Raw genomic sequence first — 57,671 nt, forward strand, 5'->3', positions numbered from 1 at the left:
TACTCTCGAAAAGCAGTTTGGACGTTTAGACGGTATTTTGCATAATGCGGGTATTTTAGGTGAGCGTGTAGAGCTGGCACATTATCCTACAGAAGTATGGGATGACGTGATGGCAGTTAACTTACGTGCTCCGTTTGCCCTCACTCAAGCCTTATTACCACTTTTGCAAAAATCAGAAAACGCCTCTGTCGTATTTACCAGTTCTGGTGTAGGCCGTGAAGCACGTGCTTTATGGGGCGCCTATTCTGTCTCTAAAATTGCAATTGAAGCAGTGAGCAAAATTTTTGCAGCGGAAAATACTTATCCAAATATCCGCTTTAACTGTATTAATCCAGGCGCAACACGTACTGCAATGCGTGCTAAAGCCTACCCACAAGAAGATCCGAAGACATTACCTACACCTGAGTCAATCTTGCCTGCCTACCTCTATTTAATGGGTGAAGACAGCTTGGCGCTCAATGGTCAAAGTATTGATGCACAAGATTAAAAAGTTAAAGATGAAAAGCTAAATTAAATTACGGCCAATCATCAAATCTGGCTTGCCTATACCTGAAAAGATATATACAAGCCTTTTTTACGATTGATAAAAACTCTTGATCTATCCGTAATTTTAATTGAACCATTAAATGATCTTCACAGTTTCTCTGCATTTTGCGCGTAGAGTATTCAACATGAGAGACATCAGATGTAAACGAGGATGCATCATGAAAAAGTTGTTCACCATCTTAGCCCTATGCATAACCGTACTGACCACCAGTATGGCAAGCTTTGCTGATCCCCCTTTTGACCGAGGCCATGGCCCTAAAGGTCCTAAAGGCGGAGGACCACGCGGTGAGTGGAATGATCGTGGGCCAGGATTTGGACGTGATCATGATGAAGATCGTATCCGTGACGAACGCCGTATGCGCGAAGAACGTGGCTTTGAACGGTTGAAACAGCATCGCTGGCAGCCAGGTTATGTTATGCCACAGCACTATCGTGGCAATGGTTATAAAGTCGACTATAAAGACAGCAACCTACCTAAACCGGGCCGTAATCAGCAATGGTACAAAATCAATAATGACTATATTTTAGTCGATACAGATTCTAATAGTATTGTCAGTATTCGTGGTTTTTAAAGCGATAGAGCCTCGCTATCGCTGAATAAAAAGGATAAAGCCTTCGGGTTTTATCCTTTTTTATGCCTTATCTAGTTTAAAAATAAAAACTTTTCATATTTTCATATTAAGTATTTTCTTAATTTCTTCTTATTTCATATTGGGTTTTCACATTTATTCTTCTTGGTCTCCACGATTTATCTGCAATTGTTCACTAATCTTTAGTTATTGAAATTTAGCTCATCATTCGAGGTTCATAATGAAAAAATTAACAACAGCAATTGTTCTTTCACTCACTGGTTTAGTTGCAACAACAGCAATGGCAGCGCCTAACGATCATAATCACCATGGCAACTATCAAAACTATGAAGTGAAAACAGTTAAAGTGATTAAAAAAGATGACCATCGTAATGCTTGGCGAGTGGGTCAAGTTGTACCTCATGAATACCAACACTCACGTTACGTGATTGACTATCGCCAACATCAAAAATTAAGTAAACCAGGTCGCTACCAAAAATGGTACAAAGTGAACGGAAATTATGTACTGGTGAATGAACAGAGCCATAAAATCATTAGAGTTGTTCACTAATTTAAAACTTTTTAAACACCCAAACTTAGATTTGGGTGTTTTTTTATCTAAAACATGCGGCTTTAATCTTTTTTGTTTAGAATCATCTTTATATCTTTTTGCTGTTGATTCGAGATCGGTATGTCAAGTAAGCCTGTAAGTAAGTCGCATAATAACACCCAGCATTATGTACACTGGTTTCGACACTCAGCACCCTACATTAATGCGCATCGCGATAAAACGTTTGTCTTGATGTTTGGTGGCGAAGCAGTTCGCCATCCTAATTTCCAGCATATTATTCATGATATTGCACTGTTACATTCTCTTGGTATCCGATTAATTATCGTACACGGCGCACGTCCCCAAATTAATCACAACCTTAAAGAAAAAGGAATAGAAACTCCTTTTTATGACAACAGCCGAATTACCACACGTGAATCTTTAGGGTGTGTCATGAATGCTGTAGGCTCTATTCGCCTAGAAATTGAAGCATTACTTTCTATGGGTTTAGCGAACTCACCCATGTATGGTGCTCGAATAGATGTCGTATCAGGTAATTTTGTGACTGCGAAGCCTTATGGTATTCGTGATGGGATGGATTTCCAGCTCACAGGTGAAGTCCGTTCTATTGATACCGATGCGATTGATCGACACCTCGATAATCATAATATTGTGTTATTGGGACCAACAGGTTATTCCACTACAGGCGAAGTATTTAACTTACGAGCAGAAGAAGTTGCGACCAAAACTGCAACTTACTTAAAAGCAGATAAACTCATTTTTCTAGGTGAGCAACAAGGATTGCTGAATGAAGATGACCAAATATTACGTGAGTTAAGCCCACATCAACTAGACTATTACATTCAACAATACCAAACCATCAGTCCAACGCTCACTTTGCATTTGCAACAAGCAAAAAAAGCATCTTTATCAGGCGTACACCGCGTTCATCTTATTTCTTATGCCTATGATGGTGCATTAATTGAAGAGCTATTCACACGTGATGGTGTTGGTACCATGATTACCGATGCGCATTATGAAGAAGTTCGCATGGCCAACATTCAAGATGTGGGCGGTTTAATGAATTTATTACGTCCGCTAGAAGAAGAAGGTATCTTGGTTTATCGTTCGCGTGAACGTTTAGAGCAAGAAATTAGCCAGTTCGCTGTCATTGAACGTGATGGTACAATTCTAGCATGTGCTGCACTTTATCCAATTCCGACCGAATTTAACGAGACTCGTTCCGCAGAAATTGCCTGTGTTGCAGTACATCCAAGTTATCGTAAATCAAATCGCGGTAGTCAAATTCTGCAATTCCTTGAAGAAAAGGCAAAAGAACAAGGTATTCGGCAATTATTTGTTTTAACAACGCGTACTGCTCACTGGTTTTTAGAACATGGTTTTCATCAGGTGAGTGTTGATGACTTACCAAATGCTCGTCAGGCGCTTTATAACTACCAAAGGAATTCTTTAGTTTTTAAGAAACTGCTTCCTTAACCTTTGCTATTTTTAAGATATTCTTATTTCAGATAAGCTTAGTTTAAAAAGTACAACCGTAAAGTCGATTAATTTATGGTTGTACTTTTTTTTAAATCTTTAAATTTCATTATTCTAATAATTTTTATTTTATTTACATAATCTTAAATAACTTTTTATAAAGATCATCTTATTTAATAAATCATTTTTTTGCATAAGTTTATCGCCGAAAGTTTTTAGCTTTTTTTTACATAAATAAAGTCCGAATACTTATTTTTTCTGAAATAAAAATCCCTTTAGGGTATCTGCTCATCCAATTATTTTTTCTTTTTCTCTTTCGGGGAGCACGAAATCTCATGGCACTTTTCAACACCACTTCATGGGCAAAATATTCAGTCATCGCGGCCAGCCTTGCAGGAGTGATGATGTTAAGTGGTTGTGCCAAAAAAGAGGAACAGGCCACCACAACTTTAAATATTGGTTATCAAAAATATGGCATCCTTCCTATTTTAAAGGCTCGTGGTGACTTAGAAAAAGCACTAAAAGAACAAGGTGTACAAGTAAAATGGGTTGAGTTTCCTGCTGGACCTCAATTACTTGAAGGTTTAAACGTAGGAAGTGTTTCATTCGGTGAAGCAGGCGAAGCACCTCCAATCTTTGCGCAAGCTGCCAATCCAAATTTAGTTTATGTCGCAAACCAACCTGCTGCGCCAAAAGCCGAAGCATTATTGGTAAAAAAAGATTCTCCCATTCACTCTATTCAAGATTTAAAAGGCAAACGTGTCGCTCTTAACAAAGGTTCGAATGTTCATTACCTATTGTTAAAAGCTCTAGAAGCCAACAACTTAAGCTTAAGTGACATTCAACCTGTTTATTTACCGCCATCAGACGCTCGTGCTGCATTTGAAAAAGGTGCAGTAGATGCATGGGTGATTTGGGACCCATTCTTTGCAGCAGCTGAACATCAAATTCAGGCACGAGTTTTAGCAACAGGTGAAAATTTGGTGAGCAATCATCAGTTCTATCTCGCTGACCGTAAATTTGCAGAAAATAATCCGAAAGTACTCAATACAGTTGTGCAAACCCTCAACCAGACAACTGAATGGGTGAGCTCACATCAGGATGAAGCAGCCAAGCTACTCGAAAAACCTACAGCACTTGAGTTTGATGTACTCAAAACTTCCATTTCACGTATGGGTTTTGGAGTTCAGCCAATATCTGACAAAGTGGCACAAGAACAACAACAAGTAGCTGATGCCTTTTATACGCAAAAGCTCATTCCAAACAAACTCACCATTCAAGATGCCATTTTAAAACTGAAATAAACCCAGCTTAGGCACGGCAAATAACCATATAAATGCTGTGCCTTGCCTCATGGGGAACAAGGATATCAATATGCAACATCAATCATTATTTAATAAGAATCAGTGGACCCAGTTAATTAAACGCATCAGTGCAGTCACTGTATTAGGTTTAACAATTGCCGCACCCGCTTGGGCGATTGACCCAACTGTAAAAGAACTTCGTATTGGTTTTCAAAAAAGTTCGATCAACTTTGCGATTGCCAAACAGCAAAAATTATTTGAACAAGAATTTCCTAATGCCAAAGTTACTTGGAGTGAGTTCCCTGCCGGCCCACAAATTTTAGAAGCTTTAGCTGTCGGTTCACTTGATGTAGGTGTTACTGGAGATACACCTCCTGTCTACGCACAAGCGGCTGGCAAGCCTTTGTATTACATTGCCTATGAAGCAGCTAAACCACTAGCATCGGCAATCTTGGTTCCTAAAAACTCGCAGCTCAAACAGCTGAAAGACCTTAAAGGCAAACGAATTGCTCTGCAAAAAGGTTCTAGCTCACATTACTTACTTGTACAAGCCGTACGTAAAGCAGGCCTAAACTGGAGTGACATTACGCCAATCTGGCTTACTCCAGCCGATGCTCGCGCAGCATTTCAAAAAGGTGCCGTAGATGCATGGGCCATTTGGGACCCTTACTTCGCCTCAGCACAACTAGAAGATCAAGCTCGTGTTCTTGCGTCGGGTAAAGGTTTAAGCCCGAACTATACCTTTTATTTAGCAGCTCCAAATTTTGTTAAACAACACCCGAAAGCTGTTTCAGGGCTCATCAAACAAATCAATCAAGCCGATAAATGGGTTCAAAGTCACCAAGCAGAAACGGCAGGTGCGATTGGGCAAAGTACAGGTCTTAAACCTGCGACCAGTGATTTATTTATTAAACGCCGTCCGCGCCCTTCATCGGCAGCTCCTCTTAACAGCAAAGTGATTGCTGAGCAGCAACAACTCGCAGACATCTTTACTCAACAAGGCATCATTCCAAAACCAATCAGCATCAAACAAGCTGTTTGGATCGCCAAGTAATTTCAATAGACATATAGGTAATGCACATGAAAATTTTCTGGTTTATTCCTACTCACGGTGATAGTCGCTATTTAGGTACAAGTAAAGGCGCTCGTCAGGTTGACCATGCCTATATGAAGCAAATTGCTGTAGCAGTAGATAATTTAGGTTATGAAGGTGTACTTATTCCAACGGGCCGTTCATGTGAAGATCCATGGATTACGGCGGCTAGCCTGATTGATGCAACTCAGCACCTTAAGTTTTTAGTTGCATTACGTCCTGGTGTAACAACACCAGCTTTGGCTGCTCGTATGGCTGCAACATTTGACCGTTTATCGAATGGTCGCGTGTTACTCAACTTAGTGACTGGTGGTGATGAAGCTGAACTACGCGGTGATGGTTTATATGAAGACCATGAAACCCGTTATCAAACAGCCAATGAATACGTAAAAATCTGGCGTGAAATTTTGACGCGCTCACATACGGGTGAAGCCTTTACCTTTCACGGTGAACGCTTACAGGTGGATGATGCAAAACTGCTTTACCCACCTGTTCAAAAGCCTTACCCACCACTTTGGTTTGGTGGTTCTTCAGACGTCGCTGTCGACCTTGCGGCTGAACAAGTGGATACCTATCTCACTTGGGGCGAACCGCCAGCAGCAGTCAAACAAAAGATCGAACATGTTCGCGCCAAAGCTGAGGCTAAAGGCCGTAAATTAACTTATGGTATTCGCTTGCATGTCATTGTTCGTGAAACTAACGAACAAGCTTGGGCAGCGGCAAATGAGCTGATTCAATATCTAGATGATGCGACTATTGCTGCTGCACAGAAGAAATTTGCACAAATGGACTCGGTAGGCCAACAACGTATGGCTGCTCTCCACGGCGGTAACCGAGACAAGCTTGAAGTCTCTCCAAACCTTTGGGCAGGTATTGGTTTAGTCCGTGGTGGCGCTGGTACAGCACTTGTAGGTGACCCAGAAACAGTTGCTGCTCGTATTCAGGAATATGCTGATTTAGGTATTGATACATTTATTTTCTCAGGCTATCCGCATCTTGAAGAATCAATCCGTTTTGCAGAGTTAGTATTCCCGTTATTACCAATTGAGACCCGAGCTAAACTTGCTCAGCCAAATTTGACCGGTCCATTCGGTGAAATTATTGCCAATAACTATGTTCCAGACGAGAAGAAGCAAAATAGTTCCGTCAAGGAGCCTGCATGAGCAAAGCTGAAAGTATTGTTTCACGTGGAACCAAGCAAATCGGGCAGCGTTTGCTGCCTTGGATTTTCCCAATTGTTCTATTGGTAGTTTGGCAAATTGCCTCAAGTTCGGGACTTTTAGAAAGCCGTATTTTGCCTGCTCCCACTGCCGTGGTTTCCGCTTTTTGGCATCTACTCATTAGCGGTGAGCTTTGGCAACATGTCAAAGTCAGTGCCGGGCGTGCTTTGCTTGGCCTTTTAGTGGGTGGTGGTTTAGGTTTGTTATTGGGTTTGCTCAATGGGTCTTCGCGTTTCGCCTCTACTCTGCTCGATACGACCCTGCAAATGATACGGAACATCCCAGCTTTGGCCCTTATTCCACTCGTCATCTTGTGGTTCGGTATTGATGAAACAGCGAAATTATTTTTGGTCGCAGTAGGTGTTTTCTTCCCTATTTATATCAACACTTATCACGGTATTCGGTCAGTTGACCCTCAATTGATTGAAATGGGTAAAAGCTATGGACTTTCGCGTTGGCAGCTCTACAAAGAAATTATCCTTCCGGGTGCGATGCCTTCTATTTTAGTCGGTTTACGTTTTGCTTTAGGTTTAGTGTGGGTATTGCTCATTGTCGCTGAAACCATTTCAGCTCAAGCAGGTATTGGTTATATGACCATGAATGCACGTGAGTTTTTACAAACAGATGTCGTACTGGTCGGTATTCTTCTTTACGCCTTACTAGGCAAACTAGCAGATGTTTTAGCACAGCTTTTAGAACGCTATTTACTGCGTTGGCACTCTGGATATCAGAAATAAGGGAGCTTAGAACATGACAAATCTGAATTTAAATATTAATCAGAATGACGTAGAACTCATTCCAGAAAACCCTACTGAGTCACAAGAGCCTGTGGTAGGTGCAGAAATTCTAATCGAACAGCTTTATAAATTTTATGGCGAGGTAAAAGTTCTTGAAGATCTTGACCTACACATCCAACCAGGTGAGTTTTTAGCTATTGTTGGTCGAAGCGGTTGTGGCAAAAGTACGTTGCTACGTTTAATTGCCCAACTTGAAAAAGCCAGTTTTGGGGAAATCAAATTCAAATCTGCTCGACATTTTCGTGAAGGTATTACTAACGATGATATTCGTGTCATGTTTCAAGACCCACGCCTACTCCCTTGGAGAAATATTCTTCAAAATGTGCAACTTGGGCTACCTAAAGCGCAACATGCTTTAGCAGAAGAATTACTGGAAAAAGTTGGTTTAAAAGAAAAATCAGGTCAATGGCCTTCGCAGCTTTCAGGTGGTCAACGTCAGCGTACAGCCTTAGCCCGTGCGTTATCTCATACTCCTCGTATTTTGCTGTTAGATGAGCCATTAGGGGCATTAGATGCGTTAACTCGTCTTGAGATGCAAAGCTTGATTGAACGCTTGTGGAAAGAGCAAGGCTTCACTGCAATTTTAGTCACCCACGATGTAAGTGAAGCAGTGCAATTGGCTGACCGTATTATATTATTAGATAAGGGCCAGATTGCTCAAAGCTTCCAAGTTAATTTGCCGCGTCCCCGTAAAAAGAGCATTTCTTTTGCTCAGCTTGAACAGCAAGTACTCGATGCGGTTTTAGCAACCTAAGGTTGCGATGAGTAATGATAATCGCTCAGCCGAAAAAAGCACAATTTATGAGCAATAAAATTGCTGTTTTATTGCTCTTTTTTAGGGCGAAATTTAAAAAATATTTTTAAGAATAACAATAAACTAGTGAATCTCTCTATTTTTTGCACAATAGTATATCTATTACGCAAATAACTAGCCGTTTTTTGATTAAAAAAGCAAGACACCTGTGCACAAATCAAACAATTTCCCTTACAATGGGAATATTATTTTTTTAATTATGCAGCAGATGGAACAAAAAAAGAGTACCCAAAAGCGCAATCAGCTCCTTGCTGCCGCCCTTGACGTATTTTCAGTCTATGGGTTCAGTGGTGCAAGTCTGGATGAAATTGCCCAACTCGCCGACATGCATAAGTCGAATATTTTCTATTACTATGAAAATAAAGAGTCTTTATATGTAGAAGTGCTCACAACTGTTTTACAAAAATGGTTGGCTCCCTTACAAACTTTAGAAGCTGAATTAGAACCAGCCGAAGCCTTATCGCACTATTTAATTCAAAAAATCGAACTTTCTCGTAGCCAACCGAAAGCCTCTAGATTGTTTGCATTAGAAATCATTCAAGGTGCTCCGCATATTTTACCTATTCTCAAAGGACCATTAAAAAAACTATTTAAACGGAAAGCTAAAGTCATTCAGACGTGGCAAGAAGAAGGGAAAATTTCCCCAGATATCGACCCGGAATTATTAATCTTAAATATTTGGGGCCTTACCCAAAACTATGCAGATTTTGCAACCCAAATGGAAATGGTAACTGGAAAAACTCTGCGTAACCGCAGTATGTTCCAGCGTTCAATTGAGCATACAGTCCACCTAATGCTCTACGGCGTATTGCCTCGTTAAAACAAAAAAAGATCGGCAAATTTGCCGATCTTTTTTTAGAAATGATTTTGATAAAGTGCTAAAAGCTTTTGTGCACCTAATAACAAGTTTTCTTCCCAATCTAGATGAGCTGTGTCATCTGCCCCATCAGTAATATACTTTACCGAAATTAGACGTACACCTAATTTATGGCAGACTTTGGCTAAAGCATACCCTTCCATATCCACCACATCACAAGCTACTTTTGGCTGACCCGTTTCAAATGAATCACCAGTTCCACATGTTGCTTTTGGTAAATCAACAAAATGCGGTTGAAGGTGAATCTCGGCAGCTAAATGCTCATCTAACGGCGTTACACCGACTTCAAACCCTAATGGTGAAACATCCATATCTCGTTGTACAAACGTTTTTATTTCAACTAAATCGTGTCGATTAAATGCAGAGCTTCCAGCTGTACCCAGGTTAATTAAAGTTTTGCATCCTGTTTTTTGAATAACCTCAAACGCTTTAAAGGCAGCATTAATCTTGCCAATGCCACTGTAATAGACTTCAATGCCTGCTTGTTCAAATAAACCTTTAGATTCATTAGGAAGCGCCATAATTAAAGCAATATCAGAGTTCATTCAGAAGGCTCAAATCAAAATTAAATAAATTAGAAAATAAGTATAAATCAGGTGCAAAAACTTTTTGCACCTTTTCATTACTACTGCATTTTTTGTTGTAAGGCGATTAAACACGGAGAGAAGAACAGTTTGCCGCTATATGCGCCTGCTAGCGTTTTTTTCATTACCACACTCCACATTGCCAACAATAAAAGGCTCAATGCCACTGCAACGTATTGTATAAATACAATTTCAACCTGATGACCTAAATTAAACAGTGCTAGAATAAATACGCCTAATGGAAAAGTTAAACCCCACCAGCCTAAATTAAATGGAATACCTGTTTTTGCATGACGAAGTGTTGTTAAAATCGCAAGACCGAGCCACCATAAACCGAACCCCACAAGAACCAGACTTCCTACAACTCCTAAAGCTGGAAATACATTAGCAAATTGATGAAATCCTACATGTGGAGCCACTCTTTGCGCTTGTTCACCTAGCAACAATAATCCTAAAGCACCAGTCCCGATAGGACCTAAAGAAAGCCAGCTAGAAATTGCAACTTCTTTTTCCGGTAACTGATGCAAAGCCATACGCAACATTAAAATTGTCAAAATACCAAATGCGGGTAAAACAGAAATTCCCCACAGCACGTAGCCTGCTAGCAATAAATGAAAGCTATGTAAATCAGCTGGTAAATGCGCTACTAGCACTCCCGCAGAACTTGCTGCGACTTCACAGGCAACCACTGGTAATAGCCAGATTGCAGTCATGGTATGTAGCTGATGGTTCTGACGGCTAAACATACAAAATGGTACGATCCATGCAATGGCTAGTGCTAAAAAGACATCGATATACCATAAGGTTTGAGCAATATGTATGGCAACTTCACCGTAAAGCCCCACACCAAAGCTTAAAAAACCATTTAATATGGTAGCGAGCCCCATCGGGATAGCCCCTAAAAATAAGCTCATATTTGGATGGTTAAATATTTGCTTCGCTTCATGAGGGAAAAGAAACCACCGTAATAAATAGAGAGCTGAAAAAACACTGAATAAAACAATATTAAATTGCCATAACAAAGTTGCTAGCGTGAATAAAAATGATTGAGCAAATGGCAGCTGAATCAAAATCATACTTACCACACCAGTACCCATAGTCGCTGTAAACCAATTTGGGGTAAAATGCCGTATAACATCTTTGCTTTGATTTAATTGGTAAAAGGGTTTTTTCATCTTAGTTCTCTAATCAAAGAGTGGATAAAGATATAGTAGAGCAAAACACTAATAAGAAAAATTGATTTATTTTTATTTAATTCATCAATATTTTAGATATAAAGATATTCATATTGAAAAATAACTGAGTAAAAACACAACAACAAGACGAATCTGTGAGATTATGGCAATATATAGCCCTTGCAAAAATAGCCATATTTTAAGTTCATGAAACTGCTTCGTCTTAATGCGTTATCACCCAATTTTCAGTTACCTCAAACAGCGGTAACTATTGGTAATTTTGATGGTGTCCATTTAGGTCACCAAGCGATGATTGCGCAACTCAAAAAAATTGCTGCAGCACAAGGCTTAAAAACATTGGTCATGATTTTTGAGCCACAACCTCTTGAGTTCTTTAAAGGTTACGATGCTCCTCCTCGTATTAACTCATTACGAGAAAAAGTCGAATATCTAACCGAGCTTGGCGTTGACTATATTGCGGTTGCCAAATTTGATCAGCATTTCCGTAGTATGAGTGCGTCTGAGTTTGCAGATTTATTAAAAGATAAACTAAATGCTCAGGCTTTGGTTTTAGGGGATGATTTTCATTTCGGCAAAGACCGTCAAGGTAACAGCGAATTTCTAAAGAATTACGGCTTTCAAGTCACAAATTTACATACGATTGAACTTGAAGGTGAACGCGTCAGTTCAACTCGTATTCGCCAAGTGCTTCAAGTGGGTAATCTCGCTTTAGCAGCTAAATTATTAGGTCGTCCGTACAGTATTACCGGACGTGTCCAATATGGCGACCAAATTGGACGAACTTTAGATTTTCCAACGATTAATGTTCGCCTCAACCGCCACAAACCTTGTTTAAATGGTATTTATGGGGTTGAAGTCATTTGCGAAACCACTTCGCTCACTGAAAAAGTGCGCCAAGACACACCTGAAAAACCAGGAATTGCCGGATACCATGAAGACAGTCTCTATGGCGCAGGCCATGTTGGTACACGTCCAGCCATTCAGCAAGAACATCCAGACTGGAGATTAGAAGTACATTTCCCTGATGTTTCTGCTAATCTGTATGGCTTATTTATGCGGGTGACTTTTCTTCACTATCTTCATGGTGAATTGAACTACCCTTCGCTTGAGGCACTTAAGGCAGGAATTGATAATGACGTGCAACAGTTACGACAATATCGTAACGACACGACACAATTTCCTTTTTAATTCGAATTTTGATTGTAAAACATGTCAGCTCCCAAGCTGATTAAAACTGGAAGAAAACTTGCATGAGCGATAAGCAAACTCCTGAGAATGCAGTGGACTACAAAGCCACGCTAAACCTGCCGGATACTCAATTTGCAATGAAAGCAAATTTGGCAGTACGTGAAGTGAAATGGTTAGAAGAGTGGTATACCGACAACATTTATCAGCAGATTCGTGCATCGCGTATTGGCAAGAAAAAATATATTTTGCATGATGGCCCTCCATATGCAAACGGTACAATTCACTTAGGCCATGCGGTCAATAAAGTACTTAAAGACGTTATTGTAAAAAGTCGTACTTTGTCAGGTTTCGATGCACCGTATGTTCCAGGTTGGGACTGTCACGGTTTACCAATCGAACTAAAAGTCGAAGAAAAAGTGGGTAAAGTAGGTGAAAAAGTTGACGCAGCTACTTTCCGTAAACTCTGCCGTGAATACGCACTAAAACAAATTGATTTACAGCGTACTGACTTTAAACGTCTGGGTATTTTAGGTGACTGGGATAATCCTTATCTCACCATGAATTACAAACAAGAAGCTGATATCGTTCGTGCTTTAGGTTTGATTCAGAAAAATGGTCATATTCAGCCGGGCTTAAAGCCAGTGAACTGGTGTATGGACTGTGGTTCTGCACTTGCTGAAGCTGAAGTTGAATATGAAGATAAAAAATCTGATGCAATCGACGTTGGTTTTGGCGTTGTTGATCTTAAAGATTTAAGTGCCCGTTTAAACGTAGAAGTTCAAGATCCAACTGATATCGTGATCTGGACGACTACACCGTGGACATTGCCTGCAAACCAAGCGGTTGCGTTGCATGCCGAAATTGAATATCAATTGGTACAAGTGACGACTGAGCGCGGTAAGCAAAACTTCATTCTTGCTAAAGACTTAGTTGCTTCAGCAATTGAACGCTATAAACTTGAAAACCCAGTTGTTTTAGCAGATTTTACCGGTTCGGCCCTTGAAAAGCTTACTTTACAGCACCCTTTACTTACTGATCGCCAAGTTCCGGTTATTTTGGGTGAACACGTTATCGCAACAAGTGGTACAGGTGCCGTACATACAGCGCCTGGCCACGGTGCAGACGACTATAAAGTAGGTCTTCAATATAACCTTAAAGTAGATAACCCAGTCGGTGGTAACGGAGTTTATCTCCCAACTGCCCCAATCTATGCTGGTGAACACATCTATAAAGCCAATCCAAAGATTATCGAAGCTTTGGGTGCTGTAGGTCGCTTATGGGCTCATCAGCCAATTAAACACAGCTACCCACACTGCTGGCGTCATAAGACTCCTATTATTTTCCGTGCTACACCACAATGGTTCATTAGCATGGATCAAAAAGGTTTACGTGATGGCGCGCTGAATGCCATTGAAAATGATATCGAGTTTGTCCCGAACTGGGGTAAAAACCGTATTGAATCAATGATCGAAGGTCGTCCGGACTGGTGTATTTCACGTCAACGCACGTGGGGTGTTCCAATTCCTTTCTTCGTTCATAAAGACACGAACGAATTACACCCGCGTACACCTGAACTCATCGAAGAAGTTGCTCAACTGATCGAACAAGAAGGTATCGAAGCATGGTTCAAACGTGAAGCAAAAGACTTCATTGGTGAAGATGCTGAACAATACAACGCCGTTCGCGATACACTCGATGTATGGTTCGACTCTGGTACAACACATTATGCTGTACTTGAGCAACGTGACGAATTAGAAAGCCCTGCTGACTTATATTTAGAAGGTTCAGACCAACACCGTGGCTGGTTCCAATCTTCTTTATTAACGTCTATGGCAATTCACAATCGTGCACCATATAAAGCCCTGTTAACACATGGTTTTACGGTAGATGAAAATGGTCGTAAGTTATCAAAATCATTAGGTAACTACATTCCGCTTGAAGAAATCATCAAACAACTTGGTGCTGATGGTTTACGTCTATATGTAGCTTCTAGCGACTATCGCTATGAAATTGCGGCGTCTAAAGAAATCTTTAACCGTGTAAGTGATAGCTACCGCCGTATTCGTAATACTCTACGCTTCTTACTTGCGAACCTAAATGGTTTCAAACCAAGTACTGATGCTTTAGCAGTAGATGACCTTATCGCTCTTGATCAATATATTTTGCAGCGTGCGAATGAAGTACAACAAACCATTATCACTGCTTATGAAGAAATGAACTTCCATGTGGTGTGTAGTGCGTTAACAAGCTTCTGTATTAATGATTTAGGTGGTTTCTATCTAGACATTATCAAAGACCGCCAATATACGACTAAGGCAGACTCACAAGCACGCCGTTCTGCACAAACAGCGCTTTACCATATTGTCCAAGCATTTATCCGTTGGATGAGCCCGATCTTAAGCTTTACCGCTCAAGAAGCTTGGCCACTGATTCCAGAACAAACTGAAAAGTATGTATTTACGTCAGAATGGTATGACTTACCTGTTTCATCAAAAGCAAACTTGCTTTCTGAGGAAAATTGGCAAACATTGATTAGCGTAAAATCTGCAGTAAATAAACAGATTGAAGCAGCACGTAACGCTAAAATTGTCGGCAGTAATCTTTCAGCCAAAGTTGAACTTTGGGCAAATGAATCATTACAAACAGTTTTAAACCAACTGGCTGATGAACTCCGTTTTGTTCTTATTACTTCGCAAGTAGTAGTACATCCATTTGCTGAGCAAGGTGAAGCAACTGAAATGGAAGGCTTACGTGTACAAATATCTGCAGCTGAAGGTGAAAAATGTGCACGTTGCTGGCACGTCCTTCCAGATGTAAATACACATGCCGATCATCCTGGTTTATGTGGTCGTTGTATTGTGAACGTCACTGGTCGTGGCGAAGTGAGAAAATATGCCTAATTCACAAGCTAAAAAAGGCTTATTCCAGTTTTATCCACACAACCTGATTTGGCTTGGACTTTCTGTCCTTGCCATTGTATTGGATCAATGGACAAAATGGATTGCAAGTACACATCTCAACTATGCAGATCCTGTACCCGTACTTCCATTTTTAAACTGGACACTATTACATAACTATGGTGCAGCTTTTAGCTTTTTATCTGATGCAGGAGGATGGCAGCGCTATTTCTTCACATCTTTGGCGGGCTTAGTTTCAGTACTTTTTGTATTTTGGTTAATGCGTATGCCTAAAAAAATGGTGGTGCTACCTGTAGCCATCGCTTTAATTTTAGGTGGAGCTTTAGGCAATTTAATTGACCGTATTACCCTAGGTTATGTGGTCGATTTCATTCATGTTTATTACCAAAATCATCACTTTCCAGCTTTTAATATTGCGGACAGTGCCATCACTCTAGGTACGATTTTGCTACTCATTGATACATTCTTTCTTGAGAAGCAACGTAACCAAAATTCGGATGCATAATATGACCGAAATTATTCAACCTAACGAAGAAATTCGTATCCAAGAAGGTTCTAAAGTCGACCTACACTTTTCTGTATCTATTGAAAATGGTGTAGAAATTGACAATACTCGTAGCCGTGAAGAGCCAGTTAGTCTGACTATTGGTGACGGAAACCTTTTACCAGGTTTCGAAAAAGCATTATTCGGTTTACGTGCAGGTGACCGCCGTACAGTACACCTTCCACCAGAAGATGCTTTTGGTCCGTGGAATCCAGAAAATGTTCAAACTTTCGATACAGTTAAGTTTGAGCAACGCCCTATTCCTGGTCACATGATCGAATTTGAAGATAAGGCAAAAACTACTTTATTCGGTGTAGTTAAATCAGTTAATGATGACATTACAGAAATTGATTTTAATCACCCGTTAGCTGGGAAAAATATTACCTTTGAAGTAGAAATATTCAAGGTAACACCCGAAGGCCAACAAGGTATTAAATTGATGTAACTAAAAAAGCCCTCTCAATGAGGGCTTTTTTATGACTTAATTTTTATTTACGGCATAAGAATCCTTACAAATTCTATATTCTCCCCAGCCTATGTAATGAATTAAGTTATAGAGATAAAAATTCTTAGGACAAATACATGCTGGTCTATATTATCGTAGGAAGTGTTCGTGAAGGACGTACAGCAATTAAAATCGCCAATTGGCTACAATCAACAATTCCCTCTTTTAATTTAAAAGATTTTCAAACAGAAGTAATTGATTTAAAAGAATGGAATTTACCTTTATTTTCAGGTTCTCACCCACCGGCTACCGGGATTTATGATCAGCCTCAACAACAAGAATGGGCAGACAAAATCGCACAAGCAGATGCATTTATCTTTATTAGCCCAGAATACAATCATGGTTATAGTCCAGCTTTAAAAAATGCACTCGACTATGTAGGTAAGGAGTGGAGTGGCAAACCTGCTGCATTTATTGGCTATGGTTCAACGAATGGTTCTCGTTCTATTAGCCAAATACGTCAAGTCACCTCAAGTTTAAGTATCATTGATCCCAACGCTGTCATAGAGATTCGGGATATTTTTAAACGTAATAAAGATGAAAAATTCGAAGCTAATGAGTTTGAAGTAAAAGGACTTCAATCAATTATTGAGAAACTACAGAAATATCATTTGTCTTAAATTGAACAAAAAGCCTCTTTTTCAAATAAAAGGGGCTTTTTAATACTATAAACTTCTTAAATAATTTACTATCTCAGTATTACCTGCCATTTCTGCTAGCTCTAGTGCCGTGTATTCGCTTTTGTAAGCGACATGAGCACCTTTTTCAACTAAGAGTTGAGCTACCTCTAAATGATCATTTTCAGCAGCTGCTTGCAGAGCACTATAACCTTCATCATCTGTCTGGTTAGGATCTTCTCCATCTATTAGTAATTCTTTTACGTGATCGATATCACCTAAAGATGCCCAATAAATCAATGCAGGAAGAGAGAGTTCGTTATTATCTTCAGGTATAGGAGAGAAAGAATTAATTTTCATAGAGGTGACCAAAAATAAGAAATTCCATCATTATATTCATAGAATACAGCCAATATACAAATCTGAAATTGAGCTTAGATTTTATTAAAAATCAAATTCTCTTATATTTCCCACGCATAAAAAAACACCCCTGACCATTGAGTCTGGGGTGTTTGAATAATGAGCTGGCGATGACTTACTCTCACATGGGTAACCCCACACTACCATCAGCGCTAAGAGGTTTCACTTCTGAGTTCGGGAAGGGATCAGGTGGTTCACTCTTGCTATGGTCGCCAGCACAACTGGTATGGATACTTGCTTCGTTTTATTCACATGGTGATACGTTGCGTTTTCCAAATCTTTACAGATGGGCTGATTGAATCTTACTTTATCTGTTCATTTTAGCTAAGCGTTTAACTAAATCAAGTTGCTTTGCATGTTTATGAATCGATTGATGCTTCATATACAACTGCTTGGGTGTTGTATAGTCAAGCCTCACGAGCAATTAGTATTGGTCAGCTTCACATATCACTATGCTTCCACATCCAACCTATCAACGTCCTAGTCTCGAACGGCTCTTTAGAGGAATAAATTCCTAGGGAAATCTTATCTTGAGGTAGGCTTCCCGCTTAGATGCTTTCAGCGGTTATCCCTTCCGAACATAGCTACCCGGCGATGCGACTGGCGTCACAACCGGTACACCAGAGGTTCGTCCACTCTGGTCCTCTCGTACTAGGAGCAGATCCTCTCAAATTTCCAGCGCCCACGGTAGATAGGGACCGAACTGTCTCACGACGTTCTAAACCCAGCTCGCGTACCTCTTTAAATGGCGAACAGCCATACCCTTGGGACCTGCTTCAGCCCCAGGATGAGATGAGCCGACATCGAGGTGCCAAACACCGCCGTCGATATGAACTCTTGGGCGGTATCAGCCTGTTATCCCCAGAGTACCTTTTATCCGTTGAGCGATGGCCCTTCCATACAGAACCACCGGATCACTAAGACCTACTTTCGTACCTGCTCGACTTGTGGGTCTCGCAGTTAAGCGCGCTTTTGCCTTTATACTCTACGCGTGATTTCCGACCACGCTGAGCGCACCTTCGTACTCCTCCGTTACTCTTTAGGAGGAGACCGCCCCAGTCAAACTACCCACCAGACACGGTCCTCGTCCCGGATAACGGGACAGAGTTAGAACCTCAACATTACCAGGGTGGTATTTCAAGGACGGCTCCATTGGAACTAGCGTTCCAACTTCAAAGCCTCCCACCTATCCTACACAAGTAAGGTCAAAGTTCAGTGTCAAGCTGCAGTAAAGGTTCACGGGGTCTTTCCGTCTAGCCGCGGGTACACTGCATCTTCACAGCGATTTCGATTTCACTGAGCCTCTGCTGGAGACAGCGCCGCCATCATTATGCCATTCGTGCAGGTCGGAACTTACCCGACAAGGAATTTCGCTACCTTAGGACCGTTATAGTTACGGCCGCCGTTTACTGGGGCTTCGATCAAGAGCTTCGCTTACGCTAACCCCATCAATTAACCTTCCAGCACCGGGCAGGCATCACACCCTATACGTCCACTTTCGTGTTTGCAGAGTGCTATGTTTTTAATAAACAGTTGCAGCGGCCTGGTTTCTGCGGCTGTCGTCAGCTCAGGAAGCAAGTTCCATCACCAACAACAGCGTACCTTCTCCCGAAGTTACGGTACCATTTTGCCTAGTTCCTTCAGCAGAGTTCTCTCAAGCGCCTTGGTCTACTCGACCTGACCACCTGTGTCGGTTTCGGGTACGATTCCTGTGTAACTGAAGCTTAGAGACTTTTCCTGGAAGCATGGTATCAGCCACTTCGCTGTACAAGTACAGCTTGCTATCGGATCTCAGTATAGAGTACCCCGGATTTGCCTAAGATACATACCTACATCCTTCCACCTGGACAACCAACGCCAGGCTGACTTAACCTTCTCCGTCCTCTCATCGCATTACACAGAAGTATTGGAATATTAACCAATTTCCCATCGACTACGCCTTTCGGCCTCGCCTTAGGGGTCGACTCACCCAGCCCCGATTAACGTTGGACTGGAACCCTTGGTCTTTCGGCGAACGGGTTTTTCACCCGTTTTGTCGTTACTCACGTCAGCATTCGCACTTCTGATACCTCCAGCATACTTCTCAATACACCTTCATCGGCTTACAGAACGCTCCCCTACCACTTGACTAATGTCAAATCCGCAGCTTCGGCACATAGTTTTAGCCCCGTTACATCTTCCGCGCAGGCCGACTCGACTAGTGAGCTATTACGCTTTCTTTAAAGGGTGGCTGCTTCTAAGCCAACCTCCTAGCTGTCTATGCCTTCCCACATCGTTTCCCACTTAACTATGATTTTGGGGCCTTAGCTGGCGGTCTGGATTGTTTTCCTCTTGACTACGGACGTTAGCACCCGCAGTCTGTCTCCCGGATAGTACTCATAGGTATTCGGAGTTTGCATCGGTTTGGTAAGTCGGGATGACCCCCTAGCCGAAACAGTGCTCTACCCCCTATGGTATTCGTCCGAGGCGCTACCTAAATAGCTTTCGGGGAGAACCAGCTATCACCAGGCTTGATTAGCCTTTCACCCCTATCCACAAGTCATCCCCTGGCTTTTCAACGACAGTGGGTTCGGTCCTCCAGTTAGTGTTACCCAACCTTCAACCTGCTCATGGATAGATCGCCTGGTTTCGGGTCTATACCCAGCAACTAAACGCCCTATTAAGACTCGGTTTCCCTACGGCTCCCCTATACGGTTAACCTTGCTACTGAATATAAGTCGCTGACCCATTATACAAAAGGTACGCAGTCACACCACGAAGGTGCTCCCACTGCTTGTATGCATGCGGTTTCAGGATCTATTTCACTCCCCTCACAGGGGTTCTTTTCGCCTTTCCCTCACGGTACTGGTTCACTATCGGTCAGTCAGGAGTATTTAGCCTTGGAGGATGGTCCCCCCATATTCAGACAAGGTTTCACGTGCCTCGCCCTACTCGTCATCATTATGTGTGCCCTTTCGTGTACGGGAATATCACCCTCTACGTTCGCACTTCCCAGAGCGTTCCACTAAAACACACATAACTTAATGGGCTGATCCCCGTTCGCTCGCCGCTACTGAGGGAATCTCAATTGATTTCTTTTCCTAAGGGTACTGAGATGTTTCACTTCCCCTCGTTCGCCTTGCAACACTATGTATTCATGTTGCAATACCTACCTTAAAGTAGGTGGGTTTCCCCATTCAGAAATCTCCGGATCAAAGGATATTTGCCGCCTCCCCGGAGCTTATCGCAGGCTATTACGTCTTTCATCGCCTCTGACTGCCAAGGCATCCACCACATGCACTTAATTACTTGACTATACAACCCCAAACAGTCGTCAACACCTACAAGTGAGTGTTGTCCGTGCGATTCTTCATCGCTACTATCTGTTGTCTGTGTACTTAAACACTGTACAGCTTCAATCTAAATTCATATACCAAAACGCTTGATTCAGTTAATTTGCTAGTTCTCAATTCATTCAGATTAATTGCTTAATCTAAACTCTTGAGTGAACAATTTATTTCAGACTCAATTTTGCCAATCTGTTAATGAATAAACATGCCTTCGTCAGGTCATGCTTAATACCGTGATACTTAAATCACAGAAGTTAATAAACCAAGATCATATAATCTCTATTTACTAATTTCTGTAATCCGAACTTCTCTTAAGTTCTGGTGGAGACTAGGAGAGTCGAACTCCTGACCTCCTGCGTGCAAAGCAGGCGCTCTACCAACTAAGCTAAGTCCCCAGCTTACATCATCAGTCATGTATCTTTTTATCTATAACTTTAACCAGTCAAAGTCATGGTGGGTCTGACAAGACTTGAACTTGTGACCCCACGCTTATCAAGCGTGTGCTCTAACCAACTGAGCTACAGACCCTCAGATACATCTATGAAGAACAACTTGTTGTGGATTCTTACCAATCGTCAATCTTTCGTTAAGGAGGTGATCCAGCCGCAGGTTCCCCTACGGCTACCTTGTTACGACTTCACCCCAGTCATCGGCCACACCGTGGTAACCGCCCTCTTTGCAGTTAGGCTAGCTACTTCTGGTGCAACAAACTCCCATGGTGTGACGGGCGGTGTGTACAAGGCCCGGGAACGTATTCACCGCGGCATTCTGATCCGCGATTACTAGCGATTCCGACTTCATGGAGTCGAGTTGCAGACTCCAATCCGGACTACGATCGGCTTTTTGAGATTAGCATCCTATCGCTAGGTAGCAACCCTTTGTACCGACCATTGTAGCACGTGTGTAGCCCTGGCCGTAAGGGCCATGATGACTTGACGTCGTCCCCGCCTTCCTCCAGTTTGTCACTGGCAGTATCCTTAAAGTTCCCGACATTACTCGCTGGCAAATAAGGAAAAGGGTTGCGCTCGTTGCGGGACTTAACCCAACATCTCACGACACGAGCTGACGACAGCCATGCAGCACCTGTATGTAAGTTCCCGAAGGCACCAATCCATCTCTGGAAAGTTCTCACTATGTCAAGGCCAGGTAAGGTTCTTCGCGTTGCATCGAATTAAACCACATGCTCCACCGCTTGTGCGGGCCCCCGTCAATTCATTTGAGTTTTAGTCTTGCGACCGTACTCCCCAGGCGGTCTACTTATCGCGTTAGCTGCGCCACTAAAGCCTCAAAGGCCCCAACGGCTAGTAGACATCGTTTACGGCATGGACTACCAGGGTATCTAATCCTGTTTGCTCCCCATGCTTTCGCACCTCAGCGTCAGTGTTAGGCCAGATGGCTGCCTTCGCCATCGGTATTCCTCCAGATCTCTACGCATTTCACCGCTACACCTGGAATTCTACCATCCTCTCCCACACTCTAGCTAACCAGTATCGAATGCAATTCCCAAGTTAAGCTCGGGGATTTCACATTTGACTTAATTAGCCGCCTACGCGCGCTTTACGCCCAGTAAATCCGATTAACGCTTGCACCCTCTGTATTACCGCGGCTGCTGGCACAGAGTTAGCCGGTGCTTATTCTGCGAGTAACGTCCACTATCTGAAGGTATTAACTTCAGTAGCCTCCTCCTCGCTTAAAGTGCTTTACAACCATAAGGCCTTCTTCACACACGCGGCATGGCTGGATCAGGCTTGCGCCCATTGTCCAATATTCCCCACTGCTGCCTCCCGTAGGAGTCTGGGCCGTGTCTCAGTCCCAGTGTGGCGGATCATCCTCTCAGACCCGCTACAGATCGTCGCCTTGGTAGGCCTTTACCCCACCAACTAGCTAATCCGACTTAGGCTCATCTATTAGCGCAAGGTCCGAAGATCCCCTGCTTTCTCCCGTAGGACGTATGCGGTATTAGCATTCCTTTCGAAATGTTGTCCCCCACTAATAGGCAGATTCCTAAGCATTACTCACCCGTCCGCCGCTAAGATCAGTAGCAAGCTACCTCTCTCCGCTCGACTTGCATGTGTTAAGCCTGCCGCCAGCGTTCAATCTGAGCCATGATCAAACTCTTCAGTTAAAATCATTTTGCACCTTATTTAAAGACAAGGTGCCAATTCTGGCTCATCAATTACTGACTTAAATTTCGCTCAAATAAACTTCGAGTAATTTAAACCAATCAATCAATGAAAATTATTTCGATTAATCAACCAGTAAAAATCCACACAAGTTGTTCTTCAATTCTCTTAATGATTTTTCTGCTCTTCGTCAGAGACAGAATTCAACGCAATACTAAGCTTTCATCTTAACCCTGTAAGCTAAGATATTCTCGTGTATCGCGTCGGGATGAGTGCATTATAGGGAAAAAAAACTGGTACGCAAGCACTTTTATAAATATGCTCGTTCGACCGGTTCTTTTTCAGCCAAATAAAATCTCAAAAATATACAACCAACTGATTTATATAGTTAATTTATTTTTGAAGAGTTTTGATCTTTATATCTACTATCTTTATAGGCTGTTTTGGTACATTTTGATGCATACCATAGTTTGATGTAGGAACCTGAACAATACGGTCAACCACATCCATTCCTTTAATTACTTTTCCAAAAACTGCATAACCAGGATTACCCGCAGAACGATTTAAAAAATTATTATCTGCAACGTTTATGAAAAACTGACTAGTAGCTGAGTCAGGGTTTGCTGTACGGGCCATTGCCAAAGTTCCTCGTGTGTTAGCAATTCCATTTCCAGCTTCATTTTTGATAGGTGCTCGCGTAGTCTTTTCCTGCATATTTGCAGTAAGCCCACCGCCTTGCACCATGAAACCAGGAATTACACGATGAAATATCGTATCTTTATAAAAGCCTGACTTTATATAGTCTTTAAAATTCTTCACACTGTTTGGTGCTTTATCATCATAAAGTTGTATTTCAACGTTGCCTAAATTCGTTTGCATTTCAACTAAAGTGTCAGCCCATACTGAATGACTGCTTATACCCAAACAACATAACATTAATAATTTTTTCATATCTTCCCTACAACAAAATGCCAAACTTAATGAAGGGTAAATTTAATCATCTATATAAAAGAATTCTAGTGAGGATTTATTATCTTTTATTTAGTGCTTTATATTTTGGATTAAATTATTAGTCCACGTTCCACGTGAAACATGGACTAAGTTTTTATTTAACTATTTTTATCCCAGAACTTTCTGAAGTTTTTACTGATCTCGATGGTATAGCGTTTTGCCTTTTTCGAAATAGGTGTCAAATTTATAAAGCCGTGGGTTTGATCCGGATATTCTTCATAATGCATTTTGACGCCATTTTGTCTTAGCTTATAGCTATAAATTTTTGCTTCGTCATGCAGTACGTCATGACCAGCCGTAATCACAAAAGCTGGTGGATTCTTTCTCAAATTACCATAGGTTGGAGAAATAATTGGATCATCTAATTCTACATTATGCTGAGTTGCATAATATTGAGTGACATAATTAATATCGCTATCCGTCAAAACTAATCCTTCGTTATAAGCATAAAAAGAAGGATGTCGGCTTTTAAAATCAACTGTAGGATAAATGAGAAGCTGTGCTTGTGGAGCATAAGGTTTGTTTACTGATCGTTGAGCGACAACCGTACTAATATTTCCGCCTGCACTATCCCCTGCTACAGCAATACGATTTTTTAATATTTTTAGCTGTCTACGATTTTGATAGACCCAAGCCAATGCATCTTCGCATGATTGAATTAAATGTTGAGGTGAGACTTCTGGTGCAAGAGGATAATCAATGCTGAGTACTTGTACTTTTGCGTATTTCGCCAATATGCGGCACACCTCATCATGAGTATCTAATCCACCCACGACAAAACCTCCTCCGTGATAGAAAACCAGTAGAGGTAATTTTTTATTAGGTGCCGGGTGATAGTGTCTTGCGAAGATAGTTCCGCTTTGAAGAGGTAAGCGAATATCTTCTACAGAATCAACTTCTGTTGATTTCTGACGGATAGCCAACATTTGTGTATCGAATTGGCGTCTAGAATCAATAGGATCTGAACCAATAAAACCGATACGTCCCTGTTTAATTTGTACGGCCATCATACATTTAGTAAATGAGTCGAGATCTGGGTATTGGTAGGAATATCCAAGAATTTTGGCAAGTGATTCTTGAGCCAATCGAGGTAACTTATCAAGAGCTCGAGCAGCAGGCCCTTGGCCCTTATCTAGCAATGTTTGAATTTTTTGATTAAATGCTGTCATGCCTATCTCCATGAATTCCTTTTATCCTTCATATTTTCTACAGAATTCTTTGTTGTTTGACTATATTCGCATACAACTCATGTAATCAAAATACAAAGGTAAAAACCAATCTACGCTAATCTGATTTATAGCAAATGTCATTAACAAATCTGTCGTTTAAAACAGGACTTTTTTGCCAATTATTGTTAACAAGACAAAGGAGATTGTGCTATGTCAGCAAAACTAGTTGTTACTTTGTTAGCAACCAGTCTTTTAACTGTAGGCTGTGTTGCTTATACAGATGATCCTTATTATCGCGGTGGTTATGATTACCATGATCATGATGATGATCGTTATGACCGTAACGAGGGACGTCGATATAGTGATTGGGAGCGAAAACGTTGGGAAGAGCGTAAAAGAATATACGAACAACAACGTAAAGATGCTCGCGAACAGGACAAGAATCGTCGGGATTGGGAAAAAAGACATCGTGAATGGGAAAAAAAACGCTTAGAAGATCGTGATCATGACCATCGAGATTATCGTCATGAAGACTAATCTCATTACTATATAAAAAGCCCCAAAGAGAAAAGTCTTTTGGGGCTTTTTTGAGAATTCTAAATTCTCTTAATTATAGAGTAATGAGTAGCAGCTCACTTCATACATAAATCGGCATCTTAAATATATGACTCTATAATTTTTTAACTGTTCTTATCGCTAAGAATTACTGAGCTGTCGCAGAACCTGAAACAGAACCAGAAGCACCAGCATCAACTTGACCTGGTTGTGCTTGACCAGAAACACCAGCATCTACACCTACACCAGCTTGTACGCCAGATGGGCTAGCGCTAGTTTGAGCAGAACCTGATGCGTTTAAACCAGCTTCAGATGCACAACCAACAGCTGTAAAAGCAACACCAGCAAGTACTACAGAGATAAGACCTAATTTTTTCATAATCGCTTTCCTTTCATTACGACAAACATTTAAATGCAAAGTTCATCTTCGCGCTGCCTATAATTCACAATTTTTTTTTCTGGCGTGCGTATCATTGGTTGTCTTTTGTAGTAATAGAAGTACAAATTGTGCAATTTTTTATTAAAATCTCTTCCTTAGCCTCACCTCTACCTTTTATATGGAAGCCACAACTTAAGCTTTTGTTTAATTTTATCAATTTCTAATTTTTATCTTAGCCTTTTACTCTAGTCAAAAATTTTCTCTTTATAGAAACGCTATATAAGGTGCGTAGAATGTTACAGAGACTTTTTACTTAAAAATGTCTTATCCCATCGAAAAAAGCCGGGTATAGACCACGGCTTTTTTGATTTTTTTAGCGCGTCACCTTAAATTATGGCCATTGCATCTCGCCTTTTACAACTTTTGCGCCTAGATCAAGGCTATCCACACTCTTTAATGTTGGATATTGTTTCTGCATGAGCTGACTTAGCTCACCCGCATTTTTACTTACTTTAACCGCTTTCTCATAGCTCTTGAGATAGTCGATAGAAAAGTTAACTGCATCTAAACCTTGTGGAGCTCCCTCAACCATATGAGCTGGAACAACTGTTTGAGGCTGCAGTGCTTTAATATTTTCTAAAGTTTGAATCACTTCATTGCGGTCTTTAACTTTTGGTGTATCCGCCATCCATAAATGAATGCCTGAAGAGACAGGAATACCCCCTACTACTGCTTTAGAAGAAGGAATCCATAAATAAGTGAGTTCTTTCTTACCTTTAATTTCGATTGACTCATTTTCTAACTTTAAAGTTTTAGCAGTATAAGCTTGAGGCACAATAATTTGGCTAGGCGCATTTGCACCCATTTGTGGACCCCAATATTTCACCTTAAGCGCTTGAGTATCTTGGATATGTTTAACAGTTTCCAGCGTTGCGATAATTTGTACATTTGGGAAGTATTGTTTAAATACATCTAAACCAAAGTAATAGTCCGGATCGCCATAACTTACGAAAATTGTCTTTAGTGTTTTACCACTATCCAAAATATCCGCAGCAATACGTAATGCTTCAGATTTTGAGAATTGCGCATTTACCAATAGAACTTCTTTATCACCTTCAATTAAAGTAGAAGTCACACCGAAATGTTCGGGTTTAGCCAAGAAACTTTGGATTTTCAAATCTTGCGCAAAAGCTGAGGAAGTTACTGTTAAAGCTGTAGCAGTTGCTAGGGCTGAAGCAGTTAATTTAAAAAATTTCATTATGTATTCTCCAATTTCATGAGAAATACTTTAAATTGCAATTCCTGTAAGGTAAATGCACTAAATTAAGATAAACTGTTGCATACATTGTAATAATGATAAAGCATATGGACACATTAAAAGCCATACAGGTCTTTGTTTCTATTGCTCAGCATGGCAATTTAACCAAAGCCGCAGAACACCTAAATTATTCACGTGCGATGGTTTCTCGCTATCTTGAGCACCTAGAATACACATTCTCAACTCGACTATTCCAAAGAAATACCCGAAAAATATCTCTCACTCCAGCAGGTGAAAAAGCCCTGCTCTACTGCGAGAATATTTTACAACAACAGCAACTTCTACAAGAGTTAGCCGCACCTGAACAACATAATGGTACGATTCGTTTTACCTGTGGTTTATTTTTATTTCAATTAGGGGTTGGAGAATGTATTCGCCAATTTAAACAGCAACATCCGCATATTCAATTTGATGTATATCTGACTGAAAATACAATGGACTTAATTGATGCACAGGTCGATTTAGCCTTACGTATAACGCAAAAAGTTGCAGATGGATTAATTGCGAGACCAGTCTGTCAAATCGAGTCTGTTTTCTGTGCTCATCCTGATTATTTAAAACAGCACAGTCCCCTCTCCCATCCAAGACAACTGATTCAACATGATTGTTTAGCTCACCATAGCCAACATCAATTTTGGACTCTTTTTGATAAGGAACAGCAGCCCCAAAACTATCCTTTGAACGTTACCTTTAAAAGTAATGATGTAAATGCTGTTTATGACATGTGTGTACATGCTCAAGGTGTGGCGATGCTACCTACTTTATTAGTTAAAAAAGATTTAAAAGAAAAACGATTAATTCCTTTATTTAAAAACTTTTCAGCTCCTGAGTTAAGTTTGTCGGTGGTATATGCTTCGAGGCAACATTTACCCAAAATCACGCAAGAATTTATTGCTTTTATGATCGAAAATTTAAATTTTTACTTAAAACCGCAAAATTAAAAGTTTTAAATTGCCGTGTACGCTTGAATTTTTAGGCAATGCCCATACTTCATCCCTATTAATGAATTACAGCATATGCATGGCAGTTCAGGTTTAACCCAGTAAATGCTGATGCCAAAAGGACTGTACATGTTTAAAAACCCATTTAAACGGAGATCATCAATGGCTAATGAGCAAAATGAGCAAGCTCAAGACATTCAACACGAGCAAGCAGAGCAATCTAATGAGCAAACTCAGGCTGAAGGTGTAGAGCAAGCAAACGACGTTACCGTTGAATCTTTACAAGCGCAAATCACCAAATTAGAAGAAAGCCTAAAACTTGAAAAAGCACGTACTGCGAATGCAGTTTACGAAGCACAAAAAAGTGTAGAGCGTATTCAACGTGAGTCTGACAAGCATAAAGAGACTGTGCTTGAAAAATTTGCAAAAGAATTACTAGATTCTGTTGATAATTTAGAGCGTGCAATTCAAGCAGCTGGCGATGAAGAAACACCAGTACTTGAAGGTATTAAACTAACCTTGAAGTCGTTGTTAACCACACTTGAAAAATTTGGTGTTGTAGAAGCTGATACAAAAAATGGCTTCAATGCGGATTTACATCAAGCTGTAGGTATTGACCCAAATGCTAAAGCGAATGAAATCGGTAGCGTTTTACAAAAGGGCTATACATTAAACGGTCGCTTATTGCGCCCTGCTATGGTTATGGTTGGTCAATAAATAATTTTTTGAGAGTTTTTAGATTTTTTTTCGCTAAAACGCTTGAAAAAAATAGATTCACTCTCATATCGGATAACAAGCAAAAACATTGCAAAAGAATTTTTGAGGAAAACGTCACATGGCAAAAATTATTGGTATTGACTTAGGTACTACCAACTCATGCGTTGCTGTACTTGAAGGCGATAAAGTAAAAGTAATCGAAAACGCTGAAGGCGCACGTACAACTCCATCGATCATTGCTTATAAAGATGGCGAGATCTTAGTTGGTCAAAGTGCTAAGCGTCAGGCAGTAACTAACCCGAAAAATACATTATTCGCTATCAAGCGTTTAATTGGTCGTCGTTATGAAGATCAAGCGGTACAAAAAGATATCGGTCTTGTGCCTTATAAAATCATCAAAGCAGACAATGGCGATGCTTGGGTTGAAGTAAACGATAAAAAATTAGCGCCTCAACAGGTTTCTGCTGAAATCTTGAAAAAGATGAAAAAAACTGCAGAAGACTATTTAGGTGAAACGGTTACTGAAGCAGTTATTACTGTTCCTGCTTACTTTAACGATGCTCAACGTCAAGCAACTAAAGATGCGGGTAAAATCGCTGGCTTAGACGTTAAACGTATCATTAACGAACCAACTGCTGCTGCACTTGCGTTCGGTATGGACAAAAAAGAAGGCGACCGTAAAGTTGCAGTTTACGACTTAGGTGGTGGTACTTTTGACGTATCAATCATTGAAATCGCAGACCTTGATGGCGACCAACAAATCGAAGTGTTATCAACAAATGGTGATACTTTCCTTGGTGGTGAAGACTTTGATAACGCATTAATTGAATTCTTGGTTGAAGAATTTAAGAAAGAACAAAGTGTGAATTTGAAAAATGATCCACTTGCGTTACAACGTTTAAAAGAAGCTGCTGAAAAAGCAAAAATCGAGCTTTCTTCATCTAACGCAACTGAAATCAACCTTCCATACATCACTGCTGATGCAACTGGTCCTAAACACTTAGTGATCAATGTAACACGTGCGAAACTTGAAGGTTTAGTTGCTGATTTGGTTGCTCGTACAATTGAGCCTTGTAAAATTGCTCTTAAAGATGCTGGTCTTTCGACTTCTGACATCTCTGACGTAATCTTGGTTGGTGGTCAGTCTCGTATGCCACTTGTACAACAAAAAGTACAAGAATTCTTTGGTAAAGAGCCACGTAAAGACGTAAACCCTGACGAAGCAGTTGCAATCGGTGCTGCGATTCAAGGTGCAGTATTGTCTGGCGACAAAACTGACGTTCTTTTATTAGACGTAACACCATTAACTTTAGGTATTGAAACAATGGGTGGTGTATTAACACCAATCATTGAGAAAAACACGACGATTCCTGCGAAGAAATCACAAGTGTTCTCTACTGCTGCTGACAACCAGCCTGCTGTAGACATTTCTGTTTACCAAGGTGAACGTAAGATGGCTCAACAAAACAAATTGTTGGGTAACTTCCAATTAGGCGACATCCCACCTGCTCCACGTGGTGTGCCACAAATTGAAGTATCTTTCGACATCAATGCTGATGGTATCTTAAAAGTTTCTGCTAAAGATAAGAGCACTGGTAAAGAGCAATCGATCCAGATTAAAGCAAACTCAGGTTTGTCTGATGCTGAAATCGAAGCAATGATTAAAGATGCTGAAGCGAATGCTGAAGAAGATCGTAAATTTGAAGAACTTGCAAAAGCTCGTAACGAAGCTGATGCATTAATTTCAAGCTCGAACAAAGCAGTTAAAGATCTTGGTGATAAAGTTACTGAAGATGAAAAAACTGCTGTGAGCACTGCAGTTTCTGAACTTGAAGCAGCAACTAAAGAAAACGATGTTGAAGATATCAAAGCGAAAACTGAAGCTTTACAAAACATCTTGATGCCTATCACTCAACGTGCTTATGAACAAGCACAACAAGCTGGTGGCGCTGAAGGCTTTGATCCAAATGCATTCCAAGGTGGCGATGCGGGTCAACAAAAAGCAGATGATGGCGTTGTAGATGCTGAATTTACTGAAGTTAAAGATGACAAAAAATAATTTGTTTCTTTAATAAAAAACCGCGCTTAGGCGCGGTTTTTTATTAGTTACAAAAAATAACAATACATTTTTCAGTATATTTTTAAATTGTTTAATGTCAAAAAGATCAATCATAAAAATTAAATTATTAATTTTAAATAAGATTTTTTTATTAAAAAATCACTGTTATTTATTACATTAATTATTCCATTATTGCCAAATCTAAAAACTTCTTTTGTAATTTTTTTATCGAGATCACACACCTTACTAATCTATTGAAGTTTTTATCATTTTGACGAATTAAATTAACTGGCTAACAATAAGATTTGTTTATATTTTTTATTTTACCATGAAAAAATTTCTATGGTGGGGATTGAGCTTATGCTTATGCATGGGCTTACAAACAATGCTATTTGCTCAAAGCAACCTTTCAACCAGCTCATCTCAACAACCTTTAAAATATCGAATTGCCTTTGTTGACCCGCGGTTTCAAATCACCAAAGAACAATTTATTGAGGTAAGCCAACAAGCGGCTGAAATCTGGCAAAAAGAGACTGGGAAAACCTATTTTATTTACGATTCACAGGCTCAACTGTCAATTAACTTAATTTATGATGACCATCAAATGATTAAAGATGAGCAGCAAAACAGTTTGAATACACTTTTGCAAAAGCAGGAAATATGGCGTTTTAAAAATGAGGAAATTATTTTAAATAAACAAGAGGTTGCACAACTATCAACTGATTTGAATAAGAAAAAGATAAGTCTAAGAGCTGAGTTTGAACAATATCAACAAGACGTAATACGCTTTAATCAAGGAGAATATCAGCACTATCGGGCCGATAATTTAAAAGAACGGCAAAAACAACTAGAGCAAAAATCAGAAAGTATAAAAAATGAATCAAACGATTTAAATTCTAAAATTCAAATACTTAATATAAAAATCAAGGAATTAAATCAAGATCAAAGTGATTTAGCTGCTTTAAAAACACAATTTAAACTAGAGCAAAAAACCAATATTCAACCCTTCCATAAAGGCTTATTCAGCCAAAACCAAATCCAGATTTATGGTTACGCCTCATTAAATGATTTACGTTTGACCCTTGCTCACGAACTTGGCCATGCTTTAGGCCTAAAACATACTACTGATCCTAAATCTTTAATGTACCCCTATTTAAAAGAGCAAGACATTCATAATTTTAAATTAACAGATTCTGATTTAGATTTATTAGGGTCAATTTATAGGACTAATTAAGGAAAATCATTAAAGTTAAATGATTAAAAAAACTAAATAAAACTAGATATATTAAATTTTTTCTAAAAAACAATTTGGCATTTGGTAAAAAATAATGAGACTAAAGTCTCATTTACTTGCCTGAATTGTACATTTTTTGATTGATTTTTCATTTTATATTCTTATAATACGTTTTTTTTCAAATCTCCCCCTTCGATTATGCGTTTAACATCTTTGTTATTAGGCGTAGCCTTCGCTTTTTCTAATTTTCAGGCTAATGCTAATCTTGCTACCCCAGCTCATACTCAAATCCAGCAACAAAAAGGTCAGCATTTGACTTATAAAATTGCTGAAGTTGATCCACGTTTTGGTTTAAGCCAAGACCAATTAATTCAGATTAGTCAACAAGCTGCGGATATTTGGAAGCAAGGGACTGGTCAGGATTATTTTACTTATGATCCAAATGCAAAGTTAGAAATTCGTTTAGTTTACGATAATAGCCAAAGTCGTTCTGAACAGCGTCAAAAAATCGCTGCACAGTTCCAACAAGAACAGCAACGTGTAATTGATGAACAGCAACAAATTAAGCAATTGAAGCAATCTTTAAGTCAAACCCAGTCTGACCTTGAAAATAAAAAGCAGATTTTGAATGGCAAATTGAAAAATCTTGACCAGCAAATGATGCAACTTAATCAAGGTAAATTAGCACCTGAATATAGTGCTAAATCTCTGGCTAAAACCCAAAAAGACTTGCAAAAACAAACTGTAGCTTTGAAAAAAGAAATTGCTGCATATAACCAGCAAGCTAAAGATTTAAATATCAAAGTGACTCATTTTAATCAAATTAATAATGAGTTTAATAATTCATTGAACCAATTTAAGCAAAATGCTCAAGCGGATGTCTTTAAAAAAGGTATCTATAACGGCAAACAAATTGTGATTTATGAGTTTAAATCTATTGATGATTTACGTTTAACGATTGCTCATGAGTTAGGTCATGCGCTTGGCTTAAAACACAGTGATCAACCAAATGCATTGATGTACTCAGTACGTAAAGATGGCGACAAAAAAATCACTGGACTTACGGATGCTGACCGTGATCTATTAAGTGCTTTACCTCAATAATTAAAAGCTTGATATAAAATGATGTATCTATTTCTGGATAGATACATCGAAATTGGTATCAAAGTCATGTTATTGTGGTCATAAGAGCTAACGAAAATAGAATGGAGATCAAGATGAGTTATTATCATATCCTGATTGAAGTAAATGATCATATCAGCACAATTGAACAGACAAGAGATATTGAACTGTTTGATATTATTGAAATTAAACCATACCTCCATTCTATTCTAATTCCTTTTTTCAATGAGCATGAAATCGAGCTTGAAGATGAAAATATCGAATATAAAGATATTCTGCATCTTGAAGTAAAACAAACTCTGTTACCGATCGAACATTTAATTGAAGAAGAACAAAAGCAGTTACCAAGTGATACTGATGTCACCATTACTGCCTATGAAATCTTTAATGACCGTGACCTAAGCCAAGATGTTACTTCGGTTATTTTTGATATTTTGGAAGCGGTTAAATTAGAGTAGTAGACTTACATAATTGTCTATAAAAAAGGTCTGCATAAGCAGACCTTTTTTATTATTTTCAATTTATTGCATCATTTTTTGTGCTTGTTCTTGACGGAATGCACGTAAAATTTGTTGCCCTGCCCGTCCCGTTGGATTTAAACCTAAACGAGTTTGTTCCTGACGAATAGCCACACGGGTTTTATCACCAATAAGGCCATCAACTGCACCAATATCATAGCCACGATTAATCAAAAACTGTTGGATTTCACGACGCTCGGCACGTGAAGTTCCTGGATCATCAGTTGGCCAAGATGAAACAAATGGACCAGCACCTTTTAAACGATCAGATAAATGGGCAATCGCAAGTCCATAACTTTCCGCAGCGTTATAGCTGTAAATAGCATCAAAATTCTTAAATACTAAAAATACTGGACCATTTACTCCCGCAGGTGCCATTAAACCCGCTGAAGTACTGCTAGATAAAGCCCCTTGAACAAGTGGAGAACCATCAATTCGAGTAACGCCTCGTGCACTCCAGCTACTTAAAGATTTCTTTGAACGTCGCCCTTCTCCATCAATTGACATACCTTGAGGCACTTTTACTTCAAAACCCCATGGCATTCCGGTTTGCCAACCTGCTTTATTTAAGAAATTAGCCGTTGAAGCCAGCGCATCAGCTGTGCTAGAAACTAAATCTCGACGACCATCTCCATCAAAATCAACCGCTAAACGTTCATAAGTAGACGGCATAAATTGGGTATGACCAAATGCCCCAGCCCATGAACCCTTTAATTGATTTTCGGTTAAGTCGCCACGTTGTAAAATACGCATAGTGGCAAAGAATTCAGTACGGAAATAACTTTGTCGACGACCTTCGCAACTTAAAGTTCCGAGTGCTTGTAATAAAGGATATTTTCCAGAAATATCACCAAAATTACTTTCCACACCCCACACTGCTACAATTGTTTCCGGTGGAACACCGTAGACTTGAGACGCGCGGTTTAAAACATTGCGATGTTGCGCCAGTTTTTGTTTTCCAAGCTCAACTCGCTCTTCATCGACTAGACCAGAAAGATAATCCCAAATAGGCGTCGAAAATTCTGGTTGATAATTTAATTTATCAATAACGGAATAATCTGGAGTTAAATTTTGGGTATATCGGTCATAAGTCGTACCAGACACACCAGCAGCAATGGCTTGAGAACGTAAATTTGCCAAACAGCTTTGGAAATTATTATTAGGCGTATAATCTTCGCTCGTCACTACAGGAACAGTAGCACTACTAGATATTGTAGAACCATTAATTACGAGCTCTGCTTGAGCCTGAGTCATCGCCAAAAATACAGAGCCAACAATACAAGAAAAACGTCGCATATTATCCTAGTTCAATTTTTAAATTTAAATTTGTAAGTACCATACCATTATGAGTCCAAAATTTCAGAGAGAAAACGTAAATTTGAATTCATAATCTCTACTTTAAATTCATTCCCCATGTTTTAAATTCAAATTTTCTACTTTATTTTTAAATTTAAAAATTTCTTAATCCAAATTATAAGTTTTGAATTCAAAAAATAGTCTCAAGTTTAAATTCAAAAGTACTTCTTTAAATTTAAACCATAAATATTTCTTTTTTGTGGATAACTTTATCCACAATACGGCAAAAAGTTTCTATTTCTTAATGCTATTCCATATTCTCTTATTATTTATTAAATATTAAGGCCCAACACCATCACAGCAATCCGCACTTTTAAATTTAAAATCAGCCCAAAATTTTAAATTCAAAATACCCTATCAATAGACAACTAATTTTTGAATTTAAAACCCACCCAACCTTCTCATTTAAATTTAAAAAACACTTTTGTGGATAACTATTTTTAAATTCAAAAACACCATGGCAGCTATTTTAGGTTTTAAATTCAAATTATAGTAGTTTTTTAAATTCAAAAGTTCCAATTAAAGTTATCCACAGCACAAAAATATGTGATCTCTCTTATTTTTAAATTTAAAAGACAAAAAAAGCGATCCGAAGATCGCTTTTTTTGAATTAAAAATATTTTAGAGGTTCATATCTGCTGTTAAAGCGAGTGGTTCTGGCAAAATTTTTGCCAATTGACGGCATAAAGTCGTCAATTCATTACTATCCACAGGCATTAAAGTGATATGACCTAATTTTCGGCCAGCACGTTCTGACTTATTATAAAGATGGAGATGAGCACCATTTAAGGCAAGCACATCTTCAGTTTTAGGATGTTGACCAATAATATTGATCATAACCGTTGGTCGAATAACTTCTGTTGAGCCTAGTGGTAAACCTGCAACAGCTCGAATATGGTTTTCAAACTGTGAACAAACAGCGCCTTCAATTGACCAGTGGCCTGAGTTATGCACACGTGGTGCCATCTCATTTGCACATAAACCTTGTTCAGTCACAAACAATTCTAGAGTTAGCACGCCTACATAGTTGAGATGATTCAACAAACGAGTAATGTAGTCTTGAGCTACAGGCTGTAAAGCTTCACTGTTCGGCGCAGGTACAATTGAGTGCGATAAAATACCGTTGTGATGATGGTTTTCAGCCAATGGCCAAGTTTTTACTTCACCATTTTGACCGCGCACTGCAATAATTGAAACTTCGCGAGAGAATTTAACAAAGCTTTCAGCAACCAGACTTTTTGCAGGACCAAGTTCAGCCCAAGCAGTATCAATCTGATCTTCTGAACGAAGTACAAACTGGCCTTTGCCATCATATCCGCCAGTTGCAGTCTTAAGTACAATCGGCAAACCAAGCTCAGCAACAGCCTTTTTCAAGCTTTCTAGACTATCTACTGCACGATACGGCGCAACAGGAATCGCAAGTTCATCAAACAATGCTTTTTCGGACAAACGATTTTGCGCAGTTGCTAAAGCAATACGGGGAGGGTGCAATACTTTAGTTTGTGTCAAAACATCAACGTCTTCAACTGGTGTATTTTCAAATTCAAGACTGAAAACATCCGCACTTTCAATAAACTGCTTTAAGCCTTGCTCATCTTGGCTAGAAAAAACTTGGCCTAAAACACCTGCTGGACAATCTGTATTTGCTTCAAAAAAAGTACATTGAATATTTAATGGTAACGCTGCTTGAGCCATCATCCGGCCCAGTTGCCCACCACCAAAAATACCGATAGTTTTATCCATCTCAGCCTCTTACACCTGACCCGGAATATTTTTGCTTGCAACTTTATCAGTTTGCGCAGCACGGAAATCAGCAACATTTTTTGCGATTTCAGGACGTGTTAAACCTAAGATTTGTGCAGCCATAATTGCTGCATTCGTCGCACCAGCCGGACCAATCGCCAAAGTACCCACTGCAATACCTGCTGGCATTTGTACGATTGAAAGCAAAGAATCTACGCCATTTAAAATTGATGATTTAACTGGTACACCTAAAACAGGTAAATCAGTTTTTGCGGCACACATTCCAGGTAAATGCGCTGCACCACCTGCACCGGCGATAATCACTTGAATACCGCGATCACGCGCAGTTTCTGCGTATTCAAATAAACGATCTGGAGTACGATGAGCAGATACCACTTCCGCTTCAAATGGGACACCAAGCTGTTTAAGCATATTGGCTGTGTTTTCGAGAGTTGCCCAATCAGATTGAGAACCCATAATAATTCCAACGAGAGGTTGAGCGTCTTGTGCTGCGGCCGCATTCATTGCTAATGTTCCAGAGACAAAAGTAAAAGAAGATAAATCTCGACGAGAGCCAAGTTTTAAATGGTTCGGAAGCCCATTATTATAGACTGATTTTTCATCTCACGAAAATTTAACTGATCAGCTCTGCGAATATTTTTATTCCCATAAAAAAAATTGTCATGGTTTAACGGTGACACTTTCTCCAATTTTATTCATATTATTTAAACATCCTGCAAGATCATCAAAGATCTGGAAGAGTAAGAGCTTGTATTAAATAATTGATTCTCTACAAGCTCTTACAGCTTATTGGCTTCTAAATACGAAATAAACACAACCAAATAGACATAACATCGCCCATAAATAATCGAGTTTAAATGGCTGTTTAAATAAGAAAATCATAAATGGTACAAACACAACCAGCGTGACCACTTCCTGAGTGATCTTCATTTCACCGAGTAACCAACCTTGTGCACTCAGCATACGAGTAGCAGGAATCATAAAACTGTATTCAAGTAAGGCAATAATCCAACCGAATAGGATTGCTTGCCAAATGGGAGCATGGTGTAAAAATTTGAGATGCCCGTACCATGCGAGCGTCATAAAGCAATTAGAGATAATTAAGAAAGCAAAAGCTAAAACCGTTGGGCTCAAAGGCACATCCTTCATCATCACGATGATTTAAGAATTAATATGGATCAAAAATATTATAAAAGATAAAACTGTAATTCAGCTTAAATCCAAAAAATAAAGCTGTAGTTTTATTAGGGCCTCAAACACATAGAACAACAACGATTTTTGACTATCTTTTCGAGTTTAGCCTTGCTATCGTTGCTGGCAAATTTATCAATAATGCACACACAGCAATTCATATTAATGGTGTGTACAAAAGCAGTGGAGAAGGCGAGCAATGCATCTGCATATCTTGGGTATTTGTGGCACTTTTATGGGCTCTTTAGCACTTTTAGCTCGTGATTTAGGACATAAGGTAACTGGTTCCGATTTAAATGTTTACCCACCAATGTCTACCCAGTTAGAAAACGCAGGCATTACACTCATGCAAGGCTACGACCGTAGTCATTTACAGCCTCATCCGGACTTGGTTATTGTCGGAAATGCCATGAAACGTGGTATTGATGCCGTCGAATATATGCTGAACGAGGGCTTGCCTTATATTTCTGGTCCACAATTCCTTGCCGATCATGTTTTACAAGGTAAACACGTGCTTGGTGTAGCGGGTACTCACGGAAAAACAACCACAACGACTATGTTGGCTTGGGTACTTGATCAGGCGGGATTAAATCCAGGATTTTTAATTGGTGGTGTTCCACTTGGTTTTAGTGAAAGTGCTCGTTTAGGTGGTGGCAAATATTTCTGTGTTGAAGCCGATGAATATGACTCTGCTTTCTTTGATAAACGTTCTAAGTTTGTTCATTACCATCCGAAAACGGCGATTTTAAACAATCTTGAATTCGACCATGCTGATATTTTTGATGATTTAGCAGTAATTCAAAAGCAGTTTCATCATCTTGTTCGTACCATTCCAAGTGAAGGTCGTATTATTGCGCCAATTACTGAAACTCATATTGATGAAGTACTTGAAATGGGCTGCTGGACACCCGTAATTCGTACCAGTCTAGAAGCAAATGAAAAAGCTGCTTTATCGGCTGAATTAATCTCAATTGACGGTAGCCATTTTAAAGTACTTGAAAATGGCAATGTGGTTGGCGAAGTAAAGTGGAGCATGACAGGGCAACATAGCGTAGCGAATGCTTTGGCAACGATTGCAGCTGCTCAACATGTAGGTGTTACGCTTGAACAAGCTTGTGAAGCTTTGTCTAACTTTGGCGGTGTAAAACGCCGTATGGAGTTACTCGGCACAGTCAACGGCATTGAGGTTTATGATGACTTTGCTCACCACCCAACAGCAATTGACACCACTTTAGATGGTGCGCGTAAGCGCTTAGGTGAACGCCGTTTATGGGCCATTATTGAACCACGTTCAAATACTATGCGTATGGGCAGTCATAAAGATGGCTTAGCACATTCAGCGCGTTTAGCAGATGACGTTATCTGGTATCAGCCAGAAGGTTTAGATTGGGATTTACAACCTGTGATTGAAGCTGCTTCTAACCGTGCTCAAGTCAGTCGTTCACTTGACGAAATTATTGAACGTATTGTCAACGAAGCAGGTGAGGGCGATGCTGTTGTGATTATGTCTAACGGTGGTTTTGGTGGCTTACATCAAAAATTAATGAGCGCATTAAAAACGAAAGCTGCTTAACTTCCGCTTTAGATGATTCAATAAAAAACGGGTTTCAAATTGAAACCCGTTTTTTATTTTTCTGTTTTTAAACCTTTTCTGGTTCTATATTATCCAAAAATTTATTAGAAACGATTAAACGTAAACTATAGACAATGCCCATCGCAAAAACGCTATATCCCACGTTATTACAAATAAACGGAATACATAAAATAATCAGTGCTGTGATCGGGTAAAACCATTTCGTGATTCCAGATAAGCATTGGAACTCGTAAAGTATCCAAATACAGGTGGTATAGAGCACCACACTAAACGCAACGACTATTCCCATATATAAATCAGAGATATGCGCATGATGGGTTGTGACATCCACAGCAGCAGCAAGCGCCGCACCTACCGCAGCGATACTGACAAAAACAAAATAATGGCCGTATCCCCAAACGAAAGGGCGTACACCTTTAACATGATGGTGTTGTTCACTACGGTCAAAATAAGCCCACCACATGGCAAACATCAGCATTAATCCACCAATCATCAAGAATACAGCAGGGATATTCATGGACTGAGCTGCTAAGGCATCACGTATTGCATTAAAACTACCGACAATCGACTCACCCAACACAATAATTGTGAGTAGGGCATAGCGCTCTACAATATGATGAGGGTGCCACGGCGTTGGAGAATATTTCTCTGCATAGATGGGAATAAATAGCTCCATCACTACTAAAAATAAAAAAATGGGGATAGAAAGTATGTGCGCGAAATTAGCAACTAACCAACCTACCTGAACTAATACAATGCCTATTGCATAGCGATAAGCCGTAATTCGTCGTTCAGGGTCATGTTTTGCGGCTCTCAACCACTGGGTAACCAACGCTAAGCGCATAATCACATAGCCCACAATTATGATGTCAAAATCCTGACTGTGAAACACATCAGGAATACCCGCAGCCATGACCAATGAACCTATAATCTGCACAAAGGTAAGGCAGCGATACAACGCATCATCATTGTCATATGCTGAGGCAAACCATGAAAAATTCATCCATGCCCACCACAGCGCAAAAAATACCATCAGGTAGCTTGGCAGTGCATGCCAGAGGTGATTTTCAATAATCGCGTGGTGTAACTGCTGACCAGCTGTTGCAATTGCGACCACAAAAATTAAATCGAACAATAATTCGAGGGGAGTCGCTGCTCTATGTGGTTGTTTTGGATCTCTTGGAGATAGGGGCCTCAAACTTAATTTTTTCTGTTTTTCTTGAGTAGTCATGAAATAACGTTCTCGTATAAAGTGCCGACACGTTAACACTTTAATCTCAACGCCCAGATCACGCATTAAAAATTATCTAGACCTGTTGTTTAAACTTTACCCATCAACGAACTATATTTCACTTTTGTGACAATTCTTTATCAAGACCTTAAGCTTAATTCTTTATCATAGCTCACGTTTTTGTTCTTGTTTGGAATATGAATGTCTTTAGAAACACTCAACCTTAGCTTATTCCATGTAATTAATGGGGCTCAGGATGCGAGTCAATTTATCATTCGTCTTGCTATCTTCTTTGCTAATGATCTCCTCTATATTCTTTTATTTATCCTTACATTCTTATGGTTTTATGGCGATCAAGATTTAAAAAATAGGGTCATTAAATCTGTTTTTTTAACCTGCGTATCGCTTTTAGTGGGCTACATTATTTCGCTGTTTTACCACCACCCAAGGCCATTTGTGATGGGGGTGGGTACAACTTTTATTGAACATGCGCCAACAGCATCTTTTCCAAGTAATCATATGCTGATTTTTAGCACCATCGCTCTGTCTTATTTGTTTGCTCAGCGCAAAATGATTGGAATTATTCTTTTATTTTTGTCATTTGTAGTGGCGTGGTCACGTGTTTATTTAGGTGTGCATTTCCCTTTAGACATGTTAGGCGCTTTTATTGTCGCGCTACTGGTCAATGTAGCGGGTTATTACTTCTGGAACATTTATGGTACGCCTTTAACGGCATTCTTTATTCATCTTTACCAAATTATATGCAAACCGCTTTTAGACCGCGGTTTGATTAAATAACCTAGAGATTTTTTGCATTAAAACCACCACATTAAGTTCAGTTGCGTAATACAAAAAAATCTGCCATTCTATGTGAACTTGGATATGTTTTATCCAATACAGAATTTAGTTTGACAAGGGGAGTAGCCTCCTCCAAACATAACAGCAATGTTATGTGTCAGATATCGTCAATACACTTTTATTAAAAAGTCGGTATCTGAGCATCGTGAAATTCATGATGTAGGCAAGACCTTGATCATGTTGATACAGATGTTTAATTCATCTGGCAACTGGTCGAGGTTTTTTTATGCCCAATTGCCGGATGTATGGAGGATTTATGGAAACAATCGGCAATTTATGGCTGTATATAGCATTCTTTGGCATTGTCATTGTGATGCTCTTAATTGACTTTTTAGGCTTTAAGCAAAAGCAAGGACAGGATGTCTCAATTAAGCAAGCTGCTTACTGGAGTGTGGCGTGGGTAAGCGTCGCGGCTTTATTTGGTGGTGGTTTATGGCTTTACCTACAACAAACAGTTGGGGTGACCTTAGCAAACCAAAAAACCATGGAATACTTTGCAGGTTACCTACTTGAAAAGTCCCTCGCAATTGACAACGTTTTCGTCTGGTTAATGATTTTTGCGGCTTTTGCTATACCAGCTGCGCTGCAACGTAAAATTTTGCTCTACGGCGTATTAGGCGCAATTGTACTGCGTACCCTCTTTATTTTTATTGGTGCATGGTTCGTTCAAGAGTTCTCTTGGGTGCTTTATATTTTCGGTGCGTTCTTGGTATATACAGGTTTCAAGTTCTTAAAAGGTCAAGAAGAAGAAACTAATATCGAAGACATCAAAATTTTAAAATGGTTACGTAACCATATGCGTATTACTCCACAGCTTGAAGGCGACAAATTCTTTGTACGTCAAAACGGTTTATTGTGGGCAACGCCGTTATTTTTAGTATTGATTTTGGTTGAAGCTTCAGATGTGATTTTCGCAGTAGACTCTATTCCTGCTATTTTCGCGGTAACGAGCGATCCATTTATTGTTTTAACAGCAAACCTAATGGCAATTTTAGGTTTACGTGCAATGTTCTTCTTACTTGCTGGCGCTGCGACTAAATTGCATTATTTGCCATATGGCTTAGGCATCATCTTATTGTTCATTGGTGCAAAAATGTTATTGCTTGATGTATTCCACATGCCAATCTGGATCTCATTAAGCTTTATCGTAATAGTGTTAGCAATCACTGCTTACCTCTCTTTACGACACAACAAAAAGCAATTGCAGTCTTAATTCATCACAACAAGGCATCTACATATGAGATGCCTTGTCATCTAAATCTTCAAAAGAGACTGTACTTTAAAAAAACAGATTAATATCATATGCCAACCTAAAATTTATCTTTCCTAATCAGAAACATAATAGATAACAGCTATTCGGTATTTTATGCCGAATATACTTATTAAAATGTGTGGAATCTCATGCGTTCTAAAAAAATTAATCTCGTCGTTGTTCCGCTATTACTCACGGCATGTAGCCATAATGATGGTCCTTTAGTACAAGACGTATATAACAATCAATATGACTGTGCTCGCGACTGGAATACCCAAACCTGTGAAGAAGAAAATAGCTCCAGTGGACATGGTTCTAGCTATGTTGGTGGTCGCTATTTAGGGCCTGCGTATTATCAAAATAATCGGGAAGTTTCTTTTCGCGGAAATACATTACACCCTTATAGCAATTTGAGTGTAGGTCGCCCCATTATTTCAAGTACGGCGAAAAGCGCTTCTTCTTCATCCCCAATTCGTGGTGGTTTTGGCCGTAGCGGTTTTTCTTTTGGCGGCTAAGTCTTTAGGCATTCACTTAATATGAAAAGAAAAATATTTACTCCGCGCCCAGACTGGCAAGTGGAGCATCAAAATATTGGTTTCGATTATTTTAATTTACCTTCTCTTGATGGCTCAATTTACTGGTCAGAAGGGGTTGCGTATGAGTTTACCCTTAAACAGATTGAACAACTGGAAGATGCGGCAAATGAACTACATCAGATGTGTTTATCGGTAGTAGGAGATCTCATTCAACGCGGGGACTATCCAGCTTATTTTCAAATTCCAGAAACAGCCATAAGCCACATTGAACATTCGTGGAAACAAAATGCACCCATGCTCTATGGTCGCTTTGATTTCGCTTACGATGGGCGAAATATCAAAATGCTGGAATATAACGCAGACACACCGACTGGCTTACTCGAAGCTTCTGTCGCGCAGTGGCTGTGGATAGAACAGGTCTCAGGCATTGCAAACCGAGATCAATTCAACAGTATTCATGAAGACCTGATTAAACGCTGGAAGACAATTTTACCGCGTGGTAGCCATGTACATTTTGCTGCCTGTCAGGAAGCCGGAAGGGAGGACTGGGGTAATTTAGAGTACTTGATGGATACGGCTTATCAAGCTCATCTACAAGTTTCCGAGCTTTCTATGGAAAACATAGGCTGGAATGGACAAGATTTTGTTGATCTTCATAATCGCCCCATTCAAAACATATTTAAGCTCTATCCATGGGAATGGATTTGGGAGGAAGCGTTTTCTCAATATATTCACCCACAAACACAGTGGATTGAACCCTGCTGGAAAATGTTACTTTCAAATAAAGCGATTTTGGTTGAGCTTTGGAAGCGTTATCCAAACCATCCATTGTTGGTAGAAACCCATACCTATGACCCGCAACAAATTTTGTCTGGCAAATGGGTGAAAAAGCCGATTTTGGCAAGGGAAGGGGCCAATATTCGAATTTTACAAGATGGTCACGATCAAGGCTCAGCTTCTGGTAGCTTTCATTTTGATGACTATGACAAATACGGATATGTTGTACAAAAATGGGTAGATACCCCATTATTTTCAGGACAACTACCTACACTCGGTTTATGGATGGTTGGACATCAATGCGCTGGCATGTCTATTCGTGAAGATTGTTATGACATTATCGGTAATGATGCTCACTTTGCAGCACATTATTTTGTCGAGTAAAAACGCATAGAGATTTATAAAAAAGCACTTTAAAAGTGCTTTTTTATTATGCTTGGTCCGCAATCAAACAGTGCATTTTAGATATATAACAAATAATGAATATTTATTTTTAAAGCTAAATTAGAACAAAAATTCAAAAATATAATAATTTAATCTCATGAATTTTAAAAACATTATTCTCATTTTCAAAATTAAAAAGTGATATTGGCAAGTTCTTTGCATCTCCTAAAAAGAAAAAAGCCTAGATTTTAAGGGCTCGCGAGAGCCCTGATTTTTTTAAGGAGTGATGCTATGAATGCTATTCCAACTTTAACGCCACTTGCCATGCCATGTAACAGCAGTTTTGATGCAAAAGATTGGGAAATTTTATCAAGTCATTGGTATCCAGTTGCCCGTATTCAAGATGTCTCTACCGCGCCTCAACTCGTCACGCTACTAGACGTCAACATGGCACTTTATAAAACAGAAAGTGGTGAAATTCATCTGGTCCGAGACATTTGTCCTCATCGCGGTGTTCCTTTAACCAAAGGTTGGGTCGATGGTGATGACATTGTGTGTCCTTATCATGGTCTACGCTATAACACCGAAGGCAAATGTATTCAAATACCAGCTCAACCCGAGTTAACCAAAATTTCTGATCGTTTTTCTCTGACCAAATTTCCAGTTGTGCAAAGATACGGCCTCATTTGGACCAGTATTCATGGTCGTGATATTACTCAAGCCAATATTCCTGTATTAGATACTTGGGACCATGCAGAGCATCAAGCGATTTTACCGCCTTTTGTGAATATTGGCGGCTCTAGTGGACGTCAACTTGAAGGGTTTATTGATGTCGCTCATTTTGCTTGGGTACATCACAACGCCTTTGCGAGCCGTGATAATCCCGTCGTCCCTAAATATCACACTGAACGTACTGAATATGGCTTAAAAACGGTCTATATCAGCAATGTCAGTAACTATCCGCATGAGCTAAAGCATCTCGAACCAGAAGGCTTTTTATGGAAGCGCACCTTTGATGTCTATCCACCTTTTTCAGCCGTGCTTACAGTCGATTTTCCAGAAGGCGGGGTCTTAAAAATTTTAAATGCCTGCTGTCCTATTTCGAGCAATAAAACCCGTTTATTCGTTCCACTCACCCGTAACTTTGATCAGACAGGTGATTTAGAAAAGGTATACGCATTTAATGCTCAAATTTTTGCCGAAGATCAAGACATGATCGAATCACAAAAGCCAGAAGAACTACCGCTTGATTTAATGATGGAAGCACATTTTGAAGCAGACCGTTCATCAACGACTTATCGACGGATTTTGGCTGAATGGGGACTAAGTAAACGTTATACCGTTTAAATCTTGGCTAACTGGGGTACAATCAACCGAAAAAAGTGAAAATATATAGGCTTTCCATGTCATCGATTGCAAATACCACCGTTGTGCGTGGTCGTTTTTTAGATATTCAACAAACTGTCTCTGAGCCAACTGATATTCCAAATCAAGTACGTTATTTGGAAGATGGTGTATTGATTAGTGAACATGGAAAAATCAAATGGTTTGGAGCATGGAAAGACGCTCAAGCGCATCTACCGGCTGGAGTTGAGGTTCAACATTATCCAGAACAATTGATTGTACCTGGCTTTATTGATACCCATATTCACTTCCCACAAACTGAAATGGTGGGAGCATACGGCGAACAACTTTTAAGCTGGCTCAATACTTATACATTCCCAACTGAAATCCAGTTTCAGGACAAAGCATATGCAAGTGAAATTGCCCAGTTCTTTGTTCAAGAACTCTTAAAACATGGTACAACCACAGCACTGGTTTTCTGTACAGTCCATCCGGAATCTGTTGATGCCTTATTTGAAGCCGCAGAACACGTTCAGATGCGTTTAATTGCCGGTAAGGTACTCATGGACCGCAATGCCCCTGAAGCGCTGTGTGACACACCAGAAACGGCTTACAGCGACACCAAAACACTCATTGAAAAATGGCATGGTAAAGGCCGTGCTCTGTATGCGATTACGCCACGTTTTGCACCGACCTCTACACCTGAGCAATTAGAAAGAGCAGGGCAGTTAAAACAAGAATTTCCGGATGTTTACGTACATACGCATTTAAGTGAAAACAAAGATGAAATTGCTTGGGTAAAATCTTTATTTCCTGAACAAGCAGGCTATTTAGATGTTTATCAACATTATGGCCTGACTGGTAAGCGTTCTGTATTCGCGCATTGCGTTCACTTAGAAGATGAAGAATGGCAATGCATGCATGATACGCAATCTGCTATCGCATTTTGCCCAACTTCAAACTTGTTCTTAGGCAGTGGTTTATTCCCATTGAAAAAAACATGGGAAAAACAAGTAAAAGTGGGCTTGGGTACAGATATCGGTGCCGGTACATCGTTTAGTTTACTGCAAACCGTTAACGAGGCTTATAAGGTACAGCAGTTACAAGGCGACAAACTTTCAGCTTATGAAGCGCTCTATCATGCAACTTTAGGTGGAGCAAAAGCGCTTGATTTACAAGATCAGTTAGGCAACTTCAATGTCGGTAAAGAAGCAGACTTTGTTGTATTGAATCTTAAGCCGACCGCATTACAGCAACTGCGCCAGTCTAAATCCAAATCTGTTGAAGATTCGCTGTTTGCTTTATTCACTTTAGGTGATGACCGTAATATTGAGGCGACTTATATTTATGGAAAACGTGCTTATCAAAAAGAAACAGCCCAATAAAAATCGGGTGGTTAAGTTTTTGTTATTATTTGGAATATGTGCTGTTGTGTTAAAGCGTGATCGACATAATCCGCAAAATGATAAAATTTCAAAGCCATCAAAGGGTGCATGAAACGTCATTTTGCTTTAAAATTTTACCATTAACTCAGATTTTCGAGGTGTTGCAGGTCAACACCTTTTTTATTTTTTCTTTTATATCTTGTAGGAATCTGCCATGACTGTTGCAATGAGCATCATGATTTCAACCGAAGAAATTCAAGCAAAAGTCAAAGAGCTCGGCGAGCAAATTAACGCTCACTATGCAAATAGTGATAAAGAATTAGTCCTTATTGGACTACTTCGTGGTTCTGTTATTTTCATGGCAGACTTGTGCCGTACCATTACCAAACCGCATGAACTCGACTTCATGACAGTGTCTAGCTACGGCGGTGGTACGACTTCAAGTCGAGATGTTAAAATCTTAAAAGATCTTGACGGTGAAATACGCGGTAAGGATGTACTGGTTGTTGAAGATATTATCGACTCTGGCAATACCTTAAGCAAAGTAGTTGAAATGTTGCAAACTCGTGAGCCAAATTCGATTCAACTTTGCACTTTAGTGAGTAAACCATCTCGCCGTGAAATTGATCTCGAAGTTAAATTTTTAGGTTTTGAAGTAGAAGACAGATTCATTGTGGGCTATGGCCTAGACTACGACCAAAAATATCGCCACTTACCTTTTATTGGTGAAATTGGTTTATAAATTTCATAAAAATGGCACCATAAGGTGCTATTTTTTTATATAAAACCTTAGCTTTGAACAAAAAAGACACAAAAAGTCGCAATCTGCTACAGACAAAATAGACAGCTCTACCGCACGATAGAATATGAAGCAAAATCATTAACTTCATCAAAAAAACAACTGGAGAACAAATATGTGGTCACTTATTGTTGCTATTGTGGTTGGTTTCTTTGCTGGCTTAATCGCTCGCGCTTTGCATCCAGGGGATGATAAAGCAGGTTTCATCGTAACTACCTTGATTGGTATTGCAGGTTCACTTTTAGCCACTTATGGTGGTCGTTTACTTGGACTTTATGGCGAAAACTCAGCTGCGGGCTTCATCGCATCCGTGATTGGTGCCATCGTTATTTTGTTTATCTACAATTTGATTGCACGAAAAAGCTAAACTTTAATTCATTTATAAAAAAAGCACCTTGGGGTGCTTTTTTTAATTTATTTTAAAGGCCTAACTCTTTCCAAACTGCCTGAATTTCTTCAGCAGAGCGTGCGCCCACCAGCTTAAAACCATTTGCAAAAATTAAGGTAGGAGTGCCATTAAAACCTAGTTTTTTTCCTAATTCCAAATTACGGTCAATTGGGTTTACACAGCTCGCAGCTATTGGTTTAACCCCTTGCTGAATCAGTTTTTTCCATGAGTAAGATTGATTCGGTGCACACCAAACCTGTCTAGAAACCACAATAGACTGAGGCTTTAAAGGATAGATAAAGGTATAAATAGTTACGTCTTTAAGCTTATCGAGTTCAGGTTCAAGCTGCTTGCAATAAGGACAGTTTGGATCAGAAAAAACGGCTAAAACATGCTGTCCATTACCTTTGACTGTTTTAATGGCATCTTTTAAAGGCAGCTGTTTCCAATCAATTGAGTTTTGTCCTAACACCAAATCTTTGGTTAAGTTCTTCTGGTCTTTTAATCTAATCATAGAACCTACAAACATATGCTGCCCATCTTCACCCACATAGATGATTTGCTGATCGAGATTAGCGCTATATAGCCCAAGCATTTCGGTTTTCTGAATATTACTAATTTTCAAATTAGGATATTGTTTTTTAATATTTTCCCTAACAGTATCTACATTAGCGAAACTCATAGTTGCAGTTAAGCTAAATAACGCCAATATTCCTAATTTTTTAAGCATAAAACCGACTCTAGGTAGGAGAGGAGATCATTTTAATCAGTTCTGTTTTCAAAAGCTGAATTGATTACCGAGTTATAACCAAACTGCCACTCATTTATGCCAATGTTTCACGTGGAACATAAGTAGGTTTTAGAATATTAATTTCTACTGATATATGCACAATTTCCTCATGAATCGATAAAGCATGACGAATCTGGTCTGCATTTAAAGAAATATCATCAGTCTCTAGGGCCAAAATACAAGAAAACTTACCTTTGGCGACTTTCCAAACATGAAGATCCGTAATTTCAAGGTTCTTAGGGAATTCAGCAATTACTTCGCGAATTTCTTCCACCACTGGATGATCCATTTCTGCATCTAGAAGGGTTTTCCCTGTCTCTTTCATTAAGCTAAGAGACCATTTTGCAACCAAAATAGCACCTAAAATCCCTAAAAGTGCATCTAAAAAATCCCATCCGAAATATTTACCTGCGAAAAGCGCAACAATTGCAAAAACAGAAGTTACTGCATCTGCAACCACATGTAAAAAAGCAGCTTTTTGATTTAAATCATGGTGATAATGCCCATGGTCATGATGGTGATGGTGATGGTGATGGTGCCCATCATCGTGAAGTAACCATGCACAAATCAAGTTAATGACCAGACCTAAAATTGCAATAGGAATCGCTTCATTATAAAAAATCTCAACTGGATTAAATAAACGTTGTATCGACTGAAATGCCATAAAAATAGCGACAACCATCAGCAAAATTGCACTGCTATAGCCCGCTAAAATCTCGATTTTCCAAGTTCCAAAACTAAATCGACGATCTTTGGAGTAATGACGAGCCGCACGATAAGCAAAATAGGCTAAACCGAGTGCCAACATATGTGAGCTCATATGCCAACCATCAGCCAGAAGCGCCATTGAATTAAAAAACCATCCACCGAATATTTCTAACACCATCATGGATGCCGTTAAAATTGTTGCAATCAAAATACGTTTTTGCGCAAGTGGATTTCCTTCATCAAACTGATGTTGATGATGACGTGATACACTATGTTCCTGCATAAAATTTAAACCCAATATACTCCCTACCAGTATATTAAATTATACAAGAGAATACAGATGAGTCACATCGGTCAGGATAAAAAAATAGTTAATCGTGTAAAACGACTAAAAGGGCAAATCAATAGTATTGAGCATGCTGTTGAGCAACCAGATATTTCATGCATAGAAATACTTCAACAAGTTGCTGCAATTAAAGGGGCAATAAATGGCCTGATGAGTGAATTAATGGAACAGCACTTACACCACCACGTGCTCAAAGAAGCAAAAGTCGATCAGAATGAATTAGATGAGTTTTTAAAGGTTTTAAAAAGATACGGTTAACAAAATGACTGAATGACACAGCTAAGTGCATCATTCAGAGTTTTTTTAATTATTTTCCAATACAAAATGAACCAAAGATTTTGCCTAAAAGGTCATCGGCACTAAAGTCGCCAGTAATTTCACCTAAAGCATTTTGAGCAAGACGTAGTGATTCAGCAACCAGTTCACCTGCGTTAAATACAACGAGTTGCTCGCGTGCTTCTGAAAGATAGAGCTGTGTGCGCTTCATTGCGTCTAAATGACGTGTTCTCGCAATAAATGTATCTTCCTCAGGGTGAAAGCCTGCATGCGCTGTAATCGCATCTACGAGGCCTTGTACGCCCATCTCTTGTTTCGCTGAAACTGTAATATGACGGAACCCTTGATAATCGCCTATTTCAGCTAATTGACCAGTTAAATCGCATTTATTACCAATTAACATTAAACGACGTGGTTCAATGTGTTCAGCAAAATATTCTTGAGCAAGTTTTAATGGGTCATCACCTTGATTTAAATCATAAACCAGCAATAACAAATCAGCTTGTTCAATTTCTTTGATTGCTCTACGAATCCCTTCTTTTTCAACGATATCTCCTGTTTCACGTAGGCCAGCTGTGTCTGTTAAGGTGATTGGTAGGCCATTTAAGCTAATTTTTTCATGCAAAACATCACGAGTTGTACCGGCAATATCAGTCACAATTGCACGCTCAACACCAGCTAGCGCATTCAACAAGCTTGATTTACCCGCATTTGGTTTACCTGCAATAACAACTTGTAAACCTTCACGTAGTAATTGACCTTGTCGTGCAGAGGTTTGAACGGCATGTACCGACTGCCGAACATCTTCAAGTAAAGCTAAAATTTTGCCATCTGCCAAGAAATCGATTTCTTCTTCAGGAAAATCAATTGCGGCTTCAACATGTAAGCGTAAATGAATCAGTTTTTCTAAAACGGTATTAATTTTTGTTGAAAAAGCGCCTTGTAAAGAACGAACTGCAGAGCGTGCTGCTGCTTGCGAAGTCGCATCAATCAAATCAGCAATAGCTTCCGCTTGTACCAAGTCCATCTTGCCATTTTCAAAAGCACGCATGGAAAATTCGCCAGCTTTTGCAGCGATTGCGCCCAGCTCAAATAGACGTCCCAGCAAGGCATTTTGAATGACTGGACCACCGTGACCTTGTAACTCTACAACATCCTCACCTGTAAACGAGTGAGGATTGGGAAAGCATAGAACAATCCCTTCATCCATAATGCTGCCATCAGCATCATAAAATTTACGAAAACCCGCCATACGCGCTTCTGGCAAGTTCTTTTGTGTCAGTTTTTGAGCAATTTCATAAGCCTTAGGTCCAGATAGGCGAATCACGCCCACACCACCACGCCCTGGTGGCGTTGCAATTGCGGCAATCGTGGTTTGACTTTGCATATTATTCACCTAAAAACCTAAAATCCAGCCAAAGAAAAATCCGCCTAAGATTACCATCTTAAGCGGATTTATTCAGCAAAAGTTCAACGATTAAGAAGCTGATTCAGTCTTATTGATACGACCTTTTTCAACGCTCTTATTAATAAACGACTGCTGTAAAATAGTAATACTGTTGTTCACGATCCAGTACAGCACGAGACCTGCAGGAAAGAACAACATAAATACCGTGAACATAATCGGCATAATGCGGAACACTTTTGCCTGCATTGGATCAGCGGGTTGTGGGTTCAACATTTGCTGCGCAAACATGGTAGCACCCATGATTAACGGCAAGATGAACCAAGGATCCATTGCTGACAAGTCTTGAATCCAGCCTAACCATGGTGCATGACGTAATTCCACACTTTCCATGAGTACCCAGTACAAAGCAAGGAAAATTGGCATTTGTAGCAATAATGGTAAACAACCTGAAAGTGGATTTACTTGTTCACGCTTGTATAAAGCCATCATTTCTTGCGAGAAGCGCATACGGTCTTCACCGAACTCTTCTTTCATGCGTTGCATTTCTGGTGCAATCACACGCATTTTTGCCATAGAACGATAACTTTTTGAAGATAAAGGCCACAAGATCATCTTCACCATAATGGTAAGCAAGATGATTGACCATCCCCAGTTACCCACAATGCTATGGAAGAATTGAAGACCTAAGAACAAGAGTTTAGCAATTGGCCATAACCAACCATAATCAACAGTCTGATTTAAACCTACAGCTAAATCTTTTAATTCAGATTGTACTTTTGGACCTGAATAAAGTTTTGCATCCACTTCCATTGAAGTGCCTGCAGGAACATTAATCACTGGTGAGGTAAAACCAATGATATTCATGTGATCAGCAGATTGACGAGATTCAAGCTTAGCTACATAAGGCTGACCATTTGCTTGAGTCAGCTTTAGATTTCCAGGAATCCAAGCACTTACAAAGTAATGCTGAACAATTGCAACCCATCCACCCTTCGCTTCAGTATTTACTTTTTCTTCTGAGAAATTAGCAAATTTAAGCTTATTGTAATGTGCATCAGGTGTTCCCCAAGCTCCCCCTAAGAAAGTTCCTAGAGTGAAAATACCTTGAGAAGACTTACCAGGATCTTCAGAATTATCGCGCTTTAATTGCCCAAACATCTGACCTTGCCAGCTTTGTTGGCTACGGTTAATGACTTGATGTTTGACAACAATTGGATATTGACCTTGAGTAAAGGTAAAAGTCTTAATAATTTCAACGCCTTCAGGTGTTTTAAATACCATTGGAACGTTTAAAACTTTTTCAGATTGACCCTTTTGGTCCTGTACACCCTTAGCATCAGCCAAAGTATATGATGTCTTTTCAACAGCATATAATGGACGACCACCACGACTACTATCTGGTCCATTCAAACCAATTAAGCCAGATTGAGCAACATATGTACGCTTGGCATCATTTTCAAGCATAACAAAAGGTTGATCGCTGTCTTTGCTTTTGTCGTGTGAGAGTAATTCAATACGAACAATATCACCACCTTTTGGATTGATCCAAATATGGTAAAGGTCAGTTTGTACTGAAATAAGCTGTTGATTCACAGGTGCGGTTGCATCTGTGGTTTGTGACTGCGCAATATTTGCTTGTGGCACATCGGAAGCCACTGTTGCATTTTTAGCATTTGGCAAATCAGCAGATACTTCATGCGAGCTTACAGCCGCCGCTTGTTGTTGCGGTGCAGTTGCAGCATTTCCATAATCTTTTTGCCAAGCCAAAATGAGCAAATATGCGGTGACAAACATGGCCCCGAGAATTGCAAACCTGGCCCATTGTTGCATATCTATTACCCCAAATGGTTAGAGAGATTTTGCTTCAGTAAACGATCACGAAAGGGTACAGCAACATGATGCGTTTGAGAATCTATTTGATGAAACGAAATAAAACGAATTGCTTTTGGCGGTACCGGATCATATCCAGATCCTCCCCACGGATGACAACGACAAATCCGTTTAGAAGATAACCAAACGCCTTTTATCGCACCATGAGTGTGCAATGCTTCTATCGCATATTGGGAACAAGTCGGGATATAACGACAACGGGGTCCAAGAAGCGGACTAATCGCAATTTGATACAGTCGAATCAACCAACGTAGAAAACGGACCATTGGCTATCTCTTAATTCTGCGAGGTTGTGCCAACTTTAGAATGTTTTTTTGCTAAGCGCTGTAATTTTTGCCAAGCAAAATCTAATTGTTGATATAGCTCAGCATTCGTAATCGTTTCTATACCAACTTTCGGCATCACTACAACATCTATGTCTGATCCAAAATTCGGCTGATGTAGACGAAAGCTCTCACGAGCAAGACGTTTTATTCGATTTCTTTCATGCGCTCGGCGCACTTTTTTCTTAGCAACAACAATACCCAAACGGCTTTTAGGCTGTTCGGTTAATTTTGCAAGAAATAAAAAATGGGGTTGATGCACTTTAAAAAGCGCACCATCAAATACACTTTTATAATCTGCAGCACAGCGTATTCGCACGTCTGTGCTAAAACTGTAAAGTGTCATCACACCCAAGTCTGGTCAGCGTAACAGTATTAAACAGTTAAGCTATGACGACCTTTTGCACGACGACGAGCTAATACTTGACGACCAGCTTTAGTTGCCATACGAGCACGGAAACCATGAACGCGTTTACGCTTTAATTCAGATGGTTGGAAAGTACGTTTCATATTGAAACTCCCAAAAATGATCTTTCTATAAAGGTCCGCGATTTTATTGTGCAATGTTTACGCTGTCAATGAAAAACCAAGAAAGTTTTGTATTTAACCCAAATTTTTAATCTTTTTACTTCTTTTTATTCTTTCCATAATTTAGGGCAATATATAGCTTTAAAAGTTATACACAAAGTAATTGTCTATTTTTATTAGAACTTTTAATATATACACACCTTATATACATATTTATCAACAAAACAAGATATCATCTTGGTTTTGATTTACTACATTTGAATTTAAATTCATATTTTGTAGTTATCCACAAAAGATCATCCTCCTATTAAATAAATTCAAATTTAGAAATTTAAATTTATTCTTATTAGGGGTGACTTTTTCTGTGGATTTCGCACTTTTAAATTTAAAAAACATGTATTTGGGGTGTTGATAACTCTGTTTTTATTATATTTATGGATTGTGGATAAGTTTATGTGTTAATTTATCCACAGGTTGTGCAAAAAGTTATGCACAAGCCGATTTGAATTTAAATTTATTCACAAGAGATTTCTTTTTAGACAAAATCAAACGAAATCGTCATGACAGATGTGGATAACTTGGTTAGAATGGCGACCCCTTCTCATCAGGAAGGGTTAATCTTTAGATTATTTGAATTTAAAAACGCAGAAATAGGGGATACACATGCTGTGGACAGACTGCTTAACTCGCTTGCGACAAGAGCTCTCTGATAACGTCTTTGCGATGTGGATTCGCCCATTAGTTGCTGAAGAAGTAGAAGGTATACTGCGTCTTTATGCACCTAATCCTTATTGGACGCGTTACATTCAAGAGAACCATTTAGAATTAATTTCTATATTGGCCGAACAGTTATCAGAAGGGCGTGTGCGTCAGGTTGAGATTTTAGTTGATTCTCGTCCTGGTAGTATTTTGTCATCGAGTGAACAGCCAGCAACTACAACGGCTGCTTTACAAACTGCGCCTCAACAAAGCATTAAAGTAAAAAAAGAACCGGATGCTATTTCCAATACACTTACTACTAATAGTGTAGTAAACCCAAAAACGCCGAAAAAGAAGCTATTAAATCCTCAATTTACTTTTTCTTTATTTGTTGAAGGCCGTTCGAACCAGATGGCTGCTGAAACATGTAGAAAAGTGTTAACACAATTAGGTGCTTCACAGCACAACCCTTTATTCTTATATGGTCCGACAGGCTTAGGTAAGACTCACTTGATGCAGGCAGTTGGTAATGCTTTATTACAAGCCAAGCCTAATGCACGGGTGATGTATATGACCTCGGAGAGTTTTGTTCAGGATTTTGTAAGTTCTTTGCAAAAAGGCAAAGTGGAAGAGTTCAAGAAAAATTGCCGTTCTTTAGACTTACTATTGGTTGATGATATTCATCTCTTAGCAGGTAAAGAAGCAAGCCTGGTTGAGTTTTTCTATACATTCAATGCCTTACTTGATGAATCAAAACAAATTATTTTAACCTCAGATCGGTACCCGAAAGAATTGACCGAGTTGGATCCTCGTTTGGTATCTCGCTTTTCTTGGGGTCTTTCTGTAGGTGTTGAGCCTCCAGATATTGAAACTCGTATCGAAATTTTATTGAAGAAAGCTGAAAATAGCGGCGTTGATTTACCTCGAAACTGTGCATTATTCATTGCACAACAAGTAGTTGCCAACGTCCGGGAACTTGAAGGGGCACTCAATAAAGTCGTTGCAATTTCTCGATTTAAAGGTGCGCCGATCGATCTTGATGTTGTCCGTGAATCTTTAAAAGATGTATTGGCAATCCGTGCACGTACAATTAGCGTAGAAAATATCCAACGTGTGGTCAGTGAATATTTCCGAATTCCTTTAAAAGAATTGGTAGGACCAAAACGGACACGTATTTATGCTCGACCGCGTCAGTTAGCAATGGGTCTTGCTCGTGAATTGACGGGTGATAGTTTTCCTGAAATTGGAATGGCTTTTGGTGGGCGTGACCATAGTACGGTGATGCATGCTTGTGAAAAAGTTGTGAGTCTTCGAGAGGAAGATCCGATTTTTGACGAAGATTATAAAAATCTACTGCGTCTACTTCAGAGTTAATGAAATAATAAGACGTTGTTGCAAAGTCTACGTAAGTGCAGCATAGTACACAGCTAAAAAATGAAATATTTGCTCCAAGTTGCTAGAGGAATGAATCGTGCGTTTGAAAATCGCTAAAGAAAGCTTACTCAATGTTTTATCGCATGTTGTCGGTGCGGTAGAACGTCGTCATACATTGAATATTCTTTCAAACGTCAAAATTCAGACTAATGCTCAGGCACTCACCATTACTGGTTCTGATTTAGAAGTCGAGCTGGTTGCCAGTACTGTTTTAACAGAAGGGGCATGCATTGAAGCAGGTGAAACAACTGTTCCTGCTCGTAAGTTGATGGAAATTTGTAAATCATTGCCTACAGCTGCATTGATAGATTTACAAATTACTGAAGATCAGAGATGTATCTTAAAGTCTGGTAATAGCCGTTTTGTATTAGGTACTTTACCGGCAGAAGATTACCCGTTATTAACCACTGAAAATAGTCAAGGTACACAAGTACAGGTTACTCAACGTGAGTTAAAGCGTTTATTTGAAAAAACAGCTTTTGCTATGGCTGTACAGGATGTGCGTTTCTATTTAACTGGTACTTTATTAGAAATTGATGAAAATCAATTACGTGCAGTAACAACAGATGGTCACCGTTTAGCACTTTGTGAAATCACTGCTTCTTCTACATCATCTCAATTGGTTCAAGCAATTGTGCCTCGTAAAGCTGTGGGTGAATTGCAGCGTTTACTCAGTATTGAAGATGAACAATTAAC

General features: G+C 39.6%; 52 protein-coding genes, 2 tRNA genes, 3 rRNA genes and 1 pseudogene (2 of these 58 cut by a window edge). 34 read left to right on the plus strand and 24 right to left on the minus strand.

Annotation, left to right across the window (positions count from 1 at the left end; genetic code table 11):
- The 10 genes from yciK to rutR form a co-directional block, all read left to right on the plus strand.
- A protein-coding gene (gene yciK / locus F931_RS17870) for a YciK family oxidoreductase (protein ID WP_009387635.1) crosses the window boundary here: on the plus strand, window positions 1-487 show its 3' portion. The gene continues 260 nt to the left of window position 1, outside the view; the window shows 487 of its 747 coding nt (coding positions 261-747); its start codon lies off the left edge, out of view; the stop codon is at window positions 485-487.
- A 217-nt stretch (window positions 488-704) separates the two neighbouring features.
- Window positions 705-1,118 carry an RcnB family protein gene (locus F931_RS17875; protein ID WP_009387402.1) on the plus strand — a complete coding sequence of 138 codons (414 nt, stop codon included), beginning with the start codon at window positions 705-707 and terminating at the stop codon, window positions 1,116-1,118.
- 238 nt (window positions 1,119-1,356) lie between these two features.
- Complete coding sequence (locus tag F931_RS17880; protein ID WP_016142595.1) at window positions 1,357-1,686, plus strand: RcnB family protein; 330 nt, start codon at window positions 1,357-1,359, stop codon at window positions 1,684-1,686.
- A 120-nt stretch (window positions 1,687-1,806) separates the two neighbouring features.
- Window positions 1,807-3,162, plus strand: a complete 1,356-nt coding sequence (gene argA, locus F931_RS17885; protein ID WP_016142596.1) for an amino-acid N-acetyltransferase — start codon at window positions 1,807-1,809, stop codon at window positions 3,160-3,162.
- Between the two features lie 335 nt (window positions 3,163-3,497).
- Window positions 3,498-4,466: a sulfonate ABC transporter substrate-binding protein gene (locus F931_RS17890; RefSeq protein WP_016142597.1), complete on the plus strand. Its 969-nt coding sequence runs from the start codon at window positions 3,498-3,500 to the stop codon at window positions 4,464-4,466.
- Between the two features lie 70 nt (window positions 4,467-4,536).
- Entirely contained in the window at window positions 4,537-5,520 is a 984-nt protein-coding gene (locus F931_RS17895) for a sulfonate ABC transporter substrate-binding protein (protein WP_016142598.1), read from the plus strand.
- Window positions 5,521-5,546: 26 nt separating this feature from the next.
- On the plus strand, window positions 5,547-6,722 hold the full coding sequence (gene ssuD / locus F931_RS17900) for an FMNH2-dependent alkanesulfonate monooxygenase (protein ID WP_009387373.1): 1,176 nt from the start codon (window positions 5,547-5,549) through the stop codon (window positions 6,720-6,722).
- Window positions 6,719-7,516 carry an aliphatic sulfonate ABC transporter permease SsuC gene (gene ssuC / locus F931_RS17905; protein WP_016142599.1) on the plus strand — a complete coding sequence of 266 codons (798 nt, stop codon included), beginning with the start codon at window positions 6,719-6,721 and terminating at the stop codon, window positions 7,514-7,516. Before ssuD ends, ssuC begins: the two co-directional genes overlap by 4 nt.
- A 13-nt stretch (window positions 7,517-7,529) precedes the next feature.
- Window positions 7,530-8,330, plus strand: a complete 801-nt coding sequence (ssuB, locus tag F931_RS17910) for an ABC transporter ATP-binding protein (protein WP_016142600.1) — start codon at window positions 7,530-7,532, stop codon at window positions 8,328-8,330.
- A 259-nt stretch (window positions 8,331-8,589) separates the two neighbouring features.
- Complete coding sequence (gene rutR / locus F931_RS17915) at window positions 8,590-9,210, plus strand: TetR/AcrR family transcriptional regulator (protein WP_009387703.1); 621 nt, start codon at window positions 8,590-8,592, stop codon at window positions 9,208-9,210.
- A 35-nt stretch (window positions 9,211-9,245) separates the two neighbouring features.
- Here rutR and F931_RS17920 read toward each other — a convergent pair whose 3' ends face one another.
- Both F931_RS17920 and F931_RS17925 read right to left on the minus strand, forming a co-directional pair.
- Window positions 9,246-9,812 (minus strand): 5'-methylthioadenosine/S-adenosylhomocysteine nucleosidase family protein, encoded by a 567-nt coding sequence (locus F931_RS17920; protein ID WP_016142602.1) that lies wholly within the window; start codon window positions 9,810-9,812, stop codon window positions 9,246-9,248.
- An 80-nt stretch (window positions 9,813-9,892) separates the two neighbouring features.
- On the minus strand, window positions 9,893-11,026 hold the full coding sequence (locus tag F931_RS17925; RefSeq protein WP_016142603.1) for a TDT family transporter: 1,134 nt from the start codon (window positions 11,024-11,026) through the stop codon (window positions 9,893-9,895).
- 207 nt (window positions 11,027-11,233) lie between these two features.
- Between F931_RS17925 and ribF the strand changes: the two genes are divergently transcribed.
- From ribF to F931_RS17950, 5 genes are all read left to right on the plus strand, one after another.
- The gene (gene ribF / locus F931_RS17930) at window positions 11,234-12,235 is read left to right on the plus strand and encodes a bifunctional riboflavin kinase/FAD synthetase (RefSeq protein ID WP_016142604.1); all 1,002 of its coding nucleotides are present in this window, start codon (window positions 11,234-11,236) and stop codon (window positions 12,233-12,235) included.
- Window positions 12,236-12,297: 62 nt separating this feature from the next.
- Window positions 12,298-15,135 (plus strand): isoleucine--tRNA ligase, encoded by a 2,838-nt coding sequence (gene ileS / locus F931_RS17935; protein WP_016142605.1) that lies wholly within the window; start codon window positions 12,298-12,300, stop codon window positions 15,133-15,135.
- Entirely contained in the window at window positions 15,128-15,658 is a 531-nt protein-coding gene (lspA, locus tag F931_RS17940) for a signal peptidase II (protein ID WP_005804840.1), read from the plus strand. Before ileS ends, lspA begins: the two co-directional genes overlap by 8 nt.
- 1 nt (window position 15,659) lies before the next feature.
- A complete protein-coding gene (yaaD, locus tag F931_RS17945) occupies window positions 15,660-16,142 on the plus strand; it encodes an FKBP-type peptidyl-prolyl cis-trans isomerase (protein WP_016142606.1) in 483 nt (160 codons plus the stop codon).
- Between the two features lie 137 nt (window positions 16,143-16,279).
- On the plus strand, window positions 16,280-16,822 hold the full coding sequence (locus F931_RS17950; protein ID WP_016142607.1) for an NADPH-dependent FMN reductase: 543 nt from the start codon (window positions 16,280-16,282) through the stop codon (window positions 16,820-16,822).
- 45 nt (window positions 16,823-16,867) lie between these two features.
- Here F931_RS17950 and F931_RS17955 read toward each other — a convergent pair whose 3' ends face one another.
- The 8 genes from F931_RS17955 to estA all read right to left on the minus strand — a co-directional run bounded on the left by F931_RS17955 (window position 16,868) and on the right by estA (window position 24,871).
- A complete protein-coding gene (locus F931_RS17955) occupies window positions 16,868-17,179 on the minus strand; it encodes an ankyrin repeat domain-containing protein (RefSeq protein WP_016142608.1) in 312 nt (103 codons plus the stop codon).
- 162 nt (window positions 17,180-17,341) lie between these two features.
- Window positions 17,342-17,456, minus strand: a 5S ribosomal RNA gene (rrf, locus tag F931_RS17960).
- 186 nt (window positions 17,457-17,642) lie between these two features.
- Window positions 17,643-20,533 (minus strand): 23S ribosomal RNA (locus F931_RS17965).
- A gap of 354 nt (window positions 20,534-20,887) precedes the next feature.
- A tRNA-Ala gene (locus F931_RS17970) sits at window positions 20,888-20,963 on the minus strand.
- A 56-nt stretch (window positions 20,964-21,019) separates the two neighbouring features.
- A tRNA-Ile gene (locus tag F931_RS17975) sits at window positions 21,020-21,096 on the minus strand.
- A 59-nt stretch (window positions 21,097-21,155) separates the two neighbouring features.
- Window positions 21,156-22,693: ribosomal RNA gene (locus tag F931_RS17980) — 16S ribosomal RNA — on the minus strand.
- The 16S, 23S and 5S rRNA genes sit together here with 2 tRNA genes alongside, the layout of an rRNA operon.
- Before the next feature lie 391 nt (window positions 22,694-23,084).
- Window positions 23,085-23,642 (minus strand): peptidylprolyl isomerase, encoded by a 558-nt coding sequence (locus tag F931_RS17985; protein ID WP_016142609.1) that lies wholly within the window; start codon window positions 23,640-23,642, stop codon window positions 23,085-23,087.
- A 158-nt stretch (window positions 23,643-23,800) separates the two neighbouring features.
- Window positions 23,801-24,871: an alpha/beta hydrolase gene (estA, locus tag F931_RS17990; RefSeq protein WP_016142610.1), complete on the minus strand. Its 1,071-nt coding sequence runs from the start codon at window positions 24,869-24,871 to the stop codon at window positions 23,801-23,803.
- 210 nt (window positions 24,872-25,081) lie between these two features.
- Between estA and F931_RS17995 the strand changes: the two genes are divergently transcribed.
- Complete coding sequence (locus F931_RS17995; protein WP_016142611.1) at window positions 25,082-25,408, plus strand: hypothetical protein; 327 nt, start codon at window positions 25,082-25,084, stop codon at window positions 25,406-25,408.
- A gap of 166 nt (window positions 25,409-25,574) precedes the next feature.
- On the opposite strand, the gene F931_RS18000 is transcribed toward F931_RS17995, so the two are convergent.
- Window positions 25,575-25,805: a hypothetical protein gene (locus tag F931_RS18000; RefSeq protein ID WP_000733015.1), complete on the minus strand. Its 231-nt coding sequence runs from the start codon at window positions 25,803-25,805 to the stop codon at window positions 25,575-25,577.
- 391 nt (window positions 25,806-26,196) lie between these two features.
- Window positions 26,197-27,063: an MBL fold metallo-hydrolase gene (locus F931_RS18005; protein ID WP_016142612.1), complete on the minus strand. Its 867-nt coding sequence runs from the start codon at window positions 27,061-27,063 to the stop codon at window positions 26,197-26,199.
- Between the two features lie 107 nt (window positions 27,064-27,170).
- On the opposite strand from F931_RS18005, the gene F931_RS18010 reads away from it, so the two are divergent.
- From F931_RS18010 to F931_RS18035, 6 genes and pseudogenes are all read left to right on the plus strand, one after another.
- Window positions 27,171-28,064, plus strand: coding sequence for a LysR family transcriptional regulator (locus tag F931_RS18010; RefSeq protein ID WP_016142613.1), 894 nt, complete (start codon window positions 27,171-27,173; stop codon window positions 28,062-28,064).
- Between the two features lie 162 nt (window positions 28,065-28,226).
- Window positions 28,227-28,781: a nucleotide exchange factor GrpE gene (gene grpE / locus F931_RS18015; protein WP_002115470.1), complete on the plus strand. Its 555-nt coding sequence runs from the start codon at window positions 28,227-28,229 to the stop codon at window positions 28,779-28,781.
- Between the two features lie 118 nt (window positions 28,782-28,899).
- Window positions 28,900-30,840, plus strand: coding sequence for a molecular chaperone DnaK (gene dnaK / locus F931_RS18020; RefSeq protein ID WP_002115449.1), 1,941 nt, complete (start codon window positions 28,900-28,902; stop codon window positions 30,838-30,840).
- Window positions 30,841-31,168: 328 nt separating this feature from the next.
- Window positions 31,169-32,074 (plus strand): matrixin family metalloprotease, encoded by a 906-nt coding sequence (locus F931_RS18025; protein ID WP_016142614.1) that lies wholly within the window; start codon window positions 31,169-31,171, stop codon window positions 32,072-32,074.
- A 124-nt stretch (window positions 32,075-32,198) separates the two neighbouring features.
- A pseudogene (locus F931_RS18030) lies at window positions 32,199-33,178 on the plus strand (M57 family metalloprotease).
- 101 nt (window positions 33,179-33,279) lie between these two features.
- Window positions 33,280-33,654: a hypothetical protein gene (locus F931_RS18035; RefSeq protein ID WP_014207668.1), complete on the plus strand. Its 375-nt coding sequence runs from the start codon at window positions 33,280-33,282 to the stop codon at window positions 33,652-33,654.
- 63 nt (window positions 33,655-33,717) lie between these two features.
- Here F931_RS18035 and F931_RS18040 read toward each other — a convergent pair whose 3' ends face one another.
- The 4 genes from F931_RS18040 to F931_RS18055 all read right to left on the minus strand — a co-directional run bounded on the left by F931_RS18040 (window position 33,718) and on the right by F931_RS18055 (window position 37,983).
- Window positions 33,718-35,010 carry a lytic murein transglycosylase gene (locus tag F931_RS18040; protein ID WP_016142616.1) on the minus strand — a complete coding sequence of 431 codons (1,293 nt, stop codon included), beginning with the start codon at window positions 35,008-35,010 and terminating at the stop codon, window positions 33,718-33,720.
- Window positions 35,011-35,691: 681 nt separating this feature from the next.
- Window positions 35,692-36,813 carry a 5-(carboxyamino)imidazole ribonucleotide synthase gene (gene purK / locus F931_RS18045; RefSeq protein WP_016142617.1) on the minus strand — a complete coding sequence of 374 codons (1,122 nt, stop codon included), beginning with the start codon at window positions 36,811-36,813 and terminating at the stop codon, window positions 35,692-35,694.
- A 9-nt stretch (window positions 36,814-36,822) separates the two neighbouring features.
- Complete coding sequence (gene purE, locus F931_RS18050) at window positions 36,823-37,338, minus strand: 5-(carboxyamino)imidazole ribonucleotide mutase (protein ID WP_002115451.1); 516 nt, start codon at window positions 37,336-37,338, stop codon at window positions 36,823-36,825.
- 282 nt (window positions 37,339-37,620) lie between these two features.
- Entirely contained in the window at window positions 37,621-37,983 is a 363-nt protein-coding gene (locus F931_RS18055; RefSeq protein ID WP_080649754.1) for a DMT family protein, read from the minus strand.
- Window positions 37,984-38,224: 241 nt separating this feature from the next.
- Here F931_RS18055 and mpl point away from each other — a divergent pair, with 241 nt between their 5' ends.
- Entirely contained in the window at window positions 38,225-39,598 is a 1,374-nt protein-coding gene (mpl, locus tag F931_RS18060) for a UDP-N-acetylmuramate:L-alanyl-gamma-D-glutamyl-meso-diaminopimelate ligase (protein ID WP_016142619.1), read from the plus strand.
- A 67-nt stretch (window positions 39,599-39,665) separates the two neighbouring features.
- Here mpl and F931_RS18065 read toward each other — a convergent pair whose 3' ends face one another.
- On the minus strand, window positions 39,666-40,916 hold the full coding sequence (locus tag F931_RS18065) for a low temperature requirement protein A (RefSeq protein ID WP_016142620.1): 1,251 nt from the start codon (window positions 40,914-40,916) through the stop codon (window positions 39,666-39,668).
- Between the two features lie 135 nt (window positions 40,917-41,051).
- Between F931_RS18065 and F931_RS18070 the strand changes: the two genes are divergently transcribed.
- The 8 genes from F931_RS18070 to F931_RS18110 all read left to right on the plus strand — a co-directional run bounded on the left by F931_RS18070 (window position 41,052) and on the right by F931_RS18110 (window position 48,552).
- Window positions 41,052-41,648, plus strand: a complete 597-nt coding sequence (locus F931_RS18070; protein WP_016142621.1) for an undecaprenyl-diphosphatase — start codon at window positions 41,052-41,054, stop codon at window positions 41,646-41,648.
- 316 nt (window positions 41,649-41,964) lie between these two features.
- Window positions 41,965-42,921 (plus strand): TerC family protein, encoded by a 957-nt coding sequence (gene terC, locus F931_RS18075; RefSeq protein ID WP_009392840.1) that lies wholly within the window; start codon window positions 41,965-41,967, stop codon window positions 42,919-42,921.
- A 188-nt stretch (window positions 42,922-43,109) separates the two neighbouring features.
- Entirely contained in the window at window positions 43,110-43,475 is a 366-nt protein-coding gene (locus F931_RS18080; RefSeq protein ID WP_016142622.1) for a hypothetical protein, read from the plus strand.
- 21 nt (window positions 43,476-43,496) lie between these two features.
- Complete coding sequence (locus F931_RS18085; RefSeq protein ID WP_016142623.1) at window positions 43,497-44,657, plus strand: glutathionylspermidine synthase family protein; 1,161 nt, start codon at window positions 43,497-43,499, stop codon at window positions 44,655-44,657.
- 291 nt (window positions 44,658-44,948) lie between these two features.
- A complete protein-coding gene (locus F931_RS18090) occupies window positions 44,949-46,004 on the plus strand; it encodes an aromatic ring-hydroxylating oxygenase subunit alpha (protein WP_016142624.1) in 1,056 nt (351 codons plus the stop codon).
- A 56-nt stretch (window positions 46,005-46,060) separates the two neighbouring features.
- Complete coding sequence (guaD, locus tag F931_RS18095) at window positions 46,061-47,386, plus strand: guanine deaminase (RefSeq protein ID WP_016142625.1); 1,326 nt, start codon at window positions 46,061-46,063, stop codon at window positions 47,384-47,386.
- 214 nt (window positions 47,387-47,600) lie between these two features.
- Window positions 47,601-48,128 (plus strand): hypoxanthine phosphoribosyltransferase, encoded by a 528-nt coding sequence (hpt, locus tag F931_RS18105; RefSeq protein ID WP_002115408.1) that lies wholly within the window; start codon window positions 47,601-47,603, stop codon window positions 48,126-48,128.
- Window positions 48,129-48,300: 172 nt separating this feature from the next.
- The gene (locus tag F931_RS18110; RefSeq protein ID WP_002115476.1) at window positions 48,301-48,552 is read left to right on the plus strand and encodes a GlsB/YeaQ/YmgE family stress response membrane protein; all 252 of its coding nucleotides are present in this window, start codon (window positions 48,301-48,303) and stop codon (window positions 48,550-48,552) included.
- Window positions 48,553-48,604: 52 nt separating this feature from the next.
- On the opposite strand, the gene F931_RS18115 is transcribed toward F931_RS18110, so the two are convergent.
- Both F931_RS18115 and dmeF read right to left on the minus strand, forming a co-directional pair.
- Window positions 48,605-49,303 (minus strand): DsbC family protein, encoded by a 699-nt coding sequence (locus F931_RS18115; protein ID WP_016142627.1) that lies wholly within the window; start codon window positions 49,301-49,303, stop codon window positions 48,605-48,607.
- Between the two features lie 94 nt (window positions 49,304-49,397).
- Window positions 49,398-50,369 (minus strand): CDF family Co(II)/Ni(II) efflux transporter DmeF, encoded by a 972-nt coding sequence (gene dmeF, locus F931_RS18120; RefSeq protein WP_080649538.1) that lies wholly within the window; start codon window positions 50,367-50,369, stop codon window positions 49,398-49,400.
- 42 nt (window positions 50,370-50,411) lie between these two features.
- Here dmeF and F931_RS18125 point away from each other — a divergent pair, with 42 nt between their 5' ends.
- A complete protein-coding gene (locus F931_RS18125; protein WP_016142629.1) occupies window positions 50,412-50,675 on the plus strand; it encodes a metal/formaldehyde-sensitive transcriptional repressor in 264 nt (87 codons plus the stop codon).
- Window positions 50,676-50,724: 49 nt separating this feature from the next.
- Here F931_RS18125 and mnmE read toward each other — a convergent pair whose 3' ends face one another.
- From mnmE to rpmH, 5 genes are all read right to left on the minus strand, one after another.
- Complete coding sequence (gene mnmE / locus F931_RS18130; RefSeq protein WP_016142630.1) at window positions 50,725-52,080, minus strand: tRNA uridine-5-carboxymethylaminomethyl(34) synthesis GTPase MnmE; 1,356 nt, start codon at window positions 52,078-52,080, stop codon at window positions 50,725-50,727.
- Window positions 52,081-52,170: 90 nt separating this feature from the next.
- Window positions 52,171-53,931 (minus strand): membrane protein insertase YidC, encoded by a 1,761-nt coding sequence (gene yidC / locus F931_RS18135; protein WP_016142631.1) that lies wholly within the window; start codon window positions 53,929-53,931, stop codon window positions 52,171-52,173.
- A 5-nt stretch (window positions 53,932-53,936) separates the two neighbouring features.
- A complete protein-coding gene (yidD, locus tag F931_RS18140; RefSeq protein ID WP_016142632.1) occupies window positions 53,937-54,257 on the minus strand; it encodes a membrane protein insertion efficiency factor YidD in 321 nt (106 codons plus the stop codon).
- A gap of 10 nt (window positions 54,258-54,267) precedes the next feature.
- Window positions 54,268-54,660: a ribonuclease P protein component gene (rnpA, locus tag F931_RS18145; protein ID WP_005063921.1), complete on the minus strand. Its 393-nt coding sequence runs from the start codon at window positions 54,658-54,660 to the stop codon at window positions 54,268-54,270.
- A 29-nt stretch (window positions 54,661-54,689) separates the two neighbouring features.
- Window positions 54,690-54,824 carry a 50S ribosomal protein L34 gene (gene rpmH / locus F931_RS18150; RefSeq protein ID WP_000831329.1) on the minus strand — a complete coding sequence of 45 codons (135 nt, stop codon included), beginning with the start codon at window positions 54,822-54,824 and terminating at the stop codon, window positions 54,690-54,692.
- 681 nt (window positions 54,825-55,505) lie between these two features.
- Here rpmH and dnaA point away from each other — a divergent pair.
- Window positions 55,506-56,915 (plus strand): chromosomal replication initiator protein DnaA, encoded by a 1,410-nt coding sequence (gene dnaA / locus F931_RS18155; protein WP_016142633.1) that lies wholly within the window; start codon window positions 55,506-55,508, stop codon window positions 56,913-56,915.
- A gap of 97 nt (window positions 56,916-57,012) precedes the next feature.
- Window positions 57,013-57,671, plus strand: the 5' portion of a protein-coding gene (gene dnaN / locus F931_RS18160) for a DNA polymerase III subunit beta (RefSeq protein ID WP_016142634.1). It continues 490 nt past the right edge of the window; the window shows 659 of its 1,149 coding nt (coding positions 1-659); the start codon lies at window positions 57,013-57,015; its stop codon lies off the right edge, out of view.

Source organism: Acinetobacter pittii ANC 4050 (assembly GCF_000399685.1).
Classification (GTDB): Bacteria; Pseudomonadota; Gammaproteobacteria; order Pseudomonadales; family Moraxellaceae; genus Acinetobacter; species Acinetobacter pittii_E.

Bases quoted from the DNA above. Each gene is read 5' to 3' on its own strand.
- F931_RS17875 (WP_009387402.1), top strand. From the start codon at position 705: ATGAAAAAGTTGTTCACCATCTTAGCCCTATGCATAACCGTACTGACC.
- F931_RS17880 (WP_016142595.1), top strand. From the start codon at position 1,357: ATGAAAAAATTAACAACAGCAATTGTTCTTTCACTCACTGGTTTAGTT.
- argA (WP_016142596.1), top strand. From the start codon at position 1,807: ATGTCAAGTAAGCCTGTAAGTAAGTCGCATAATAACACCCAGCATTAT.
- F931_RS17890 (WP_016142597.1), top strand. From the start codon at position 3,498: ATGGCACTTTTCAACACCACTTCATGGGCAAAATATTCAGTCATCGCG.
- F931_RS17895 (WP_016142598.1), top strand. From the start codon at position 4,537: ATGCAACATCAATCATTATTTAATAAGAATCAGTGGACCCAGTTAATT.
- ssuD (WP_009387373.1), top strand. From the start codon at position 5,547: ATGAAAATTTTCTGGTTTATTCCTACTCACGGTGATAGTCGCTATTTA.
- ssuC (WP_016142599.1), top strand. From the start codon at position 6,719: ATGAGCAAAGCTGAAAGTATTGTTTCACGTGGAACCAAGCAAATCGGG.
- ssuB (WP_016142600.1), top strand. From the start codon at position 7,530: ATGACAAATCTGAATTTAAATATTAATCAGAATGACGTAGAACTCATT.
- rutR (WP_009387703.1), top strand. From the start codon at position 8,590: ATGCAGCAGATGGAACAAAAAAAGAGTACCCAAAAGCGCAATCAGCTC.
- F931_RS17920 (WP_016142602.1), bottom strand. From the start codon at position 9,812: ATGAACTCTGATATTGCTTTAATTATGGCGCTTCCTAATGAATCTAAA.
- F931_RS17925 (WP_016142603.1), bottom strand. From the start codon at position 11,026: ATGAAAAAACCCTTTTACCAATTAAATCAAAGCAAAGATGTTATACGG.
- ribF (WP_016142604.1), top strand. From the start codon at position 11,234: ATGAAACTGCTTCGTCTTAATGCGTTATCACCCAATTTTCAGTTACCT.
- ileS (WP_016142605.1), top strand. From the start codon at position 12,298: ATGAGCGATAAGCAAACTCCTGAGAATGCAGTGGACTACAAAGCCACG.
- lspA (WP_005804840.1), top strand. From the start codon at position 15,128: ATGCCTAATTCACAAGCTAAAAAAGGCTTATTCCAGTTTTATCCACAC.
- yaaD (WP_016142606.1), top strand. From the start codon at position 15,660: ATGACCGAAATTATTCAACCTAACGAAGAAATTCGTATCCAAGAAGGT.
- F931_RS17950 (WP_016142607.1), top strand. From the start codon at position 16,280: ATGCTGGTCTATATTATCGTAGGAAGTGTTCGTGAAGGACGTACAGCA.
- F931_RS17955 (WP_016142608.1), bottom strand. From the start codon at position 17,179: ATGAAAATTAATTCTTTCTCTCCTATACCTGAAGATAATAACGAACTC.
- F931_RS17985 (WP_016142609.1), bottom strand. From the start codon at position 23,642: ATGAAAAAATTATTAATGTTATGTTGTTTGGGTATAAGCAGTCATTCA.
- estA (WP_016142610.1), bottom strand. From the start codon at position 24,871: ATGACAGCATTTAATCAAAAAATTCAAACATTGCTAGATAAGGGCCAA.
- F931_RS17995 (WP_016142611.1), top strand. From the start codon at position 25,082: ATGTCAGCAAAACTAGTTGTTACTTTGTTAGCAACCAGTCTTTTAACT.
- F931_RS18000 (WP_000733015.1), bottom strand. From the start codon at position 25,805: ATGAAAAAATTAGGTCTTATCTCTGTAGTACTTGCTGGTGTTGCTTTT.
- F931_RS18005 (WP_016142612.1), bottom strand. From the start codon at position 27,063: ATGAAATTTTTTAAATTAACTGCTTCAGCCCTAGCAACTGCTACAGCT.
- F931_RS18010 (WP_016142613.1), top strand. From the start codon at position 27,171: ATGGACACATTAAAAGCCATACAGGTCTTTGTTTCTATTGCTCAGCAT.
- grpE (WP_002115470.1), top strand. From the start codon at position 28,227: ATGGCTAATGAGCAAAATGAGCAAGCTCAAGACATTCAACACGAGCAA.
- dnaK (WP_002115449.1), top strand. From the start codon at position 28,900: ATGGCAAAAATTATTGGTATTGACTTAGGTACTACCAACTCATGCGTT.
- F931_RS18025 (WP_016142614.1), top strand. From the start codon at position 31,169: ATGAAAAAATTTCTATGGTGGGGATTGAGCTTATGCTTATGCATGGGC.
- F931_RS18035 (WP_014207668.1), top strand. From the start codon at position 33,280: ATGGAGATCAAGATGAGTTATTATCATATCCTGATTGAAGTAAATGAT.
- F931_RS18040 (WP_016142616.1), bottom strand. From the start codon at position 35,010: ATGCGACGTTTTTCTTGTATTGTTGGCTCTGTATTTTTGGCGATGACT.
- purK (WP_016142617.1), bottom strand. From the start codon at position 36,813: ATGGATAAAACTATCGGTATTTTTGGTGGTGGGCAACTGGGCCGGATG.
- purE (WP_002115451.1), bottom strand. From the start codon at position 37,338: ATGAATGCGGCCGCAGCACAAGACGCTCAACCTCTCGTTGGAATTATT.
- F931_RS18055 (WP_080649754.1), bottom strand. From the start codon at position 37,983: ATGAAGGATGTGCCTTTGAGCCCAACGGTTTTAGCTTTTGCTTTCTTA.
- mpl (WP_016142619.1), top strand. From the start codon at position 38,225: ATGCATCTGCATATCTTGGGTATTTGTGGCACTTTTATGGGCTCTTTA.
- F931_RS18065 (WP_016142620.1), bottom strand. From the start codon at position 40,916: ATGCGTGATCTGGGCGTTGAGATTAAAGTGTTAACGTGTCGGCACTTT.
- F931_RS18070 (WP_016142621.1), top strand. From the start codon at position 41,052: ATGTCTTTAGAAACACTCAACCTTAGCTTATTCCATGTAATTAATGGG.
- terC (WP_009392840.1), top strand. From the start codon at position 41,965: ATGGAAACAATCGGCAATTTATGGCTGTATATAGCATTCTTTGGCATT.
- F931_RS18080 (WP_016142622.1), top strand. From the start codon at position 43,110: ATGCGTTCTAAAAAAATTAATCTCGTCGTTGTTCCGCTATTACTCACG.
- F931_RS18085 (WP_016142623.1), top strand. From the start codon at position 43,497: ATGAAAAGAAAAATATTTACTCCGCGCCCAGACTGGCAAGTGGAGCAT.
- F931_RS18090 (WP_016142624.1), top strand. From the start codon at position 44,949: ATGAATGCTATTCCAACTTTAACGCCACTTGCCATGCCATGTAACAGC.
- guaD (WP_016142625.1), top strand. From the start codon at position 46,061: ATGTCATCGATTGCAAATACCACCGTTGTGCGTGGTCGTTTTTTAGAT.
- hpt (WP_002115408.1), top strand. From the start codon at position 47,601: ATGACTGTTGCAATGAGCATCATGATTTCAACCGAAGAAATTCAAGCA.
- F931_RS18110 (WP_002115476.1), top strand. From the start codon at position 48,301: ATGTGGTCACTTATTGTTGCTATTGTGGTTGGTTTCTTTGCTGGCTTA.
- F931_RS18115 (WP_016142627.1), bottom strand. From the start codon at position 49,303: ATGCTTAAAAAATTAGGAATATTGGCGTTATTTAGCTTAACTGCAACT.
- F931_RS18125 (WP_016142629.1), top strand. From the start codon at position 50,412: ATGAGTCACATCGGTCAGGATAAAAAAATAGTTAATCGTGTAAAACGA.
- mnmE (WP_016142630.1), bottom strand. From the start codon at position 52,080: ATGCAAAGTCAAACCACGATTGCCGCAATTGCAACGCCACCAGGGCGT.
- yidC (WP_016142631.1), bottom strand. From the start codon at position 53,931: ATGCAACAATGGGCCAGGTTTGCAATTCTCGGGGCCATGTTTGTCACC.
- yidD (WP_016142632.1), bottom strand. From the start codon at position 54,257: ATGGTCCGTTTTCTACGTTGGTTGATTCGACTGTATCAAATTGCGATT.
- rnpA (WP_005063921.1), bottom strand. From the start codon at position 54,660: ATGACACTTTACAGTTTTAGCACAGACGTGCGAATACGCTGTGCTGCA.
- rpmH (WP_000831329.1), bottom strand. From the start codon at position 54,824: ATGAAACGTACTTTCCAACCATCTGAATTAAAGCGTAAACGCGTTCAT.
- dnaA (WP_016142633.1), top strand. From the start codon at position 55,506: ATGCTGTGGACAGACTGCTTAACTCGCTTGCGACAAGAGCTCTCTGAT.